Genomic DNA, 55174 nt, shown 5'->3' on the forward strand with positions numbered 1-55174 from the left:
GAATGGCCACCTCCGTCGTCCACTTGCTCTGGTCCGGCTCCACCGCGGGGTCGGTGAAGTACGTCTCGAGGCGCGCACCCCACCTGTCACCGTTGCGGTCGAACTGGACGGTGTGGGCGAGGAGCTGATCGGTGACGGCGGCCAGCCCGTCCGGACTGCCCTCGTGGAGCGCGACCACGTACTGACCGGCGGGCAGCGTGGCCGTGAACACCTCACCGTCGCCGGGCACCTCGGCAACGGTCGGGATGCCGGCCTCGACCTCGAACTCCTCGCCGGTGACGCGTAAGTACCGCAGGAACGGCGCTCCTGTGACCGGTAACTCGCGATCGGCCAGCCACTGCATGACCTCGGGAAAACGGTCGGCGATCTTGGCGAAGGTCTCCAGCGTCACCGTGGCCCTGACGGCGGCGTAGGGCTGTTCTCCACGTGTCTCGATGTCCATGCCTCCACGCTAGCCACGACCACTGACAGAAAATCGAGCTTCGGTGGGAGAGGGGTCCGATTAACGTGAAGTTCATGCACCGCACCCTCTCCGTGGCCAGTTCCCCGGTGCGCGACCTGCTCGCGCTGACCTCCCGTCCCGAGGTCATCTCCTTCGCGGGAGGCCTCCCCGCCCCCGAACTGTTCGACCTGGACGGTGTGCGCGCCGCCTACGACCTCGCCCTGCGAGACCGCTCCGTGCTGCAATACGCCCCCACAGAAGGAAATCCCGACCTGCGCGCCCTGGTCTCCGCGCGCCTGACCGGCTCAGGACTGCCCACTTCGGACGTCCTGATCACCACCGGCTCCCAGCAGGCGCTCACCCTCGTGGCCACCGCGCTGCTGGGGTCGGGCGCTGTCGTGGCGGTCGAGGAACCGACGTATTTGGCCGCGTTGCAGTGCTTCCAGATGACCGGCGCCCGAATCGTGCCCGTCGAGAGCGACTCCGACGGCCTGGTTCCTTCGTCCCTGAGGTCCGTGGTGGCAGCGGAAAAGCCCGATTTGCTCTACCTCGTCCCCACTTTCGCAAATCCGACAGGCCGCACCCTCTCCGCCCCGCGCCGCGCGGAGATCGCGGAGATCGCTGCGGCGAACTCGCTGTGGATCGTGGAGGACGACCCCTACGGCGAACTCCGCTACCGCGGCTCGGCGGTGCCGTCACTCGCATCGATCAGCGACAGAACCATCTACCTGGGCAGTTTCTCGAAGGTCGGCGCCCCCGGCATGCGCCTGGGCTGGCTACGAGCCCCGGCCGACCTGCTGCGCACCCTGGTGATCGTGAAGCAGGCGGCCGACCTCCACACGTCCACAGTGGACCAAGCGGCCGCCGCGGCCTACCTGACGCACAACGACCTCGACGCCCACATCGCCCGCCTGCGCACGGAGTACGGCGCCCGCCGCGACGCGATGATCGCCGCGCTGCCCGCAGTCATGCCGCCCGGCACGACGTGGAGCGACCCGGACGGCGGCATGTTCGTGTGGCTGCGGCTGCCCGGCGACGCGGACAGCGCCGTGCTGCTGAAGGAGGCTTTGCTGCACGACGTCGCTTTCGTGCCCGGTGCGCCTTTCTTCGCGACCACGCCGGACCACGCGACGTTCCGGATGTCGTTCACCGCCAACACGGTGGAGGAGATCGGGGAAGGCATGGCGCGTCTGGCGAAGGTGCTGCGGTGAGCCTGCTGGACGACGAGGCGCTGTGGAGTTCGTCGGTCGTCGCGAACTGCGAGATGAACCGGGAACGAGGCCTGGCGAGCTATCGCCGCGAGTTGAGGACCGACCTGCTGCTGAGATCCGGTGCCCTGTGGGTGGATCTGTGCTGTGGCTCGGGAAAAGCACTCGCCGAGGCCGCGCGGGACGACGTGACGATCGTCGGTGTGGACCTGGTCGACCACCACGTGCCGGCCCGTCCAGGGCTTAGCTTCGTCGTCGCGCCGGTCGACCAGTGGGAGCCCGCGCAATCCGTCGACCTCGTGACCTGCGTGCACGGCTTGCACTACGTGGGCGACAACTCGGTCTGCTGACCCGCGCCGCGTCCTGGCTCACGCCCGGCGGCCGGTTCGTGGCGAGTTTCGACGTCGCTGGTGTGCGTCGTGCTGACGGCACCCTGTTCGGTCGCGCGCTGACCAAAGCGTTGCGTGAGGCCGGGTTCAGCTACGACAGCCGCAGGCGTCTGGTCGGCTACGAGGGGCCGGGCCGACCGCGGTTGCCGTTCGTCTACCTGGGCGCGGACGACAAGGCCGGCCCGAACTACACGGGCCAGCCCGCGGTCCACTCCCGCTACGAGCCGCTATGAGGCCCAGGGACCCACACCCGCGACGCGGTCGACCTTGATGCGCGTGACGAACCCGGCCGGCGGGTTGTCCATCGGCGGGAACTTCACCTCCGGCCCGAGGTAGACGTGTGCGAGGCGCTGCAGCAGTTCCGGCGCCCCGCCCTCGGTGATGCGTGCGGTGCCGTAGACGACGAGGTACTCCTGCATGCCGTGGTCGTTGATGTTGGGCGTCTCGATGGACAGCACCACACGGCCGTCGTTGCGGATGTTGCGGACCTTCTGGTGTGCGGCCAGGTGGCCGGAGACGATCTCGTCGCCGTCCAGCCCCACCCAGACGATGGTGACCTGCGGGAAGCCGTCCGGTCCGAGTGTCACGAGGTGGCCGAGCGCGTTGGACTCCAGCACTGATCTGGCGGATTCGGGGAGCATGACGGCGACGCTACGCCGGTTGCTAGGTGAACAGCTCCAACGAATCCTGGTGGTATTCGCAATGGCCGCCGCCGGTCGCGATGGTGCAGGGCACGCGCTTCTTCGTGAGAGCGCCACATTGCAACGCCGGGTCGTGCACGTGGCACAGGCCGTTCGCGCCTGCCGTGATCGGGCAGGGCGTGCCCTTCTTCGTGGGCGCGCCACACGGCTCGCCGCTCAGTTCGCGCGGCTGCTTGGGCTTGGCCGCCTTCTTCGGCTTTGCCTGGGGCTGCTTGACTTCCCGGCCCGTCACCTCCTCGACCCCGCGCACGGCGAGGCGGTCGGCGCGCTCGTTCTCCGGGTGGCCCGCGTGGCCCTTGACCCAGTGCCACTCCACCTCGTGCCGGTTGGCGGCCTCTTCCAGGCGGCGCCACAGGTCCGAGTTCTTCACCGGCTCACGGGCCTTCGTGAGCCAGCCGTTCGCCTTCCAGCCGTGCACCCACGAGGTGATGCCGTTGCGGACGTAAGTGCTGTCCGTGTACAGGTCCACGGTCGACGGACGGGTGAGGCTCTCCAACGCCATGATGGGCGCCATCAGTTCCATGCGGTTGTTCGTCGTCGGGCCGATGTCACCGCCGTACATGTCCTTCTCGTGCTCGCCGTAGCGCAGCACGGCGCCCCAGCCGCCCGGTCCGGGATTGGGGCTGCACGCACCGTCGGTGTAGATCTCGACCGCCATGCGTCATGAGGCTACCGACGAGGTCCGACACCCTTGCGACGGCGGTTGGCGGCGATGATGTGGCGGAACATCTCGACGAGCGCCGGTGCGTTGATGGGCTGGTCGCGGTACACGGAGATCATGCGCGCGGTCTTGTTGCCGTGGCCGCTCGTGATGATGTTGTGCGGGTCCGGCACGCTCGCCTTGTCGTAGAGCATCACGTTCACGTGGTCCTTGGTGCCGAGCAACGCGCAGACGTTGCCGTCCAGCACGAAGTACGGCCGGTTCGTGAACTTGATCGTCTCCTCGACGTCCGGGTCGGCCTCGTGGACGAGCCTGCGCACCTCGCGGCAGACGTCCTGCTGCCACTCCGGCAGCCCGGCGATGTAGTCGTCGATACGTGTGTCCATGCCCCTATGTCGCTGCCGTTCGCTGTTTCTCGACATCGTGCCCGTGCAGGAAGACCCTGACGCCGGCCGCGATGTCGTCGTCATCCGGACGCGTCCCCCTGATGGAGGGCTCGCCCGTCATCGTGAGCAGCATCAGGTGCACGGCCGCGCGCCGCGGATCGGTGAACCCGAGTCCGTCGAGCCGGGCCGCGAGCTCCCGCCGCACCCTGCGCGGTCCCGTCTCCTGCCACGCCTCGATCGCCTCGGCCGGGATGTGGGTGAGCTCGGCGTTGATCTGCCGCACCAGTGCGAAGTGCGTGGCGTTGCCGTGCTCGGCGCACATGGCCTTCCCGAACGCCGTGAGGTCCTTCTCCAGGTCTGTGACCTTGTGGAAGTGCCGTTCGATGATCGCGATCTGGTCCTGCGCGGCCTCGCTCGCACTCGCCTGGATGACGTTGCGGAAGAGGTCGGCCTTGTCCGCGAAGTGGTTGTAGAGCGTTCGCGTCGACACCTCCGACTCCTTCGCGATGGCGTCGATGCTCGCCCGCGAGTAGCCGTCGCGCGAGAACACGCTCAACGCTCCGCGCAGGATCGCCTGCCGCTTGTCCGGTCGCATGCCCCGGAGCTTAGTACAACGCTCGTTGCACTAAGTACTACGAGCGTTGTACTTTGGTCGCCATGCGAATCGCAGTGATCTTGGGGAGCACGCGCCCCGGCCGTCGTTCCGAGGGCGTGGCGCAGTGGGTCGTGAACGTCGCCAACGCCCGTGACGACGCCTCGTTCGAGCTCATCGACCTGAAGGAGGTGAACCTGCCGTTGCTGGACGAGCCCGTGCCCGCGATCTTCGGCGAGTACGCGCACGCCCACACGCGAGAGTGGGCGTCGCTCATCGCGCCGTACGACGGCTTCGTGTTCGTCACGCCCGAGTACAACCACTCGTTCCCGGCCGTGCTGAAGAACGCGCTCGACTACCTGTACGCGGAGTGGAACGACAAGGCGGCCGGGTTCGTGTCGCTGGGAGGCAACGGCGGCCTGCGTGCCGTCGAACAGTTGCGGCTGGTGCTGGCGGAACTGAAGGTGGCGACCGTGCGCACTCAGGTCGCGTTCGGCCGTGGCGAACTGCAGGGGGAGCCGCAGCAGCACGAGGAGCTCAACGCCATGCTCGACGAACTGGTGGCGTGGGCGTCCGCGTTGAGGTCGGTGCGAGCGGTCGCCGCCTAACGGGGCAGCCAGCTCGCGATGTCCGCCATGGCGTCCAGCGTCTCACCGCTCACCTGGCCGGACACTGATTCCGTCTCGGCGATCACGACCGTGCCGCCGTCCGATCGCGACTGGTAGTGCAGTCCGGTGAAGCGGACGTCCGCCAGGTCGAGCAGCGGCGTCGCGAGCGGGGTGACGTCGCCGGTGCCGTGCACGTCGATCAGCTTCTTGAACTCACCGGCGTCACGCCGGTTCCGGAAGCCGACCCACGCCACGGACACGACCGCGACGTTGCCTCGACCGTCGCCGACGGCGAAGAGCGTCCGGTCGAGCGACTTGCACGGGTTGCGCACGAAGTGGTCCCGCACCTGGCCGAAGGAGTGCGACACGCACTCCAACGCCGGTTTGGCCGTGCGCTTGAGGGTGCGCATGTTCATCTGACGCCACGCACCGTCCGCGTCACCGTTGCGGGCGGACTTCTTGCCCTCGGACCTCGCCCTGGTGAGGTTCACCCCGGCCGAGTCGACGGCGACCGTCGAGGCCCCGCCACCGACCGACAGCCCGCCGGTGCCGGCGGCGACCGACATCGCCAGCACACCCGCGACCACCACGGCTCCGGCTTTGCCCGCGCCGGGATCCGACCCGCCTCCGGCACCACCGATGCGTCTCGCCATTCGTGGCCTCCTCGAGCGACGAGGACACAGCACGTGAGGGGGTCGGTGAGGTGGATTGAAGTCAAACCACCCGCTCGGGTCAGTTCAGGCGGTCTGGCTCCGTGCGGATCGGCGGGACGATGTCCATGACGAGCTTGAGCGCGTCGAGCGGCAGGTGGGTGGGAAAGGCTGGCATGTACTCGCTGTAGATCTCCAACGCGGTCCCGTTCTCCTCGTAGAGGTCGGGGTGCGGTCCCACGTTGAAGAAGGTCATGCCGTCGTGGTGGTGCACGACCTCCACGGCGGCGGCCTCGTCCGGGAACCGGACCACGACCGACGTGCCGGGTAGCAGCGTGTGCTGGTTGGCCCACGGCTCGAAGCACAGCCACAGGGATTGGTGTTCGGCGCGTACGACGAGGTTCATGGTGGCCAGGGTGCAACCTCCACCGCACTGGAGATCAAGCGTGCGGCGGCGATCAGATCCACTTCCCTGCCGTGTCGGGCCACGGCCTGGAGCCCGACCGGGAGGCCGCACGAGTCGAATCCGGCCGGGATGCTGATCGCCGGGTGGCCGCTGAGGTTGAACGCCCAGGTCAGTGACGTGTTGATGCGCGTGCCCGGGCCGTCGTGGCCGTGCGGCGGGCCGGGTGTGACCGGAGTGAGCAGCAGGTCCGCGGTCTCGAACAACGCGTCCACCTCGGCGTTCGGGCCGCAGCGGCCGGCGAACCAGTCGTCGGCGGGGTCCTCGAGCGACAACGAGACCGGGCGTGGGCGCAAGGGAGAAGCCGCGTTCCAGGCGATCGACGCCTGCTCGTCGTCCACCGAGGCGAAGCCCAGGTCCTTCGACCAGACGGCAGTGGGTGTGCTGTCCGCCGTGATGCCCAGATAGGTCGCTAGCAGGTCGGGGTCGCGGGTGAAGACGCCGACCGCGGTCCGTTCTGAGGAGGTCGTCTTCAGGCCGAACACCCCGCACCACGCGGCCGGGATGCGGATCGACCCCGCGCCGTCGACGCCCGTGGCCAGCGGCACGACGCCGGACGCCACCGCGACGGCCGAACCGGCGGACGAACCGCCCGGCGTGCGGTCCAGGTTCCACGGGTTGCGTGTGAGGCCGCGAGAGTTGCGGCCCCACGTCTGCCACGGGGTGCTGCCATCGGGCGTGGCGGTCAGGCCGATCGGCACGCACCCCATGGCCATCAACGCCTCCCGGTGGCTCCGCCGCTCGCCGCGCTTCACCGCGATGGGCATGCCCGCGAACGGCAGCGAGGGGTCGACCTCGAGAGAGGGCGTGCGGAAGACCTCGTGGAACGCACACAGCGTGGGCTCGACGAGATCCAGCCGCGCCAAAGCCTCCGCCACCCGGTCAGGCATGATCCACCTCGTGAAATGGACTCGCGCCGCGCACCACCTGGCCGAACTCGCCCAGAAGTGCGGCGAGCTGCCGGCCTCGTTCTTCCGCTTCCAGGTGGTGGAGCTGTGGGTCTTCGGCGATCTGCTCGACGTGCCGCGCGACCTCGACGTCATCGAGGTCGCCCTGGTCACCGACCTGCCGGTGGACGAGGTGCCGTGGATGACCGAGCCGGTCGGCGCAGAGCACTGGGCGAACTCGACGAAGCTGTCGCGCAATCCGTTCGAGGCCCGCTGGCGGTCGAAGGACGCGCCGGTGTGGAACCACCGCATCGAACGCCCCGCGCTGATCTGGAGCGCGGCGGACGGCGTCAGCGAGGAAGCGCTCGTGGCGGTCAGCGACGGCACGGGTGAGCTGGTGCGCACGGCCGCGCCGTCGGAGGAGGAACTGCGCAAGCGCGTCGAGGACGAGTTCGAGGTGAGCCTGAGGGCACTGCGGCAGGTGAACCAGGACTACACCGACCGCCGCTGGAGCCCCGGCAAGCTCACCCCGTACTCGGACGCCCTGTGGCGGACGACGACCGGTTATCTGGATCTGCTCGACGTCCGCGGCTGACGCGTCACCAGCCTCGGGCGCGCCACTCCGCGAGGGACGGGCGTTCCTTGCCGAGCGTCGAGTCGTCGCCGTGACCGGGGTAGAACCACGTGTCGTCGGGCAGCACGGCGAACAGCCTGTCCTCCACGTCGTTGATCAGCGACGCGAAGTTGTCGGCGGACGTGGTCTTTCCCACACCCCCCGGAAAGAGTGAATCTCCGGTGAAGAGGTGCGGGTGGCCGGTCGGGTCGTCGTAGACGACGGCGATCGAGCCTGGCGTGTGGCCGCGCAGGTGGATGATCGAGAGCGGGACTTCTCCCACGTTGATGGTGTCGCCGTGGTCCACGAGGACGTCCGGCGGGACCGGGAGGACGGGGGCGTCCAGTTCGTGCGCCACGGTGTTCGCGCCGTGGGCTCCGGCGAGGGCGCCGAGTGCCTGCCAGTGATCGGCGTGCTGGTGCGTGGTCACGATCGTGCGCAGTCTCGGGCGGTTCGGGATGTGGCCGAACAGGTCGGACAGGCGCTCGTAGTCGTTGGCCGCGTCGATGAGCAGCGCCTCGTTCGTGGACCGGCAAACCAGCAGGTAGGCGTTGTTGTCCATCGGTCCGACGGAGATCTTCGTGATGGTCAGCGCGTCCAGGGTGCGGCGGGCTGCGGGGCCCTCTGGATCGACGTGACCGGTGTAGTTCTCGAGTACGTCCACGGTGGCAGACGGTAGTCGCTCGATGCGGCGAGACGCACACCTTCAGGTTGCATACAGGTCTCACTCATAGGGTAAGTAAGGATCAAGCTTCGACGTCCGAGTACTCCGAAAGCACCAAACGAACAGGTCCCCGCCTCTCGTGATTCCAGCGCAACGACAGAAGCCCCGGACGGCCCGCAGGGTCAGCTGGGACGTCCTTCGCGTCGTCGCCATCGGGTGCGTGTTGCTCCACCACGCCACGCTCACGAGCGTCAGCAGTCACCCCGATCTCGGGCCGCTGCCGTTCACGTTCCCGATGTCGATGGGCGCCAGCACGCTGATGGTCGTCTCGGCTTTCTTCGCCTGTGCCTCGCTGAACAGCGGTGAACCCGGCCGGTTCCTGTGGAGAAGACTCGCCAGACTGCTGCCCGCGTACATGGCGGCGGTGCTGCTCACCTACGCGGTGCAGAGATGGATCGCGCCGGAGGGGTGGAGTCAGCTCGACGGCAGAGACGTCGTCTACAACCTGCTGCTCATCAACCAGTGGATGCCGGACGTCAACATCGTCGACTTCGCCTACTGGACCGTGCCCGTGCAGATCGCCGCGTTCATCGCCGGTGCTCTGCTCGTGAAGCGACTGAGAGGCACGAAGCTCCGCGTCTTCCTGTGGGCGCTCATCGTCACGCCGTTGTTGCTACGGCCGTTGCTGGACCACTCGCACGCGCTGTTCACCGTCTACAACGGGTTCGCGCTGCACAGGGCGCAGTTGTTCGCCGCCGGCATCGCGATCTGGCTGTGGCACAAGGACAGGCTGAAGACCCCGCACCTGGCCGCGCTCCTCGTCGCCACCCTGATCGCGCAGGCGATTCACACGACCGAGTACGGATCGACGCTCGGCTTCGCCGTACTGCTGCTCATGGTGTGCGCGGCGGCCGCCGGCCCCGACTGGGTGTTCTTCAGCCCGATCGCCAAGCCGATCACGTGGCTCGCGGGCATCTCGTACGGCGTCTACCTCGTGCACCAGCAGATCGGCACCGTGGTGATGGACCGCATGCACGCCGTTGGGCTGCGGTCCTGGTGGATCCTCGCCGGCTTCGTCACCTCGGCGCTGGTGCTCGGCTGGGCGCTGACGAAGTTCGTCGAACGCCCCGCCTACAAGCTGCTCACTCAGATCCAGTCGGGCAGTTCCGGCAGCTCACCGCGCAGGTCGGCGCCGTCGGTCCTGCCGGTCAGCCACCCCAGGACGGCGCTCGCCGACCCGCTCACCGAGTTGCGGCTCGCCGGGCCGTTGACCGCCCAGCTGCGCTGACTCCCGTCCGGCAGGGTCACCTCGACGGCGAACGAGTCGACCCTGCCCTCGAACTGCCGCACGGCGTCGTCGAGGAACTCCTCGACGAAGTCGGCGGGCAGGTCGTCGAACCCGACGCCCGCGTCGAGGTCGATGAGGTGGATCCAGATCTCCCGCAGCCGGAACAACGGCACCGCGGACGCCGGGATCGCCTGCCCCTTGGGCGCGGTGACCTCCGAACGCCACGCGTGGGCCGGGAACTCGCGGCACGCCGTCTCGAACCGCTGGCACGCGGAGTCGAGATCGGCCTTGATCACCTGGAGGATGCGGCGCGCACCCTCTTCGATGTCCGCGTCGCGGTCCGCGCGCGACGCGTAAGCTTGGTGCTCGACCCCGGTCTTGGCCCAGGTGAGCAGGTTCACCAGCGCGTCGGCGTTGCGCGCGAGGTGGGTGATGACGTGTCCGCGGGTCCATCCGGGGAGCAGGCTCGGACCGCGCACCGCGGTCTCGTCCAGCTCCTCGACGACCTCGTAGAGCACGTCCGTAGCCTGGCGCACGGCGTTGATGTGCCTGTCCGGCACACCTCGCGGCGCAGGTACGGACGTCTGCTCAGTGGACGGCGTGTAGGTCATGTGCTGCCTCTCCCCGACGTTGAGGCTCTGATCGAAGTGACCAGACTATGAGTAAAGCCTGTTCAGGGGAATGCGACAGGCGACGGAACCGTTTTTGTCAGGGGTCAGCCCTAGCATGGTCGGCGGGTCGGTCGCAGCCTCCGAAACGATGCTAGTACTCTTCGAACGCTTGTTCGGGAGAGTGTGGCGTGAGTGACCCGCCAATCGCAGCCGAAGGGACCCCAGTGGCAGACCGTCTTGTTGTTCGCGGCGCCCGCGAGCACAACCTGCGCGGCGTGGATATCGACCTGCCGCGGGACAGCCTGATCGTCTTCACGGGGCTGTCCGGCTCCGGCAAGTCGAGCCTGGCTTTCGACACGATCTTCGCCGAGGGCCAGCGCCGCTACGTCGAGTCGCTCTCGGCCTACGCGCGCCAGTTCCTCGGTCAGATGGACAAACCCGACGTCGACTTCATCGAGGGCCTCTCGCCCGCGGTCTCGATCGACCAGAAGTCCACGAGCCGCAACCCGCGGTCGACCGTCGGCACGATCACCGAGGTCTACGACTACCTGCGCCTGCTCTACGCCCGCGCCGGCAAGCCGCACTGCCCTCAGTGCGGCGAGGCGATCGGCAAGCAGACGCCGCAGGAGATCGTCGACCAGGTGCTCGCGATGGAGCAGGGCACCAAGTTCCAGGTGCTCGCGCCGGTCATCCGCGGCCGCAAGGGCGAGTACGTCGACCTGTTCCAGAACCTGCAGACGCAGGGCTACTCGCGCGCGAAGGTCGACGGGGTCGTCTACGCGCTCGCCGAGGTGCCCAAGCTCAAGAAGCAGGAGAAGCACCACATCGGGGTCGTGATCGACCGCCTGAGCGTCAAGGCCTCGTCCAAGCAGCGCCTCACCGACTCGGTCGAGACGGCGCTGCGGCTCGCGGACGGCCTGGTCGAGCTCGAGTTCGTCGACCTCCCGGAGACCGATCCGAAGCGGATCAGGGGCTTCTCCGAGAACCTGGCGTGCCCCAACGGCCACCCGCTCGCGATCGAGGACCTGGAGCCGCGGTCGTTCTCCTTCAACTCGCCGTACGGCGCGTGCACCGTCTGCACGGGCATCGGCGTGCGCAAGGAGGTCGACCCGGAGCTCGTGGTCCCGGACGACGAGCTGAGCCTCGAGGACGGTGCCATCGCGCCGTGGGCCGGCGGGCAGACCGCGGAGTACTTCATCCGGCTGCTGCAGTCGCTCGGCGAGACCATCGGCTTCCGGATGGACCAGCAGTGGCGTCTCCTGCCCGCCAAGGCGCAGAAGGCGATCCTGCACGGCATCGACGAGCAGGTGCACGTCCGCTACAAGAACCGCTACGGCCGTGAGCGCTCCTACTACGCCAACTACGAGGGCGTCATCCCGTTCCTCGAACGGCGCCAGGAGCAGACCGAGTCCGACTACATGCGGGAGAAGTACGAGGGCTACATGCGCGAGGTCCCGTGCCCCGCGTGTGCCGGTACGCGACTGAAGCCCGAGATCCTCGCCGTCACGCTGCACCACGGCAAGAAGGGCGACAGGTCCATCGCCGAGGTCTGCGCGATGAGCGTCTCGGAGTGCTCGGACTTCCTCGACGGCCTCAAGCTCGGCAAGCGCGAGTCGATGATCGCGGGCGCGGTGCTCAAGGAGATCCAGGCCCGCCTGCACTTCCTGCTCGACGTCGGCCTCGACTACCTCTCGCTCGACCGCGCGTCCGGCACGCTGTCCGGCGGCGAGGCGCAGCGCATCCGCCTCGCCACGCAGATCGGGTCCGGCCTGGTCGGCGTGCTGTACGTGCTGGACGAGCCGTCGATCGGCCTGCATCAGCGCGACAACCACCGGCTGATCGAGACGCTGACGAGGTTGCGCAACCTCGGCAACACGCTGATCGTCGTCGAGCACGACGAGGACACGATCCGCGCGTCGGACTGGGTGGTCGACATCGGCCCCGGCGCCGGCGAGCACGGCGGCAAGGTCGTGCACAGCGGCCCGTACAAGAAGCTGCTCACGAACAAGGAGTCGATCACCGGCGCCTACCTGTCGGGCCGCAAGTCGATCCCGATGCCCGCCAAGCGCCGCAAGATCGACAAGAAGCGCCAGCTCACGGTCGTCGGCGCCCGCGAGCACAACCTGCGCGGCATCGACGTGTCGTTCCCGCTCGGCACGCTGACCTCGGTCACGGGCGTGTCCGGTTCCGGCAAGTCGACGCTGGTCAACGACATCCTGGCCACGGTGCTCGCGAACAAGCTCAACGGCGCGCGCCAGGTGCCCGGCCGCCACACCCGCATCAACGGCCTCAACGAGGTCGACAAGCTGGTGCGGGTCGACCAGTCGCCGATCGGCCGCACCCCGCGGTCGAACCCGGCCACCTACACCGGCGTGTTCGACCACGTCCGCAAGCTGTTCGCGGCGACCACGGAGGCGAAGGTCCGCGGCTACCAGCCGGGCCGCTTCTCGTTCAACGTCAAGGGCGGTCGCTGCGAGGCGTGCGCGGGCGACGGCACCATCAAGATCGAGATGAACTTCCTCCCGGACGTTTATGTCCCCTGCGAGGTCTGCAAGGGCGCGCGGTACAACCGCGAGACGCTGGAAGTGCACTACAAGGGCAAGACGATCTCCGAAGTCCTCGACATGCCGATCGAGGAGGCCGCGACCTTCTTCGAGCCGATCAACGCCATCTACCGACACCTGAAGACGCTGGTCGAGGTGGGTCTGGGCTACGTGCGGCTCGGCCAGCCGGCGCCGACGCTGTCCGGTGGTGAGGCGCAGCGCGTGAAGCTCGCGTCCGAGCTGCAGAAGCGCTCGACGGGCAAGACGGTCTACATCCTCGACGAGCCGACGACGGGCCTGCACTTCGAGGACATCCGCAAGCTGCTGGGCGTGATCAACGGCCTGGTGGACAAGGGGAACAGCGTCATCGTCATCGAGCACAACCTCGACGTCATCAAGACGTCCGACTGGATCGTCGACATGGGTCCCGAAGGGGGCTCCGGCGGCGGTATGGTCGTAGCAGAGGGCACACCCGAGCAGGTCTCGCAGGTCGAGAAGAGCTACACGGGGCAGTTCTTGCTGCAGGTGCTCGAGAACGAGGAGGTGTCAGCAGCAGGGTGATGATTCCACTCGATGCGCTGGCCTACCGCGAGCGCGCTCTTCAGGCGTCGCGCGGGGAGCCCGTGGCGTACCCCTTCAGCCTCGTCGAGGCGCTCGACTCGTCGGAGCAGGCACTCCGGCGCGTCGCGGCTGTCAGCTGGTTGCGGACCCTGGAACGGCTTCCTCATCTAGTCGACAAGTGAACTAGGCCGGCCTAGTGAGGCGCTCAAGTCTCACTAGAGCCGTATGCTCCGCCGCGAGGAATTCGCGGTCTGGTGTGAGTTTCGTCGAGGATCTGTCACTCGGACGTGGTATCCGGGATGATGGCGGCCGTGTCACTCAACCGCTATCGCTTCCGCAGCGTGTGGCACGTCGACGCGCCCCCGGACGTCGTGTACGAGGTGCTGTCCGACATCGCGAACTACCCGCTGTGGTGGACCGAGATCCGGAAAGCCACGAAGATCGACGACGAGACCGGCGAGCTCAGGTGCCGTTCGTTCCTGCCGTTCGACCTCGTCGTGCAGGTCAGGCACAGCATCCGGAACCAGCAGGCCGGACTTCTCCGTGCGACGTTGTCCGGTGATCTCGAAGGCTATGCGAGCTGGGAGATCACCGGTCGTGACGGCGGCACCGACCTCATGTTCGACCAGGAAGTAGTGGTCAACAAGGCGCTGTTGCGGCGGTTGGTGCTCATCGCGAAGCCGTTCTTCCGCGGCAACCACGACATGATGATGCGCGGCGGCTTCAAGGGCCTGAAGCAGGTCCTCGAGGCCAAGGCCGCCAGCCGCGACTCCTAGCCGGCACCGATCTCGATGTTCGCGCCGTCGGTGATGCGGGTGCAACGCAGCGGAGGCCCGAGAGCCTGCCGGGCGCAGGCCCACTCGCCGGAGGTCCAGCTCAGGTTCTCCCCGTCCGTCTGACCTGCGTTGATCGCGGCCTGGTAGCGGTCGGCCACCTCGATCGCGGCCGGGCAGCCCAGCGACCCGGACTCGTCGGCCACCCTCGCTTCGCCCTCGCGGCAGACGACCGGATCGGGCACGCAGCCCGCGCCCCACTGCTTCCACACCTCCAGAGGCACGTCGCCGCAGGACATCTCGTTGTGGGCGTCCACGAAGTGCCACGCCTGGTCCCGGAACTCGAACACGACAGGCAGCCAGATGCCGGGGATGTCCGGGGCGATGTTCGCCCGAGCCAGGACGTAGCGGTCCTGCCGGCAGTCGAACTCGGTCAGGAGCGCGGGACGTTGCTGATCGTCCTTCACCGGGTGCAGCGGCTGGAGCACCTCCAGGGTCACCGTCTCGCACGCCTTGAGCGTCTTCACCTCCTGCGCCACCAGGTCCGCGGGGATCGAGATCTCCTTCATCGTGGTGACGAGTTCGCCGGAGGTCTTGGTGAGGCGCGGTTCCAGGGCGTTGGTGGCGGCGGCGATCTCGGTGAGGACCTTGACCTGTTCGGAGGTGAGCCGGTGGCCGACGAACCGGAAGTCGATCTTCACGCCGGCCTTGTCCGTGTGCTGCTTGATGATCGTGCGGACCTCGTCGGCGCTCTTGCCGCAGGCGTCGGCGCCCCCACGGGCGATGACCACGACGTGGTTGGTCGCGGAGCCGCGGAACGGGTACGTGCGCGCGAAGTCGTCGATCGCGGCGAGGATGCCGCTCAGCAGAGTCGCCTTGCCGCTGGGAGTGATGGCGCGGGCCGCGTCCCCGATCCTGGCGGCCTGCCCGGTGGCCGGCGTGACCAGTTCGGCGGTGTCGGGGGAGTCGCAGGTGCCGCCGAAGCGGCGCAGTGCCAACGAGTCGTCGGCGGACATGTTGGACGCTGCCGCTCCGACGGCGTCCGCCACCTCGCCGAAGTCCGAAGACTCGGACGCGTCGACGAGGAACGTCGTGCGGTGGTCCGGAGTCAGCAGCACGACGACGCCGCCGAAGGTCAGTCCCAGCACCGCCACGACGGCGATCCCCACCAGCAGCCAGCGTTTCACGTCGTCACCTCACTTGTAGTCGCCGAGCCGCACGACCTTGTTGTCCGTTGTCCGCTCGCACTTCAGCGGTGTCACGGCGTGCGCGTAGCCGTCCTCGTACGGCCAGACGCACGACCATTCGCCCGAGTTCCAGAACAGGCCCTGACCCTGCGCCTGCTGCGCCGTGATCGCCGCCCGGTAGCGGTCCGCGATGTCGATGGCCGTGGGACACCCGACCCCGTCGAGGTCCGTCACCTTGCTCTCGCCGTCACGGCAGACGACGGGATCGAACTCGCACAGCATCCCCCACTGCTGCCAGACCTCCTGCGGAATCGAGCCGCACGGCAGCGAAGTGCCTGAGCTCTGGTACTTCCACGTGTCGCCCTGGAGTTCGAAGGTCAGCAGGAGGTTGTCGTACTGGGCGGCGGCGGTGTTCGCCTTCGCGAGAACGAACTTGTCCTGCCGGCACTGGATGTCGAAGTAGCGCACGTCGGCTCCCAGCGGGTGCGCCGCCGCGAGCGTTTCCGGGGTCACGCCGTCGCACGGAGCCGTCTTCACTTCTTTGGCGACGAGGTCCGCGGGGACCGAGACCTCCTTCATGGTGGTGACGAGCTCGTCGGAAGTCTTGGTGAGAACGGGTTTCCGCGCGTCGGTGGCGGCCGCGATCTCGGTGAGGACCTTGACCTGCTCGGCGGTGAGCCGGTGGCCGACGAACCGGAAGTCGATCTTCACGCCCGCCCGCGCCGTGTGCTCGTTGATGATCGAACGGACCTCGTCCGCGCTCTTGCCGCAGGCGTCGGCACCACCACGTGCGATCACGACGACCCGGTTGGTGACAGAGCCGCGGAACGGGTACGTGCGCGCGAAGTCGTCGATCGCCGCAACCACACCGCTCAGCAGAGTCGCCTTGCCGCTGGGCGTGATCGACCGCGCCGCGCCGGCGATCTCGGCGGCCTGCCCGGTGCCGGGCGTGACCAGTTCCGAGGTGTCCGGAGAGTCGCAGGTGCCGCCGAAACGGCGCAGTGCCAACGAGTCGTCGGCGGACATGTTCGAGGCGGCGGCGCCGACGGCGTCCGCCACCTCGCCGAAGTCCGCCGACTCGGAGGCGTCGACGAGGAACGTCGTGCGGTGGTCGGGAGTCAGGGACATCCACGCCCCGCCGGTCGCCAGCCCCAGCACCAGAACCACGGCACCTGCCGCCAGCGGCCAGCGTTTCATCGTGTTCCCCCTGGACCTTTCGCGCGCAACGCCGTGAGCTCGTCCGTCATGTGCCCCGCCTCGGCGTTGTACGCGTCGGCGGCCTCGGAGTAGACGGCGAGCGGTTCCGCCAGGTTCCGTCCCGAACGAGCCGAGCCGAGCAACTCCTCCGCCGCCTCGATCACCGCGGCCTGCAACGTGCGCAACCGCACCGCCATGTCCCGCAACCGCACCGCTTCCGCCGAGCTGGTGCGGCCGTCGAGGTCCTTGATCTCGAAGTCGACGACGGCGTCCCTGGCCTCGGCCATCGCGGCGTCGGCGAGGTCGAACCGGCCGCTCTTGATCGCCTCGGTCGTCGAGTTGAGCTTGTCCACGGTCGGGTTCAGCACGTTGACGACCGACTGCGACGACCGCAGCACCGGCTCGATGGTGGTGAACCACTCGAGCGCGCGCTTCAGCGCCTCCGGCGAGTCCGTGAACGTCGGCTCCTGCTGCTTGAGCTGCTTGGCCAACTCCGTCAGCTCGTCGCCGCCGTCGTCGACCTGGTAGCCGATGAACCGGAACTCGATCGACAGCCCGGCCGCCGCGACCCGGTCCCGGATCTGGGACTGGACGAACTCGTCGTCGGGGTCGCACGCGTCCTTGCCGTGCCTGGTCACGACGATGATCCGGTTGACCTGCCTGGCGTTCAGCGAGAACGGTGTGGTGAAGTCGCTGACCGCCTCTACGATTCCGCGCTGCAGCGTGGCTTTCGTGCCCTGCCGCACCGACTGCGCGGCCTGGGCGATCTCCTGGCGGTTGCCGGTGCCGAACCCGACGAGCTGTGTGGTGTTCGCGTCCGAACCGCACTCGCCGCCGAAACTGCGCAACGACTGGGAATCGCGCTCACCCGAGTTGCCGACCACGGTCGTCAGGGCACCGGTGACACTCGCCAGGTCACCCTCGGCGGCGTCGATCAGGAACGTCGTCTTGTAGACGGGGGCGAACATCGGCACGACCCACCGCACCACCGCGAACGAGCTTCCGGCGATCAGCAGACCGGCGAGCAGGACGATCAGCAGCCGCCGCACGGACTTCGGCAGTTCCCAGAACGTGTTCCACTGCCGCGCGTTGTCCCCGACGATGACGCCCTTGGCCTTGCCCAGGTGCACCGTGTACTTGTGGGCGTCCGCGGCAGGCTCTTCGAGTTCCTCGTGGGCCTTCTGGATCGCCTCGGAGGCCGTCTTCGACAACTCGTTCGCCGCGTCGACGGACAGCCGGATCTCGTCCATGCGAAAACGGTAGCGAGTTTGGGCGCGAAAGAAGTCAGGTTCGGCGGGACAGGTGCCGCACCAGCGACGCGAGCTGCTCCGCGTACTTCGTGGCGAACTCCGGCGTCGCCGGGTCCTCGCCGGTGATCTGGCGCGCGGTGTGCCGCAGGGTCAGCGGCGCGGAGGCCGCCGCCATCAGTGCCAGCAGCAGAAGTCCCGGGTCGAGGTCGGCGGGCAGTTCGCCGGCCTCCTGGCGTTCGCGCATCTGCTCGACCTGGGCGCGCAGGAACGCCTCGTCGGTGGGCGGGCTGTCCTCCGCGAGGTTCGACCAGGCCCACAGGCGTCCGTGGTCGGTGAGGGTCGTGTGCACGAACCCCGCCAGCACGGTGCCCAGCGGCTGTTCCGCACTGGCCATCTCGGCGGCGGTGCCGTGCCAGCTCGTGGCGAGTTCCTTGTACAGACCCTCTTTGCCACCGAAGTAGTACGAGATCAGCTGCTTGTTCACGCCCGCCCGCGCCGCGATGTCCGTGGTGCGCGTGGCCGCGTAGCCCTTCGCGCCGAACTCCGCCGCGGCCGCTTCCAGGAGCAGGGCCCGCGTGCGTTCCGGGTCGCGTTTGCGTTCGGAGGCGCTGGGAGAGCGGCGTTGATCCACGGCGACACGGTAGCCGACGGGTGCTTTGTCAACCAATGGGTTGACTTAATCAACCAGGCGGTTGAAACTCGGTGGCATGAGGATCGCAGTGATCGGTGGGGGAATCGGCGGGCTGTGCCTGGCGCACGGGTTGCGCAAGGCCGGCGTGGACGTGGCGGTGTACGAGCGGGACCTCTCGCGCACGGACCGCCTGCAGGGGTACCGGGTGCACATCAATCCGGATGGTGCCGCTGCGCTGCGGGAGTGCTTGCCCGCGGCGAACTGGGAGCGGTTCGAACGGAGTGCGGGCACCAGCGAGAACGGCTTCGGCTTCCTGACCGAGCAGCTCAAACCGCTGCTCGTGCTCGACCAGGACGAGGAGAAGCACTACTCGGCCAGCCGGATCACGCTCCGGCAGGTGCTGCTCGACGGGCTGGACGTGCGGTTCGGCAAGCGGTTCGAGCGCTACGAGCAGGGCGACGACATCAGGCTGCACTTCGAGGACGGCACGGTCGAGAGCTGCGACGTGCTGGTCGGCGCGGACGGGATCCGGTCACGGGTGCGCGAGCAGTACCTGCCGCACGCGGGCACGGAGAAGATCGGGGTCACGGCGATCGCCGGGAAGCTGTACCTCGACGACAACGACTGGGTGCCGCGGAGCCTGGTCGTCAGGGCCAACTCGATCATCCCGACGAGCAGGGCCGGCATGTTCCTGGTCGTGCACGACGGGCTGGGCGTGACCGACAACGAGGACGATCCGTTGTTCGACAACGTGCGTCCCTACCTGATGTGGGCCTACGCGGCCGCCGATCTGACCGTCCACGATGGACAGGACCTGCGAAACGAGGTGCTCGGCCGGATCTCGCGGTGGAGCCCCGAGCTGAACCGGATCGTCGCTGCCTCGCCCGCGGAGACGATCAGCGAGTGGCGCATCCGGTCGTCCAGGCCGATCGAACGCTGGCAGCCGACGAACGTCACGTTGCTCGGCGACGCCATCCACGCGATGACGCCGATGAGGGGCGTCGGCGCGAACATCGCGCTCAAGGACGCACAACTGCTCGCGCGGTGCATCGCTGAAGGTGGCGACGCGATCGCCCGGTACGAGAAGGAGATGTACGACTACGGCTTCGCGGCCGTGCGTGACTCGCTCAAGGCCGCCCGCCAGTTCGCCGACGGTGGCCCGGTCGCGCGGACCATCTTCAAGACCGTGCTCAGGACCGCGAGCGCCGTGCCCGCGCTGAAGCGCGCGATGTTCTGAAAAACAGTTTGAACCGTTCTGGCTCGCTCTGCGTGTGAGTGGCGTTGGGTGGCACTAGCCAGGAGGTTCATGATGATCCGCAAGAGCGTTGCGGTCGTCGCGTTGGGGTTGATCTCGCTGACCGCCTGCGCGGGGACGCCGGAGAGCAAGCCGGTGGCGCAGCAGCAGCAAGAAGCCGTGGTGGCGTTGAACGTCGCCGAGAACGCGGACCTCGGCCCGGTGGTCACGGACGTCGAGGGGTTCACCCTCTACCGGTTCGACGGCGACAAGCCGGGGGAGTCCACTTGCGACGGTGAGTGCGCCGCGGCGTGGCCGCCGGCGACCGTCCAGGACGAGAACTTCGGTGTGACCGGCGTCGAGCGGAACCTGGTCAGCAGCATCGTCCGCAAGGACGGCAGCCGTCAGATCACCGTCGACGGCATGCCGCAGTACCGGTTCGCCAAGGACACCAGGCCCGGCGAGACCAAGGGCCAGGGCCTGCAGGGCAAGTGGTTCGCCACCGGCAAGGACGGCGCTCGCACCCAGCTCGCCGCGCGGACGGGCGTCATCGCCGGGCTGGGAGCGGTGCTGACCAACAACGCCGGCCTCACGCTCTACCGGTTCGACGGCGACACGGCCCAGCCTTCGAAGTCCACTTGCGACGGTGGCTGCGCCGAGAGCTGGCCGCCGGTGCTGGTGGAGGGCGACACGCCGCGGGTCAAGGGCGTCGACCCGAAGCTGCTCGGCACGGTCACCCGCGCGGACGGCAAGAAGCAGCTCACCGTCGCGAACTGGCCGCAGTACACGTTCAAGAACGACAGCAAGCCCGGTGAGGCCAAGGGCGTCACGGTGCCGAAGTGGTTCGCCACGGCCACCGACGGCAAGAAGGCCCAGCAGAACAAGGCGATCGCGTTGACCAGCGCGACCGTCGGGGACCTCGGCGTCGTCGCCACCGACAAGGACGGCATGACGCTCTACCGGTTCGACAACGACTCCGCGGAACCGCCGACGAGCACCTGCTCCGGCGACTGCGCGGGGCAATGGCCGCCCGCCTTCGTCAGCGAGGGCTTCCAGGTGCAGGGCGTGGACGCCGCACTCGTGGGGACGATCGAGCGGGACGGGAAGAAACAGCTCACCATCGCGGGGTGGCCGCAGTACCTGTTCGCAGGGGACAAGGTCTGCGGTGATGCCAACGGGCAGGGCGTTGGCGGAAAGTGGTGGGCGACCAAGGCCGACGGAAGTCGCGCCGGCCAGTAACAGGGGAGAGGAAGGCCCCGGCGGGAAGCATCCCGCCGGGGCCTTTTCCTACTTGAGACGCAACAGAAGTGCCTGCTCCGGTTCGAGCACCGGCAGCTGGATCCCGACCTCCGACAGCACGGAACCGGGCAGCTCCACGGACTTCCAGTCGGCGGGCAGCCGCTGGATCAGCCTGGGCCGTCCCGCCGGGGCGTCGAACGAGACCCGGTACGTCCGCGCCGGGTCGAGGCCGGGCAACCGTACCCGGCGCGGCTTGTTCTGCACCGACGTCGCGAGCTGCACGTACCCGAACAGAGCCTCGGACTGGTCGGCCGCAACGATTCCGTGCACCCAGGCAGAGGGGTCCGGGTGGTCGGAGTGCACGGTGACACCGGTGTGCACCAACGCCCGCACGTCCTTGTAGTACTCGATCGCGGCCTGCAGCCCGGCCCGTTCCTCGTCGGTGGCCGAGTTGATGTCCCACTCGATGCCGAAGTGCCCGAACAGCGCCGTGGCCACGCGGAACGACAGGTCGTGCACGCGTCCGGTGGTGTGCGACTTCGTGGGACCGACGTGCGCGCCCATCAGCTCCGGCGGCAGGAACACACCGGTCCACCGCTGGATCAGCTGGCGTTCCAGGGCGTCGTTGCAGTCCGACGTCCACACGCGGTCCGTGTGCGCGAGCACGCCGAGGTCGATCCGCCCGCCGCCCGACGAGCAGCTCTCGATCTCCACGTGCGGGTGCCGCAGCCGCAGTTCTTCGAGGAGCCGGTAGTACGCGGCGGTCTGCTCGTGCACGCGCGAGCCGATCAGGTCGCGGTTGTGGTCCCACTTCACGAACGCGATGTCGTTGTCCGACAACACGGACGAGATGCGGTCGAGGATGTACGCGTACGCCTCGGGGTGCGCGATGTTCAGCACCTGCTGGTTGCGCGACGGCGGAGGCAGCACGCCGGGACGCGGTCCGAGCACCCAGTCCGGGTGGGCGCGGTAGAGGTCCGAGTCGGTGTTGACCATCTCCGGCTCGAACCAGAGGCCGAACTCCATGCCGAGCGCGCGGACGTGCTTGATCAACGGGGTCAGCCCGTCCGGCCACACGGTCTCGTCGACGTACCAGTCGCCCAGGCCGGCGGTGTCGTCGCGACGGTGCCGGAACCAGCCGTCGTCCAGCACGAACCGCTCGACCCCGATGGCGGCGGCGGTGTCGGCCAGCGACGTCAGCCGCGCGAGGTCGTGGTCGAAGTAGACGGCCTCCCACGTGTTGAGCACGACCGGGCGCGGACGCAGCGAACGCTCCCGCAGCTGCCGGTGGAACGCGGCACTGATGCCGTCGATGCCCGCACTCGAATACGCCGCGTAGAGCCACGGCGAGGTGTACTCCTCGCCCGGCGCCAGCGTGATCTCACCCGGCAGCAGCAGTTCGCCGCCACCCAGGACGGGCAGGCCGTCGACGAGGTTCTCCGCGTACGTCACGTGGTTGCCGCTCCACGCCACGTGCAGCGCCCACACCTCGCCGTCGCGGAACGAGAATCCCGGCGTACCGGCCAGCAACCCGATGGTCGCGTCATGTCCGGTGCGGCCGCGACGGTTCTCCCGCACCCACGAGCCGTAGTGGAACGCCTGCCGCTGCGGCGCGCGCTCGCGAGCCCAGCGGCCGGTGAAGTCGAGCAGTTCGGCGGCGTGCGAGGGGACGGGGAGCGCGGTTTCCAGGCCCTCCAACGAGTACGGCGTCGTGCCGTCGTTGCGGACGACGTGCCGGAGCCGGAGCATCCCGGACGGCAGCAGCTCGACGGTGCCGCTCACGGTCAGTTCCGCGGCCTCGTCCGACGCGACGTAGCGGAAGATCGAGCCGTCCTCGCCGGAGAACGACGTGACGGCCAGTGCCGGGGCGAAGTGCTCGCCGCCGCGGTGGCCGCGCAGACCCGGCCGGCCGACGTAGCCGGCGCCCGCGTCGGGCAGCAGCGCGAGCGGCACCGGGTCGTCCGGCGCGTTGTTCGGGTTGGTCCACGACACGGCGTCCACGAGGCCACTCAGCGCGGCCTGGTCGACGTCTCCGAGCGTTCGCCCCCAGTGCGCCACGACAGGCAGGCTCGCGCCCGCGATGGTGATGACGACGCTGGAGGTGTCGTCGTGCAGGTGCACGACCTCCGTGTTGCTCATGCGGGCCCCGTCCACATCAAACACAAATGAACAATGTGCCGATCCTCAGATGTGGGCGGGAGGTTGTCAAGCGGTCGAAAATGTTGATTTCTGTCTTAGCTCGTGCACTTTGGAGCCTTCGCGAACGCGGCGGTGGCGAGGAGCACCTCGCCACCGCCGCGATCACGAACAGGCGGATCAGGTTCCGGAGCACCCGATCAGACAACCAGACTGAGCAACCCCGCGACGACGAAACCGACCACCGAGAGGATGGTCTCGAGGACCGTCCACGACTGCAGCGTCTCCTTGACCGACAGGCCGAAGTACCGCGACACGATCCAGAACCCGCCGTCGTTGACGTGCGAGGCGATGATCGAACCGGACGCGATGGCCATGACGACCAGGGCGAGCTGCGGCTGCGAGTAGCCCAGGTCCGCCACCACCGGCGCGACGATGCCCGCGGTCGTCACGATCGCGACCGTCGCCGAACCCTGCGCGATGCGGATGACGCAGCTGATCACGTACGCCAGCGCGATCACCGGCAGGCCGATGCCCGACAGCTCGTTCGCCAGCGTCTTGCCGATGCCCGTCGCGGCCAGCACGGCGCCGAAGAAGCCACCGGCACCGACCACGAGCAGGATCATCGCCACCGGCTTCAGGGACGCGGCGGACAGCTCCGCGACCTTCTCCCGCGTCATGCCGCGCCGGAAACCCAGCAGCCAGAACGCGAGCAGCACCGAGATCGTCAACGCCACCGCGGGCGTGCCGAAGAACGTCGCCACCGAGTACAGGCGCGATCCCTTGGTCAGCAGGATCGAGCCGAACGTGCCGGCGAGGATCAGCACCAGTGGCAGGCCGATGATCGAGAGCACCAGCCCGAGCGACGGCGGGTCGCGATCGTCCTCACCGTTCTCCGCCCGCGCCAGCTCGGCCGCGGCCAGCATCTCCTCCGGCACCGGCACGTTGAGGCGCTTGCCGATCCAGTACGAGTACAGGACACCGCCGACGAACCAGGACGGGATCGCCACCGCGAGACCCATGATGATGATCCAGCCGAGCGACACCTTCAGCAGACCGGCCGCCGCCACCGGTCCGGGGTGCGGCGGCATGAACGCGTGCATGACCGAAAGGCCTGCCAGCAACGGCATGGCGAACAGCACGATCGACTTGCCGCTGCGCTTGGCCGCCACGTAGACCAGCGGTGCGAGCACGAAGATGCCGATGTCGAAGAAGACCGGCACGCCGAAGATCAGGCCCGCGAGACCGATGGCGACGGGCGCCTTCTTCTCGCCGAACGCGTTCATCAGCTTGTCCATCAGCACCTGCGCGCCGCCGGACGCCTCGAGGATCGCGCCGAGCAGCGTGCCGAGACCGATGATCGCGGCGATGTGCCCGAGGATGGAGCCGAAGCCCTTCTCCAGCAACGAGTCGGAGGCCTTCTGCGCCGACCCGACCAGCGCCTCGACCGGCACGCCTGCCAGCAGGGCGACCAGCAGCGCCACGACGATCAGCGCGATGAACGGCTCGACCTTGAACTTGATGATGAGCAGCAGCAACACCGCGATGCTGACCACCGCGAGGGTGAGCAGACCGGGTGTCGAATGTTGCAGCCAGTTGATCACGGGCGGCTCCTGAGTGAATGGCCTGGCAATGAGCCGGTGGCGGTTCCTTCGTCGATCACCGTCACCCCGTTGCAGAACACGTACGGGATGCCGGCGGCCTGCTGCCGAGGCTGGTCGAACGTCGCCGTGTCGGCGATCCTCGAGGCGTCGAACAGCACGAGGTCGGCCGCGTAGCCCTCGCGGACCAGACCCCGGTCGGTGAGCCGCAAACGCTTGGCCGCGCGGCCGGTGAGGTGCTCGACGCACTCCTCCAGGCTCAGCACGCCCAGTTCGCGGACATAGCGCGCGAAATAACGGGGGAACGTGCCCCACGCGCGCGGGTGCGGCCGGTCACCTACGAGCAGCCCGTCGCTGCCGCCGGTGTGCGCCGGATGCTTCATGATCGCCTGCACGTTCTCCTCGTGGCCCACGTGCATGAGGCACGAGGTACCCATGCGTTCGTCGACCAACACGTCGAAGTACAGCTCGGAAGGCGAACGGCCGAGCCGCAGCGCCGAGCTGTGCACGCTCGCGCCGACCAGGTGCGCGTTGCGGTCGTTGCGGACGCCGTTGATCTCGATGGAGTCCCAGTCGACCGGCACGCCGTGGCAGCCGTCCGAGCCGGTCTCCTCGATCTCGGCGCGGATCTTCTCGCGGGTGTCCACATCGGACAACCTTGCCAGCGCCTTCTCCGGTCCGCCCTCCGTCGCCCACGACGGCAGCAACGCGGACAGGTACGTCGCGCCCGGCAGGTACGGGTAGGTGTCCAGCGAGATGTCGGCGCCACCAGCGATCGCGTCGTCCAGCAGTGCCAGCAGTTCGGGCGCTTTGCCCTTGTTCACCGGGAAGTTCATCGTGGCGTGCGCGAGGTGCAACGGGCAGCCGGAGCGCTTCGAGACGTCCACCATCTCGGCGTACGCCTCCAACGCGCCGGCGCCGTAGCTGCGGTGGTGTGGGCTGTAGAACCCGTTGTGCCGCCCGACCACCTCGCAGAGCTGCACCAGTTCGGACGTGTCCGCGTACATGCCGGGCGTGTAGGTGAGCCCGGACGACATGCCGAAAGCGCCCTCGGCCAGTGACTGCGCGAGAACGGCCTTCATGGTGTCCATTTCGGACTCGGTCGGCGGCCGGTCGTCCCAGCCCACGGCCAGCATCCGCACCGTTCCCTGCGGCACCAGGTAGGCGGCGTTCACCGCGATGCCCTGGTCGAGCCGGTCGAGGTACTCCCCGACCGAGCGCCAGTTCCAGTCGAAGCCCGGCGGGTCGTCGTTCCACCCGGCGAGCTGGCCCCGCAGCGTCGCCAGCACCTCGTCGTTCACCGGCGCGTACGACAGCCCGTCCTGACCGAGCACCTCGGTCGTGACGCCCTGCGAGACCTTCGCCAGGTGGTCGGGTTCGGCGAGGATCCGCAGGTCCGAGTGCGAGTGCATGTCGATGAACCCCGGCGCGAGCACCAGCCCGTCCGCGTCGATCGACCTGGTGGCCGAGATCCCGGTGCCGATGGACGAGATGACGCCGTCCTTGATCCCCACATCCGCCCGGTGAGCGGGTGCGCCTGTGCCGTCGGCGATCAGTGGTCCGCGCAGGACGACGTCGTCCATCGGTGCACTCCTTCTAGAAGTAGGTGCGGATCAGGTCGACCACGGTCGTGCCCTGCACGACCGGGATGAGCTGCCACTTGTCGAACACCGTGCAGGGGTGTGAGAGACCGAGCCCGATCCAGTCGCCGACGCGGACCGTGGACTCCGGCCCCAGCGACAGGAACGCGTGCTGGTCGTTCAGCGCGGTGACGCGGGCCTGGGTAAGCGGAGCGATCGCGCCGTCGACGCGGCGCACGAGCTGGGGCTCCGGCAGACCCTCGTCGAACGACGCGTCGCGCTTGCCGATCGTCAGCAACGCCAGGTCGCGCTGCGGCCGTGACGTCACCTGGGCCCACGCGCGCAGAGCGCTCTTGAACGGCTCAACGCCGTCGATGCGCGAGAACGGCGAGATCCCGCGGTAGAAACCGTCGTCGTGCGTGATGTACGCGCCGCTGCGCAGCACCGGGGTCACCGGCACCGGCCACGGCTTGGCCAGCGTCGCCGCCACCTGGTCGAAGTAGGCGCTGCCGCCGGCGGTGACGATGACCGAGTCCAGTTCGTCGAACAGCCCGGCGTCGGCCAGCCGCAGCACGAGCGTGCGCAGGTCGTCGAGGTAGCCGTCCACAACGGACTGGGACGACTCGGAGGCGTCGTGCGCCAGCGCGCCCTCGTAGCCACCCGCGCCGACCAGCCGCAGCACCGGGCTCTGGGCCACGGCCCGCGCGACGGCCAGTGCCGTCTCCAGGTCCCGCGCGCCCGTTCGTCCTCCGGGAGCGCCGAGCTCGACGATCACGTCGACCGGTCGTGACGGCTGGAGCTCCTGCAGCGTCTCGCTCATCAGCGCGACGCCGGCCTCGGAGTCGGCCCAGCAGCTGAACTCGAAGCCGGGGTCGCTGTCGAGCTCGCCGACCAGCCACTTCAGCGCGGCGGGGTCGAGCAGCTGGTTCGCCAGCAGGATCCGGCTCACCCCGAACGCCCGGTAGACCCGCAGCTGCGACGCGTTGGCCGCGGTCAGGGCCCAGACGCCGTGCTCGATCTGCCGCTGGAACAGCTGCGGCGCCATCGTCGTCTTGCCGTGTGGAGCCAGCTTCACGCCGTGGTTGTCACACCACTTGGACATCGTCGTCAGGTTGTGCGTCAACGCGTCCGCGTCCAGCACGACGAGCGGGCCGACGAACTCGTCGGCGAACAGGTCGAGGCGCCGCTCGGCGACCTCGCCGATGGTCGCACCGAACGTGCTCGACGGCAGGCCCTTGAAGCGCCAGCTGACGTGTTCCGACCTGATGTCCGCGACGGCCGAAAGGTCCATCTCCATCAGATGTTGCATATTTTGCAACTCCCATTGCGCGATGTGATGCCGTGTTGTGTAGCATTCGTACTCGCCGCCGTCAACGAACACCTCTGGAGCACGCATGCGGTTCGAACACGTCGGCGGTGTCGTGTGTCTCGGCGAGACCATGGTGATGATGGTTCCGGCTGAACCCGGTCCTGTGCATCTGGTGCGCACCTGGCACCGGGCCGTCGGTGGTGCCGAGTCCAACGTCGCCATGCACCTGACCCGCCTCGGCGTGCGGTCCTCGTGGGTCAGCGCGGTCGGCGACGACTCGTTCGGGCTCGCGGTGCTCGACACGGTGAAGGGCTTCGGCGTCGACGTGTCCGGCGTGCGGATCGACCCGTCCCGCCCGACCGGCCTCTACGTCAAGGAGGCCTCGCCGCACGGCAGCCCGGTGCGCTACTACCGGCGCGGTTCGGCGGCGTCGGGCATGGGGCTCGAGATGATCGACCGGCTCGGCCTCGGCGAGGTGAAGCTGGTGCACCTCAGCGGGATCACGCCCGCCCTGTCCGACTCGTGCCTCGCGATGATGCGCGAGTTGCTGCGACGGCCGCGGCACGGGTTCCGCATCTCGTTCGACCTGAACTGGCGTCCGGCGCTGTGGACCGACCGCGACCCGCGCGTGCTGCGCGAGCTCGCGGACATGGCGGACGTCGTACTGGCCGGCTCCGACGAGGCCGAACTGGTGTGGGGCACGGGCGATCCCGCGCGGTTGCGGCAGCTGCTGCCCGGCCCGCGGTCGCTGGTGGTCAAGCAGGGTGCCGACGGCGCGACGCTGCTGGAAGGCGGGTCGTCGCACTTCGAACCGGCGCTGAAGGTCGAGGTCGTGGAACCGGTCGGCGCCGGCGACGCGTTCGCTGCGGGCTTCCTCGCGGCCACTCTGGCGGGGGAGAGTCCGTCGGTGCGGCTGCGCGCCGGGCACCTGCAGGCGGCGTCCGCTTTGCTCACCGCGGAGGACGTCGGAGATCCTTTGCCGGACGACGTGACAGATCCGCTGCTGCACGCCGATCCGCAGACGTGGGCGTCCGCCCGCCTGGAGGTGTAGATGAGCCAGAGCCTCGACCGCGCGCTCACGCTGGTGAACCAGCTCGCGTCGGGTCCGAAGACGCTGGACGAGCTGTCCGGCGTGATCGGCGTGCACAAGTCGACGACGCTGCGGTTGCTGCGCACGCTGGAGTCGCACCGGTTCGTGCAGCGCGACGGCGTGCACCACTACCGCCTCGGCACGGCGCTGTTCGACCTCGCGAACCTGGCTCTGGAGGAACGCGACGTCCGCCGCGCCTCCGAGTCCGCGTTGCGCGACCTGAACTCCCGGCTCGGCCACACCGTCCACCTCGCGTCCTACGAGGACGGTGAGGTGATCTACATCGACAAGTACGAGTCCAGGCACCAGATGCGGATGTACTCGCGCATCGGCCGCCGGGCGCCGTTGCACTGCACGGCCGTGGCGAAGATCCTGCTGGCCGACCTGCCCGCTCCGGCGTTGCAGAAGGTGCTGGCCGGCATGGAGTTCCCGCGCCTGACGGCGAACACCATCATCGGCCCGACCGCGTACCTGGCCGAGCTGGAACGCGTGCGCGCCAACGGGTACGCCGTCGACAACTCCGAGCACGAGGACTTCATCCACTGCATCGCCGCCCCGATCAAGGGTGCTCGCGGTGAGGTGCTCGCGGCCGTGTCGATGTCCGTGCCGAAGGTGCTGCTGGACTTCGACGGCCTGCTGTCGCACCTGCCAGACCTGCTCGCCACCGCCGAAGCTGCATCAGTCGAATGCGGTTATGTTCCAAGATAAGGGGAATTACGTTGTCCAAGGTTGAGATCAAGACCGCTGACGCTCCGCAGCCGGTGGCCCGTTTCTCGCAGGGTGTGCGCAAGGGCAACATCCTGCAGGTGGCAGGCCAGGTCGCGTTCGACCCGAAGTCGGGCGAGATCGTCGGCACCACGGTCGCCGAGCAGACGCGCCAGACGTTCGCGAACCTGCACGCCGTGCTCGCCGCCGGTGGCGCGTCCATCGACGACGTGGTGATGATCCGCGTCTACCTGACCGACACCGCGCACTTCGCGGAGCTGAACGAGGTCTACGGCGAGTTCGTGACGGACCCGGCGCCCGCCCGCACCACCGTCTACGTCGGTCTGCCCGCCGGCCTGCTGGTGGAGATCGACGCGCTGGCCGTCGTCGACTGATCCACTGCTCGACCAGACTGGCACCCTCCGGCAAGGGAGGGTGCCAGTCTCGTTTCCGAGGCCGAGAGAGGAAGCCGGCGCGAAGATGACCTACTACCCGGATCTGTCGCCGTACGAGTACTTCGAGTCCGACGAGAAGATGCTCAACGTCGGCTGGCTCGACGCCGATCACGACTTCCCGCGTGGTCCGGTGCCGCGTGAGTTCGTCGACGCGCTGCTCAGGCTCAGCAAGAAGTCCCGCAACCAGACGCGCGGATTCCATTGGTGCGTCTTCTGCAAGGGGGCGTTCGAGGACGTGCCGAACCCGTACCGGCCGCCGGGTGTCGCCTCGAAGGGCTCGGCCGAGATCCACGCTGTGGGCGCTGATGGTGTGCGGTACTCCGCACCCACGCTGGTGATCCACTACGTGATCGAGCACGGGTACCGGCCGCCCGAGGTGTTCGTGGCGGCCGTCCTTCACGCCGCAGGCCCGGAGGTGTAGTCCGGCCGCGGGGTCTTACCCCTCACAGGCGGTAAGACCCCGTCCGCCGTTGTGGCAGCATCCGCTTATGAAGTGGTACGCGGACAGACCGGTCAGGTTCACGCGTCAACTGATCGCCGACCTCCTCGCCGTCGGCTGGGTCGCGCTCTGGATCTGGGTGGCGACCACCGTTCACGACTGGGTGCTCGAACTGCGGGCGCCGGGAGATGGACTGGTCAGCGCGGGCGGCAGCATCAGGGACGCCTTCACCAACGCCGCCGGCAAGGCCAGGGGTGTGCCGTTCGTCGGCGAGGACCTGGCGGGGGCGCTCGGCAACGGCAGCAAGGCCGGCGAGACGCTCACCAACGCCGGCAACGCGCAGATCGGCGTGGTGCAGGACTCCGCGTTCTGGCTCGCCACCGCGCTCGTGGTCGTCCCGGTGCTGTTCCTGCTCATCACGTGGCTGCCGATCAGGCTTCGGTACGCGCGCAAGGCCGCCAACACCGCGCGGTTGCGGGACAAGCCCGACCTGCTGGCCCTGAGAGCGCTCACATCGTTGTCGCCGCGGGAGCTCGGCAAGTTCGACGGGGATCCCGCGGTGGCCTGGCGGACCGGGGACACGGACGTCATCGACGAGTTGGCGCGACGTCAGCTCGCGTCGGTGGGGGTGCGGGCATGATCACGCTGTCGGTGATCGCCGCCGTCGTGGCGATGTGCGCGGTGGCCGTGTCGTTGTGGCAGGCCCGCGAGGCGAAACGCGCCCAGGACGCCGCGAAGGCGGCCCAGGAGGCCGCCGCCAAGGCTCAGGAGGAGGCGCAGGCTGCGCGCAAGGCCGTCGAGCAGGCCACGGCGAGCGCTTTCCAGGCCAAGAACGTGGCGGAGGAGGCGAAGAAGGCCGCCGCGAAGGCCGAGGAGGCCGTCGGGAAGGCGGCGGAGGCGGCTGCGGCGTCACGCGTGCTGGCCGACGAGGCGCAGCTCACCGCCCAGCAGATGACGGCACAGGTCAACGGGCTCGTCGAGGTCATCGCCTCGCGCGGCAGCCGCAGCGGCATGCCGACGTTCGCCATCACGCCCGGCGCGCCCGACGAGTTCCGGCTCAGCTACTTCGGCGGGCCTGCGGTCATCGAGCAGCTCACGGTGTCCGTGGTGCCGGGCAGCCGGGTGCTCGGGCTCTCCCAGTACGACGACGAGCCGCCGGTCGAGCATCTGGAGGTGGGACCGCTCCACAACGGCTCCGCCATCACCTTCCGTGCCGCCACCGGGCAACGGGCCAGCGCGGTGTTCCAGGTCAGGGCGGAGCCGTGGGAGCCGGTCGTGGTCAGGGCGGATCAGTAGACGGGACCGGTGAACTTCTCGCCGGGACCCTGGCCTGGCTCGTCCGGCACGGCGGAGGCCTCGCGGAACGCGCGCTGCACCGACTGCAGGCCGTCCTTCAACGGGGCCGCGTGCGGGCCGAGGTACTCCGAGGTGGCCGTGATCAGGCCGGCGAGGCCGGTGATCAGGCGGCGGGCCTCGTCGAGGTCGCGGCGCGGGGAGTTGTCGGGGTCCGGGTCGGCGAGGCCCAGGCGCTCCGCGGAGGCGGACAGCAGCATCACCGCGGCCCGGCTGATCACCTCGATGCTGGGAACATCGCCCAGGTCGCGGATGCTGTCTTCAAGCGGATCGGTCACGCCCTACATTCAAGCAAGCGGACGTCACAGGGCCGCGATTCGGGGGTTGACAAGAGCGTCTGCTAGTATTTCGGACGCGACCAGCTCTCGTTAGTGCGAGAGCGGCAAGTGGAGCCCCGCTCCCACCCGCGTTCACCGCTTCTTGAGGTGGCCGGGTCCGGTCCACCAGGCTACCGGCACACGGGTGTCAGCGGTTCTGGTGTGAGATCGGTCGGAAGCGGGCCCCTTCACCGGGAGACGGTGACGGGGCTCTTGTTTTTGGCGCAACCGAGTCTCAAAGGACGTGAATGACAAGTCCCTCGAACCGCGGTGCACCCGTCAGCACCGAGCCGCGCATCAACGACCGCATTCGGGTGCCGGAAGTTCGTCTGGTCGGGCCGAATGGTGAGCAGGTCGGGATCGTTCGCATCGAGGACGCGCTCCGACTCGCGCAGGAAGCGGATCTCGACCTCGTCGAGGTCGCCGCTCAGGCTCGCCCGCCGGTCTGCAAGCTCATGGACTACGGCAAGTTCAAGTACGAGACGGCGCAGAAGGCTCGCGAGTCTCGTCGGAACCAGCAGCTGACGGTCATCAAGGAGCAGAAGCTCCGCCCGAAGATCGACCCGCACGACTACCAGACGAAGAAGGGCCACGTGGCCCGCTTCCTCTCGCACGGGAACAAGGTCAAGGTGACCATCATGTTCCGCGGTCGCGAGCAGTCGCGCCCCGAGCTCGGCTACAGGCTTTTGCAGAAGCTGGCGGAGGACGTCGCGGAGCTGGGCTTCGTCGAGTCGAACCCGAAGCAGGACGGCCGCAACATGATCATGGTGTTGGCGCCGCACAAGAACATCAAGCCGCGCGTGGTCAAGCAGGACGACGACGCGACCGAGGCGGACGACACCGCTTCGGAAGAGGCGTAGGACGCACGCCCGCCCCCGACCCGGTGGGTAGCACGAGACGAGGACGGAAATGCCGAAGAACAAGACGCACAGCGGGACCTCGAAGCGCTTCAAGGTCACTGGCAGCGGCAAGATCCTTCGGGAGAAGGCCGGCAAGCGCCACATCCTGGAGAAGAAGTCCAGCAAGGTGACGCGTCGCATGAGCGGCACCGCGGTCGTGTCCGAGCACGACGCTCCGCGCATCAAGAAGCTGCTGGGTCTCTGACCCGCTTCGACACCCCCTAGCTAATTCGGGAAACCGGCCCCCGACGCCGGTTTCCCCATGAGTATCGACAGGATGTACCCGTGGCACGCGTCAAGCGGGCTGTAAACGCCCAGAAGAAGCGTCGTACCGTTCTTGAGCTGGCGAGCGGTTACCGCGGCCAGCGCTCGAGGCTGTACCGCAAGGCCAAGGAGCAGGTGCTCCACTCGCTCAACTACGCGTACCGCGACCGCCGTGCGCGCAAGGGCGACTTCCGCAAGCTGTGGATCCAGCGCATCAACGCTGCCTCCCGTGCGAACGGCATGACCTACAACCGCCTCATCCAGGGCCTGCGCCTGGGCGGTGTCGAGGTCGACCGCAAGATCCTTGCGGACCTCGCCGTCCACGACGCCACCGCCTTCACGGCGCTCGTCGAGATCGCCCGCAAGGCGCTCCCGGCCGACGTGAACGCTCCGGCCGGGAGCCAGGCCTGAGCGACAACGCTCGCGCGCACCACCGACCCGAGGCAGATCCGTTCACCGAACGGACGCCTCGGGTCGTTGCTGCTCGCCACCTGACCCGCCGCCAGGGCCGCGACAAGGCGGGCCGTTTCCTCGTCGAGGGCGCCCAGGCCGTGCGTGAGGCACTCGCCTGGCGGGGCGGCGAGGTGCACGAACTCTTCGTCACGGCGACGGCCGCGCAGCGCAACGCCGAACTGCTCCAGACCGCCTCGGAGCAGGGCGTCCGGATCAGCGAGGTCACCGACAAGGCGGCCGACTCGCTGTCGGAAACCGTGACGCCCCAGGGCATCGTCGCGGTCTGCGACGCCGTCCCGCAGCCTCTCGACCAGGCGCTGCAAGGCACCCCGCGTCTCGTCGCCGTGCTCTACGGCGTCTCCGATCCCGGCAACGCGGGCACGGTCACGCGCGTGGCGGACGCGGCAGGCGCGGACGCGGTGATCTTCGCGGGCGACACGGTCGACCCGCACAACGGCAAGTGCGTGCGCGCCTCCACCGGCTCGCTCTTCCACCTGCCGATCGCCCGGTCCCGCGACGCCGACGAGGTCTTCGCCGCGTGCCGCCAGGCCGGCCTGAGGCTCGTGGCCGCCGACGGCTACGCGAAACAGGACCTGGTCGAGGCCTCTGCGAACGGCGACCTCGCGCAGCCCACCGCGTGGGTGTTCGGCAGCGAGGCGCACGGCCTGCCCGACGACGTGGTGGCGAAGCTGGACACGTCGCTGAAGGTGCCGCTGTACGGCGCCGCCGAGAGCCTGAACCTCGCGACGGCGGCCGCTGTCTGCCTCTACGCCTCCGCCAGGGACCAGCGGAATTGAGCTGACGGGTGCCGGGCGCGCGATTACTGTGCGCCCCGTGCGCGAATCAGAGATCGAACTTCTGTGCTCCCAGCTCGCTTCCTACTACGTCTTTCCGGACACTGCCAACGAGATAGCGAAAGTCCTGCGCGCTCGCCTCGACGACGGCGCCTACTCCGATGTGGACGATGACGAGGAGTTCGCGGCCAAGGTGACCGCGGACCTGCAGAGCGTCAACGGCGACAAGCATCTCCGCCTGCTCCACAGCGTCGAGGAGGTCCCCGAGACCGGCCAGGAGTCGGCCTGGGACCCGGTGGCCTACAAGTTGGAAGCCGAGCAAGACGCGTTCGGCATCCACAAGGTCGAACGGCTCGAAGGCAACGTCGGCCTGCTCGAGATCCGCCTGCTGCACGACGCCGAGATCGCCACCCCGGCCTACGTCGCGGCGATGAACCTCATCGCGCACACCGACGCGTTGATCATCGACCTGCGCGAGAACCGCGGCGGCGACCCGCACACGGTCGCGTTGATCTGCAGCTACCTCTTCGACGAACCCGTGCACCTCAACGACATCTACAACCGCCCGGAAGACGCGACCTACCAGTTCCGGACGCTCCCGCACGTGCCCGGCCCGAAGTTCGGCGGCACGAAGCCGGTCTACGTCCTCACCAGCGCCCGCACGTTCTCCGGCGGCGAGGAACTGAGCTACGACCTCCAGCAGACCGAGCGCGCGACCCTCATCGGCGAGACCACCAAGGGCGGCGCCCACCCCGGCGACCGCTACCGGGTCGGTCCGCACCTCAAGTCGTCCATCCCCAACGGCCGCGCCATCAACCCGGTCTCCGGCACCAACTGGGAAGGCGTCGGCGTCGTCCCGCACATCAGCGTGCCCGCAGATGAGGCTTTCCAGGTCGCCTACGAGAAGGCGCTGTCTCGCTGATCTGCCGGCGTCCGGTCACGGGCGCTGCTTCTTGGCGCGTCGGCCAGAGCCGAAGAACGGGAATCGTGACCGGGCCGAGCTCGGGCGATCGGAGAGGCTGATCGAGCCGACAACACCCAGCTGGACCAGGTTGCCGTGGACGGCGCCGGTGTTGACGTTGTGCGCTTTCTTCGCCGTGGGACCGAACAGCACCTCGGGCCAGACGGTGTCGAGCAGGACGGAGAAAGCGCCACCACCGTCATAGGCGGCCTTGAGGCCGTTCGCCAGTTCCGCCGCGAGGTGGATCCTGTCGGACTCGTCTCCCGCGCGAGCCGCATCCAGCGCATCGCTCAGACCGGGCACCGCGCGGACCGCTTCCTCCAGCCGCGTCAGAGCCGCGGAGTCCCACTCCTCCAGGGAATCGACGAGTGCCGCGGCGACGGACAACATCCACATGTCCACCATGGTCAACCCCCAACGAATACGCGCCGAAACCGCGCGGCGGCTCGAGACCAGCCCCCGTCACGTCGGAAGCTGATTCTGAAGGAGAACTCCGCCCGGCGACTAGTCCAGCCGGGCGGTCAACTCGCGCACGAGCGGATCGGTGCCGGACGGCTTGTTCTGGCGCCGCAACGCCTCCGACAACATCGAGAGCACGTTGGAGACCTGGTTGTCGTCGGGCAGCAGCGATGCCGCCCTACGCGCCTCGGTCTCCGCACCCTCGGCGTCGTCGGCGTTGAGGAGCACGTGCGCCGCCTTCAGCACGACGAACACCCGCCAGCCCTCGTCGCCCAGCGACACCACCAGCGCCTCGGCGTCGCGGTACTGCTTCATCGCCAGCGCGAACTCACCGGTCTGGCCGTGCACCCACGCGCGGATCGCGGCGATCTCCGCCTGCCTGCGGGTGACCTCGGTCGGGTCGTCCAGCGACGGCAGCAGCGCCTCGGCCTCGTCCACGGCCGCGCGCGTCTCGGTGATCTCGTCGTCGGGCAGGCTCGACGCCAGCTCGACCAGCGAGCCGATCGCCTCCGAGAGGTTGCCCTCCTGCTGCCACAACGCGGCACCGGCACGCCAGGACGCGATCGCCTCGTCGTGCTTGTCCAGCCGCCCCTGCACCGAGGCGAGCGCGTCGAGCAGGAACGCCCGCCGCCCCGTCTCCTCCGGCGGCAGCAGCTCGGACGCCTCGCGCAGGTACCGCTCGGCCGCGGGGAGTTCGCCCAGCTTGCGGCACACCTGCCCGAGCCGGAACACCACCTGCAACCGCAGGTCCTCCTGGCCGTCCTGCAGGAGCCGCAACGACTCCTCGAGCACCTCGGCGGCCTCGACGAACCGGTCCGTCTGCACGTATCCGCCGCTCAGCGCGAAGCAGAAGTGCGCGGTGTGGCCGGGGGACAGGTGCACGCGCGAGATCGCCACGGCCTCCCGGAGATCGCCCAGGCAGGCGCCCTCCTGGTCCAGCTCCTGGATCGCCGCGACCTGGTACCAGCGCGCCTCCGCCGACTCCGGCAGCGGGAACGCCGACACGAACGCGCGCGCCGTCGCCACCGCCTCCGTGACCTTGCGCAGCACGGTCTCCAGCCGCAGCTGCAACCGATAGCCCTCGAACCGCGCGTTCAGCGGCAGCTCGCCCGCCATGGCCGCGAGAACGTCCGCGTACGCGCCTTCGACGTCCTGCTGCCGTGCCTTGTGCTCCGCGGACTCGATCACGACCCGGCCGCGCAGCTCCGGAACGTCCAAAGAGGACGCCAGCGCGATCATCTCGTCGGCCCGCTCGTGTGCGTGCGCGTCGTCGTGCAGCTCGGCCAGCGTCAGCGCCGCGACCGTCCGCGTGTAGTCCGTCGTCGCCTCGGCCAGGCACCGTTCGGCGAGTTCCAGGCCGCCTGCGAGACCCATCGCGAGCCGCGCCTGGTAGCGCAGCGCGAGGTCCGCGGGCAGCGCCGTCAGCATCTCGTCGAACGCCGCCGGGTCGAACGGCACCAGCCCGGTCGTCATCCGCCGGATGCCCGCGTGCGCCGCGAGATCGGGTGGCAGCAACGAGTCCATGTCCGCGGGCAGCGAGTCGAGCATCCGCCGCGCCTTCACGAAGTCGCCCTGCTCGTACAGCAGCACCATCGACTCGGCGATCTCCACCGGGTCGCCGAACACGACGGACTCCTCGACCGCAGCGGCCACCGGTGCGGCCGGCACCGCGAGCTCGACCGCCGGGTAGTCCTTCTGCTCCAACGCTTCGCTGAGCCGGTCGAGCCACGTCGAGTTGCCGTTGCGCTCGTCGAACTGCTTCGCCAGCTGGATCGCGCGCTTCGACAGCCGCTCGAGCAACTCGGCGGCCGTCCGCGTGCCGACCGCGGGGACCTCGAACACCGTGTCGGCCGGAAGGCGCCGCAACAGAACGGAAGCGCACTCCGCGAACGACATCTCGTCCGCCGGCAGCTGCACGCCCGTCACCTTGTGCAGCGACCGCCGCAGCATCTCCTCGCCGCGCGACAGGTTGCCCGTCAAAGCGCAGAACCGGATGTGTTCGTGCACGTACGAGGTGATCTCGTCGTCCTTGATCAACCGGTACGCCGTGGTGTGCGCGTGCGCGGCCTTCTCGACCTCGCCGGTCTCCAGCAAGGGCCACAGCAGCGCGGACAGGATGCCCTGTGGCTGCGTGGCGCAGCCGGTGTTGCCCGACAGGCCCTCCCAGCCGTGCGCGGCGGCCTCCTGATGACGGCCCAGCCGCGCCAGCATCCAGACCTGCTCCTCGATCACGCAGGCCTCGCAGTCCGCCATCGGCCCGCGTTCCGTGGCGAGGTAACGCCCGAGCTGTTCGGCGAGGCCGACCATGTCACCGATGTGGTACGCGTACTCGGCACGGGCGCCGTGCACCGGCTGCACCGAGAAACCGAGCTTGCCGTAGCGGTCGGCGAGCTGCCCGATCACGGCCTGCAGCTGCTCCAGCGAGAACTTCGGGTCCCGGCGCAGGCCCGTCGCGATCCACTTGTGCGCCCAGTTCAGCGAGTGGACCTCGTACTCGTTGAAGGCCTCGGGATCCTTCTCCTCCGCGGCCCGCACCCACGCGAACGGCGCGAGCATCAGGTCGTAGCGCGACAGGTAGTAGGCCGAGTCGATCAACGCGGTCCGGCACGACACCCCGAGCGGCAGGTGCCCGACCGCGTCGGACATGCGCGCGGCCCGTTCCAGCGCCTCGTGCTTCGGCATGCCCGTGGGCATGTTGTAGGCCTCCAGGAACGCCCTCTCCGCGTCTTCAGCGGTGAAGTCGGCCATGTTCACTTACCCCCAACGGCGCGGTCCAGCAGTTCCAGGAACGAGCGGTTCAGCGCCGCCGTGTCCTTCGGTCGCATCGCTCGCCGAGCCTGCAGAACGGCGTGCACGTACAGAGATTCGAGCGTCAGCTCCACCAGCGACGGGTCGTTCAACCGCGCCAGCCGCTGCACCAACGGGTTGCGGCAGTTGAGCACCAGCTGCTCCGGCCGTGAGGAGTCGGAGCCCGCGGTCAGCTGCCCGAGCAGCTCCGCCCACAACGGGTCCGTCACCTCCTCGGCGGTCTGCTCGGTGTCGAGCTTGCGCTGCTGCTCCGCGTTGCTGATCAGCAACGCGGGCAACGAGACCGGGTCGAAGTCGCGGATCACCGCGTCGCAGTCGTGCCGGTCCAGTGCCGCCGCGCCCTCCGCCAGCCGCAACCGCAGCGCCGTCTCGATCTCCGGTTCCGGATCGGCCAGCGCCGCCAGCAGTTCGGACGGCGCGACCCGGCGCGCGACGGCAGGACCGTCCAGCGCGCTGAGCCGGTTCAGCAGCTCCATGTCGTAGGCGTAGCCGGCGTTCACGAGCCCCAGGCCCTGCGCGGCCGCGACCGGTGCCAGCTGGTGGAACTCGTCGACGTCCGGGATGTAGAGGATCGCGCCGTGCTTGCGCTTGAACTGCCGCAACGGGATCGCGCCCTCGGTGGTCTCGAACGGCAGCCAGCGCTCGACCAGCCGCAGCATCTCGTCGTCCGAGCGCGCCAGCGACTTGATGCCCAGGTGGTGCGCGGCCAGCAGCTCACCGGCCCGGCGCGGCTCGATCGCGTCCAGCCTGATCAGCCAGTCGCGGATCTGCTCGCCCAGCTCCTCGCGCACCGCCAGCAGCATCTCGTCCTGGTAGAGCGACTCGCGCGACGCCGTCGGCCGGATCGCGGACGCGTCGACCACGCACCGCACGAAGTACGCCCAGTCCGGCAGCAGGCCCTCGACGTTGTCGCCGACCAGCATCCGCTTCAGGTACACCCGGTGCGTCTGGCGCGTCCCGGGATGGACCCCGGACGGCAGCACGAACGCCACCCCGGTCAGCCCCGCCGCCTCGACCTCGATCGGGATCGCCTCGAACGGCGTGAACCCCAGTACCTGCTCGCAGTACTCGGAGAGATCGGCGTCCTCGTCGTCCCACGGCCGTTCGCCGCGGGTCAGGACGGCCCCGTCCAGCGTCACCGCGGCCGGCAGCAGATCGCCGTAGTCGCTCACCAACGGCCGCACGACGTCGGCTTCGAGCCAGTGCTCGTTGCCGCGCGAGGCACTCAGCTCCACCGTCGTACCGACCGGTACGTCACCATCCACAACGGACACGGTGTAGTTGCCGGACGAGTCCGCCTCCCACCGCACGGCCGGACCACCGCGTGAGGACCGCGTGACGACCCTCACGGACGAGGCGACCAGGAAGCACGACAGCATGCCGACGCCGAACTGGCCGAGGAACCCCTCGCGGGCGAACCCCAGGTCGTCCCGCTTCGACGTGCGGCCGAGCGTGGACAGCAGCTCGTGGACCTCGGTCTCGGTGAGCCCCACGCCGGTGTCGGTGATCGTCAGCGTGGAACCGCAGGTGATCGTGACGTCGGCGGGGCAGGACGGGTCGAGCTCGCGCCGTGCCGTGATCGCGTCGACGGCGTTCTGCAGCAGTTCCCGCACGTAGACGCGCGGGCTGCTGTACAGGTGGTGGCTGAGCAGGTCGATGATGCCGCGCAGGTCGACGCGGAAGGTGTGCGACATGATGCCGCCCATCCTAGGGACGACATGAGGGCGATGCCGCTCTTTAACGGAAGCTCCCGGAGCGGTCAACAGCGCACCCACTAGGATCGGCCTGTTGATTACCGAGTGTCCCGCGTGTGGATCAAAAACCTGGGAGCTGTCCACCAACCATGTCCGGAGCCAACGACCCGTACGACCCGAAGCAGGTCGCGGCGCTGTCGGCCGAGAACCTCGACGCGGCCGTGCAGAAGGCGCGCGAGGCGTTCGCCGGAGCTGCCGACCTCGAGGCACTGGCCGCGGTCAAGCCCGGCCACCTCGGTGACCGGTCGCCCGTGCTGCTGGCCCGCCGCGAGATCGGTGCCCTGCCCCCCAAGGCCAAGGCCGAGGCGGGCAAGAGGGTGAACGAGGCGCAGTCCGCGATCAAGACGGCGTTCGACGAGCGCCACGCCGTGCTCCAGGTCGAGCGCGACGAGCGGGTGCTGCGCGAGGAGTCCGTCGACGTCACGCTGCCCTGGGACCGCTTCCCGCGCGGCGCGCGCCACCCGATCACCACGCTCGCCGAGCGCATCGGTGACGTCTTCGTGGCCATGGGCTACGAGATCGCCGAGGGCCCCGAACTCGAGACCGAGTGGTTCAACTTCGACGCGCTGAACTTCGGCAAGGACCACCCGGCCCGCTCGATGCAGGACACGTTCTACATCGCGCCGGGTGACTCGCAGCTGGTCCTGCGCACGCACACCTCGCCGGTGCAGGCCCGCACGCTGCTCGACCGCGAGCTCCCGGTGTACGTGGTGTGCCCCGGCCGCACGTTCCGCACCGACGAGCTCGACGCGACGCACACCCCGGTGTTCCACCAGGTCGAGGGCCTCGCGGTCGACAAGGGCCTGACGATGGGCCACCTCAAGGGCACGCTCGACGCGTTCGCGCGCTCGATGTTCGGCGAGGACTCGAAGACCCGTCTGCGTCCCAGCTTCTTCCCCTTCACCGAGCCGTCGGCCGAGGTCGACGTGTGGTTCCCGGAGAAGAAGGGCGGCGCGGGCTGGGTCGAGTGGGGCGGCTGCGGCATGGTCAACCCCAACGTCCTGCGCGCCACCGGCGTCGACCCGGACGTCTACTCGGGCTTCGCGTTCGGCATGGGCCTGGAGCGCACGCTGCAGTTCCGCAACGGCCTGCCGGACATGCGCGACATGGTCGAAGGCGATGTCCGCTTCACCCAGCCATTCGGAACGGAGGCCTGATCCGGATGCGCATCCCGGTCAGCTGGCTGGTCGAACACCTCGGTTTCGACGAAGTCCCCACGCCCGACGAGCTCGCCGAGGCGTTCACCCGCATCGGCATCGAGGTCGAGGAGGTGAGCCCGCTCGGTCCCGTGACCGGCCCGATCGTCGCCGGTCGCGTCGTCGCCATCGAGGAGCTCACCGAGTTCAAGAAGCCGATCCGCTACTGCCAGGTCGAGGTCGGCCCCGAGCAGGTCAACAACATCATCTGCGGCGCCACGAACTTCGTCGAGGGCGACTCGGTCGTCGTCGCGCTGCCCGGCGCCGTGCTGCCCGGCGGGTTCTCGATCGCCGAGCGCAAGACGTACGGCCGCGTGTCCCAGGGCATGATCTGCGCCTCCGACGAGCTCGGCATCGGCGACGACCACTCCGGCATCCTCGTGCTGCCCACCGGCACCGCGCAGCCCGGCGACGACGCGCTGGAGCTGCTCGGCCTGAACGACACGGTCATCGAGCTCGCGCCGACCCCGGACCGCGGCTACGCGTTCTCGGTCCGCGGCCTCGCCCGTGAGATCGCCTGCGCGCTGGACGTGCCGTTCGGCGACCCCGGCCTGATCGAGGTCCCCGAGCCCGAGGGCGAGGCGTGGCCGGTCCACATCGAGGACCGTCCCGGCTGCTCGCGGTTCGTGGCGCGCCGGGTCACCGGTGTCGACCCGACCGCGCCCACGCCGTGGTGGATGCGCCGCCGCCTGATGCTCGCGGGCATGCGGTCGATCTCGCTGCCGGTCGACGTCACGAACTACGTGATGCTCGAACTGGGCCAGCCGCTGCACGCGTTCGACGCCGCTTCCCTGTCCGGTGCGCTGACGGTTCGCCGCGCGCACGCGGGGGAGAAGCTGACGACGCTGGACGACTCGGTCCGCGCTCTCGACGTCGACGACATCGTGATCGCCGACGACTCCGGCGTGATCTCGCTCGCCGGTGTCATGGGCGGCGCCTCGACGGAGGTCGGCGACAAGTCGTCGGACATCCTGCTCGAGGCCGCGAACTGGGACCCGGCGTCCATCGCGCGCACGGTCCGCCGGCACAAGCTGCCGTCCGAGGCCGCGAAGCGCTTCGAGCGCACCGTCGACCCCGCGCTGGCACCGGTGGCGCTGGAGCGGGCCGCGAAGCTGCTCAACCACTACGCCGAGGGCCAGATCAAGCCCGGCCGCACCGACGTGGGCGCGCCCGCGCTGCCCGAGGCCGTGTCGATGCCGATCGACCTGCCGGACCGCATCGCGGGCGTCCGCTACGCCCGTGGCGTCACGGCCCGCCGGCTCGGCCAGATCGGCTGCCAGGTCTCCGTGACCACCTCGGACGACGGCCAGACGATCGTCACGGCCGTGCCGCCGACGTGGCGCTCCGACCTCGTGCAGCCCGCCGACCTGGTGGAGGAGGTGCTGCGGCTGGAGGGCTACGACACGATTCCCTCCGTGCTGCCGCCCGCTCCCGCCGGCCGCGGCCTGACCGAGCAGCAGCGTCGCCGCCGCACGGTGTGGCGCACGCTGGCCGAGGACGGTTTCGTCGAGGTCAAGCCGTTCCCGTTCATCGACCCGTCGGTGTTCGACGCGTTCGGTCTGGCCGCCGACGACATCCGGCGCAACGCGGTCGGTGTGCTGAACCCGTTGGAGGCGGACAAGAACGTCCTCGCGACGACACTGCTGCCGGGCCTGTTGGAGACCCTCCAACGGAACCTGGCCCGTGGTGCGAAGGACGTCTCGCTCTACAACATCGCCCAGGTGACGCTGCCGCGCGCGCAGCAGGTGCCCGTGCCCGCGCTTGGCGTGGACCGCAGGCCGACCGAGGCCGAGGTGGCCTCGCTGCTGGCCGCGCTGCCGAACCAGCCGCTGCACGTCGCCGGTGTCCTCACGGGCCACCGCGAACTGGCCGGCTGGTGGGGCAAGGGCCGCATCGCCGACTGGTCGGACGCCGTCGAGGCCGCTCGTCGCGCCGCCCAGGCGTACGGGGTCACCCTGCGCGTCGTGGCGTCGGACCTGCTGCCGTGGCACCCCGGCCGCTGTGCCGAGCTGCGCGTCGGTGACTGGCCCGTCGGGCACGCCGGTGAGCTGCACCCGAAGGTGATCGAGGCGCTCGGCCTGCCCAAGCGGACCGTGGCGTTCGAGCTCGACCTGGACGCGCTGCCGCTGGAGGACCACCGCCCGGCCCCGGTGGTCTCGGCCTACCCGCCGGTGCTGCTGGACGTCGCGCTGGTCGTGGACGCCTCCGTCCCGGTGCAGTCGGTGTCCGAGGTGCTCGGCGCGTCCGCGGGCGACCTGCTCGAGGACATCCGCCTGTTCGACGTGTACACGGGTGAGCAACTGGGCGAGGGCAAGAAGTCGCTCGCGTACTCGCTGCGCTTCCGGGCGCCGGACCGCACGCTGACCGTCGAGGAGGCGACCGCGGCCCGCGATGCCGCCGTCACCGCCGCCGGTGAACGACTGGGCGCGGCTCTGCGCGCCTGATCGGCCACGACGGACGAGGGCCCGGGGTTCGCCAACGAACCCCGGGCCTTTCCACGTCACCAGGACACACTGATGAATTGCCCATGAAAGTTCGCTCGTTCGGCTGAATGCCGAATTGCGGGATTTGGGATCAAACCAGCAGGTGGTAGCCCTGCGTAGCTGTCAAGGTGCCAAAGGTCCTTCATTACAAGGGGAAATCGGCAACCGTCGGACGCTTGCGCAGTACGTGAAGGTTCTCCAAGATTGGCCACGCGGCCCGCCAGGGCCGAGGGGCGAAGCGATGAACCACCGGGCGAGTCTGGTCGCCGGTCCGGTGGGGAGCTATTGGCGAACCCACCGCCTGGGAGCAACAACTCTGGAGAGTTGCGCCATGCGTAGTCTGGGTCCGCGCCTTGAGATCGCCGTGTCCTTGACGATCCTGATGCTCGGCGCGGCGGTCGTGGCGGCCATGCACCTCACCTGGCCAGACCCCGTGCAGCCCGCGATGGCGTACTCCGTGAGCAGCGGCGAGTCCGGCATGCAGCAGCTCAAGCCGTTCGAGATCAACGACATCTCCGGCGCGGCCGTGGAGCTCAAGCCGGGTGCCGTGGGCGAGCGCAAGGTGCGGCTGTCCAACCCGAACCCCGTCGGCATCATCGTCGAGAGCCTGTCCGCGGTGCCCGGTCAGCCGCTCGACGCCACCCAGCAGCGCGTCGAAGGCTGCCCGGCCGGTGTGCTGACCGTCGTCCCGCTCACCGACATCGTGGACATCCCCGCCGGAGGCGCGGTCGAGGTCACGATGAAGGTCGAGGTCGCCCAGGACGTGCCGGCGGCGTGCGCCGAGCTCGTCTTCCCGCTCACCTACTCAGGTCGCGCGAAACACGGCTAGCCAGCCGTTCGCGCGCCGCCGGCCATTCCGCCGGCACCATCGAGTAGACGACCGTGTCCCGCTGCGTTCCGTCCGGCCTCGTGATGTTCGCCCGCAGCACCCCGTCCTTCGACGCGCCGAGCTTCTCGATCGCCCGCTGCGAGCGCACGTTCGCGGCGTCGGTGTACCAGCCGACCCGCAGCGCGCCGCGCACGTCGAAGGCCTCGGACAGCAACAGCAGTTTCGCCTCGGGGTTGATCGCCGTGCCGTGCCACTCGCTGCCGACGATCGTGTAGCCGATCACCAGCCTGCGGTGCTCCGGCACGACCTCGTAGAACGACGTCGTGCCCACCACGCGTCCGGTGGCCACCTCGATCTGCGCGAACGCCTCCCGTGACGCGATCGCCTCGGAGACCCACGCGCGCATCTCGTCGACGTGGGACGGCTGACTGCTCAGCAGCCACGTCCAGATGTCCGGGTCACGGGTGACCTCGAACAGCCCCTCGGCGTGGTCGAGCGACAGCGGTTCCAGCCTGACGTGCTTGCCCTCCATCTGATCGACACTAGAGGTGTTTGAGGGCCTCGCGCCGTGACAACGGCGACAGCCCAGGCCGTGCCTCGACGAACGCGCGCACCCAGCCCGGTTCGGTCTTCGCGAACTCCCGCAGCGCCCAGCCGATCCCCTTGCGCAGGAAGAAGTCGGGATCGTCCGCGTTCGCGTCGACGCACGCCGTCAGCAGTTCCACGTCGGTCGCGCCCTTGAACCCGAGCTGGCAGATCACCGACGTCCGCCGCCGCCACCTGTCCGCGTCGACGGACCACTTCAGCATCAACGGCCGCACGACGTCCGGCGTCGAGCGCAGCAGCGGACCGACGCGCTTCGACGCGATCTCGTCCACGTAGTCCCACCACGCGCCGGTCACGATCATCTCGTCGAACCACGGCATCAGGTCGACGGACTGGAATCGGCGATCCCCGCTCAGCGAGAGCGCGACGTAGCGTTCCTCGCGATAGGTGGCCTCGCGCCACAACGTCTGGATCGCGTCGAGCCACTCGTCCCGGTCGTGCAACTGCGGCAGTGACTTCAGCAGTGCCACTCGTCCGGGTTTCTGCACTCCCAGGAACGGCATGTCGGACTTCATGTACGCCTGCATCTCCGGCGCCTTCACCGGATCCGCGAGCTCCTCGAGTCCCGCTCGAACCGCGTCGATCAAGGAAACCTTAAGTGTCACGCCCAAACGGTATAGGCATTAGGAGTAGCCCTGTTGAGATTTATGGCCCCATCGGTACCGAAAGTGCTAACGAACTCGCAAAACATCACTTGACCGGGGGCTTCTGTGAACAGAATGGGTGCTTGGCCCCTATACAGTTCGCGTTCATGCGCGTGCTCATGGTTGTGGCGGCGCTCGTGCTCGGCAGCATGGGTGCTACCAAAGCGGACACGGTGGATTACCTGGATCTGCCGCTGGTGAACGGAAACGGCGAACAGCGGGGTGGAGTGCACCCCGATCTGCCGTCCGACCGTGCCGCGCTGGAGCAGGCGCTGACCGGATACCGGGCCAAGGGCATCTCGCCCACGCGCTTCAAGGCGTTGCTGTGGCACTACTGGATCGTCCGCGCCGCCGAGGACGCGGGCGTCAACCTGTCCGAGTGGGACCCGCAACGCTCCGCCGCCTCCAACCGCGCGGTGATCTTCGCCGTCTACGACTTCTACGCGAAGCTCTACCTGACGTACCCGGACACGTTGCGGTGGATGGGTTTCGCGAACATCGGCGCGCCCGCGTTCGCCGCAGGCATGCTCGATCTCGGCACGGTCCCGGAGCTGCGCTGGTTCTCGTCGATGCTGATGTCGATGCAGAAGCACATCTTCATGGACCTCGGCGCGATGCACGCCGCCTACCTGCACGGCGGGATCCAGGCCGTGCAGGAGTTGCGCGACGCGGGCGTCATCGACCCGGACACCACCGCGGCGTGGGCGGATCCGGCGCAGGCGGTCCTCGAGTTCTCGTCCCGCGAGCAGAACCTGGTGATCGCCGACCAGTTCGACCGCATGCGGTCGCGGCTGTTACCGCCCGGCGAGATGGTCACGTACGCGATCACGGTCGCCGGCCCGATGCCGGTGCCGGGCGGGAAGACACCGGCGCAGTACCGGTCGTTGTTCGGCGGTCCGCTGCCCGCGTTCAACTACGCGGACCGGGTGTCGCGCTGGGACTTCCTGAGCAACGACACGGTTCCGGCCTACGAGCGGCTGAGCGCGGACGCCGTGCACAGGATCGTGCAGCGGCCGTTCGCGGACCGCGTCGCCGACTACCGCGCCAGGGTCCGGTTGCTCGACCTGGTGCTGCCGTTCAGGAGTGGCGAGTCCCGGACCGGAGTTCGCTGAGCACCTTCAGCCGGTCCTCCTCGATGATCCGGCGCGTGGTGACGCGGTCCGGGTAGCAGCGCATGAACATCGCGGTGAAGTGCGTGCCGTAGTGGATGGTGTCGCCGTCCGGGTCGTCCAGCGGACGCACGACGGCCTCGAAGTTCGGTTCGTGGAAGTAGGCCATCGTGAACCGCTCGCGGGTGTTGAGCAGCACCTTGTGCGGCGTGGACAGCAGCTTGCCGCCGGTGAGGAACTGCAGGACGTCGCCGGGGAACACGGTGACGACGCGTTCGATCGGTGCGACGAAGTTCCAGCCGTGGGCGTCCTGGAAGCAGCCCGCCGCCGACTCGTCCGCGAGCCAGTTGCGCGGCCGGTCCTCGCCGTCGATCGGCGGGCGCACGAAGAGGCCGCCGACGTCGTCCTGCGCGGCCAGCACGAGCATCCCGTAGTCGGTGTGCGCGCCGATGCCGCGGTCGGTCTCGGACCTGGTGGGGAAGCGCAGCACGCGCATGTGGTGCCAGCCGTCCGCGGTGAGCCTGGTGAACGTGTCGACGTCGAGCCCGAATCCCAGAGCTGTCAGCTGAAGGACACGTTCTCCGGTGCCGCCCAGCATCGTCATGAACGCCCGCATGGCGTCGCGGTAGCTGTCGTCCGGCCAGGGAACCGGTCCGTGGCACGGCCATTTGCCCGTGACGCGGTGGTCGTCGAGCGGAACGTCCTTGCAGATCGTGAAGATCTCCGAATAGTCCGCGATGCCGTCGGTGACCTCTTCTCCGGACGCGATGTAACCGGAATAGGTCAGGTCGCTCACAAACCGTGACTTTTCTTCGAGCGTCAATCCGTGGAAGAACCTTCTGCTGGCGGCCATTGCCTCCGCTGTGGTCCGGTCCTGAGTCGCGTCGGTCGCGATCTGCAGGATCCCGTCGGCTTGCCAGGCCTCGATGAGCCGGCGGCCGAGCGCGGCGTCGTCGTCCGAACCGGTGACGGTCGTGGGAAGACGGAAGGTGCGAAGTCCTGTCATGGACTCACGCACGACACAATTCATCGCAAGGTTCATATTTCGTTCGGGGGTGGAATCGAATCCGTCTTAGTAGGCTGACGACCATGACGCCGTACGACTACGACCTGATCGTCATCGGCTCTGGCCCTGGTGGCCAGAAGGCGGCGATCGCGGGTGCGAAACTGGGCAAGCGGGTAGCGGTCATCGACAAGCAGGAGATGGTCGGCGGTGTCTGCGCGAACACGGGAACCATCCCGTCGAAGACGCTGCGCGAAGCCGTCATGTTCCTGACGGGCATGAGCCAGCGCGAGTTGTACGGCGCGAGCTACCGCGTCAAACAGGACATCACCATCAACGACCTGATGGCTCGCACGCAGCACGTGATCGGCCGTGAGGTCCAGGTCGTGCGCGCGCAGCTGCACCGCAACGGCATCGATCTGCTGAACGGCTTCGGCCGGTTCGTGGACGAGCACACCGTGACGGTGGACGGGGCCCACCGCGGCGACCACACCACGATCACCGGCGAGTTCATCGTCATCGCGACCGGCACGACGCCGGCCCGCCCCTCGGTGGTGGACTTCGACGAGGAGCGGATCCTCGACTCCGACGAGGTCTTCGCGTTGCAGGAGATCCCGTCGTCGCTGGTCGTGGTCGGTGCGGGCGTGATCGGCATCGAGTACGCGTCGATGTTCGCGGCCCTCGGCACCCGCGTGACGGTCGTGGAGCAGCGCGAGAAGATGCTCGACTTCTGCGACCCGGAGATCGTCGAGTCGCTGAAGTTCCACCTGCGCGACCAGGCCGTGACGTTCCGCTTCGGCGAGAAGGTCGTGAACGTCGAAGTGTCGCAGGGCGGCACCATCACGACGCTGGCGTCCGGCAAGCGCATCCCGGCCTCCGCCGTCATGTACTCCGCCGGCCGGCAGGGCACCACCGAGAAGCTGGACCTCGCCGCCGCCGGGCTGGAAGCGGACAACCGCGGCCGGCTGAGCGTCGACGAGCACTACCGCACGCCCGTCGAGCACATCTACGCCGTCGGTGACGTGATCGGCTTCCCGGCGCTGGCCGCGACGTCGATGGACCAGGGCCGCCTGGCCGCGTACCACGCGTTCGGCGAGCCGGTGCACGACCTGACGGCGTTGCAGCCCATCGGCATCTACACGATCCCGGAGATCTCGTACTGCGGCGCGACGGAGACCGAGCTCACCTCGTCCGCGGTGCCGTACGAGGTGGGCATCTCCCGCTACCGCGAGCTCGCGCGCGGCCAGATCATCGGCGACGCGTACGGCATGCTGAAGCTGCTGGTGTCCACTGTGGACCGCAAGATCCTCGGCGTGCACGTGTTCGGCACCGGCGCCACGGACCTGGTGCACATCGGCCAGGCCGTGATGGGCTGCGGCGGCACGGTCGACTACCTGGTCGACACGGTCTTCAACTACCCGACGCTGTCCGAGGCCTACAAGATCGCGGCCCTGGACGCCACGAACAAGATCCGCGCGCTGGACCGCTTCTCGACCCGGTGATCACGACCGGGTGAGGCCGGCGTCGTGGGCCACGATGGCGGCCTGCACGCGGTTGGCGCACTCCAGCTTGGGCAGGATCCGGCTGATGTGCGCCTTCACCGTGCCGGTCGCCATGAACAGCTGCTCGCCGATCTCGGTGTTGGACAGCCCTTCGCCCACGAGCCGGAGCACGCCCCGTTCGGTGTCGGTGAGCGCGTCGATCTTGCGGCGCGCGTCCGGCCCGTCGTTCGGCGCGAGCAGGTGCTTCTCGATCAGGCGCTTGGTGATCTGCGGGGCGAGGATCGGTTCGCCCTGCGCGGCCTTGCGGACCGCGGTGATCAGCTCCTGCGGCGGGGTGTCCTTGAGCAGGAACCCGGTCGCGCCGACCTTCAACGCCTGCGCCACGTAGGAGTCCTCGCCGAACGTCGTGAGCATGACGACGTTGACCCTCGACGCGATCTGCTCGGCGGCCTTCAGGCCATCGCCGCCGGGCATGCGGATGTCGAGCAACGCTACGTCGATCGTGTGCTTGAGGGTCAGCTCGACGGCCTGCCTGCCGTCGCTCGCCTCGGCCACCACGGTGATCTCGGGGTCGTTCTCCAGGATCAACCGGATGCCCGCACGCATCAACGTCTCGTCATCGGCGATGAGAACTCGGATCACGCGAGCCACCCTACGGGCGCTCCTGCTCCTTCGAAGCCAACTTGCCGTCGCGGAAGCACAGCTTGTAGGCCAGGTCCGGGTTGTGCGAGGTCCGGAACCGCGAGCACCCGTCGACGCCCAGCACGCCGATGCCGAACTCCTCGTACACGTCGCCCTCCGGCGTGACGCCGACCTGCAACGAGTCGAAGTACGGCGCGTTCATCTGCGTCGGGTTGAGCAACGCGAACACCAGCAGCACGACCAGCGCACCGGCGATCGGCACCAGCGCGAGTAGCCCGAGGCAGCCGCCGCCCAGTACCCGCGGCACGGTCAGCACCTCGGCGGCGAGCGGTGGCGGCACCTCGGCGACCTCGGCGGTGGCCTGGTCCGCCTGGGCGGGCGGGTTCAGCGGCACGTCCGCCGCCACCCGGAACCCGCCCTCGACCGGCGGGCCCGCGCTGAACGAGCCGCCGAGCAACCCGACGCGTTCCTCCAGGCCGATCAGGCCGCGCCGGGTGCCCCTGCCCGGGACCGCCGACGACGGCCCGTTCAGCACCTGGATGCGTGCCCGGCCGGCCTGAACCGCGATCTGCACTCGGGTGCGGGCCTCCGGGGCGTGCTTGCGGACGTTGGTCAGGGCCTCGCGGACCACCCGCTGCACCGCGCGGCGGGTCCTGGGGTCCGCGCCGTGCAGGTCGTCGCCGGACCAGTCCAGGGACGCGGCGAGCCCGGAGGCCTCGACCAGCGCGGCGATGTCGGAGCGGGTGCCGGTGTCCTCGTCGAGCGACTCGGGCTCGGGGTTCGTCCGCAGCACGCCGAGGATCTCGCGCAGTTCGGCCATCGCGAGCGACGACGTCGTGCGGATCAGCTCGGCCTGTTCGTGCAGCTGAGGGGCTTTTCGTGCGGTCGTCAGCTCCAGGGCCCCCGCGTGGATGGAGATCAGGCTGAGCCGGTGCCCGAGCATGTCGTGCATCTCGCCGGCGATGTGCGCCCGTTCCTCGGACCGGGCCGACGCGGCGGTCAGGGCACGGGCGCGCTCCAGGTACTCGTTGCGTTCCTGCAGCAGGCGGACCATCGGCCGGCGGCGGCCGAGCAGCATGCCGGAGACGGCGGGGAAGGCCACGAAGAAGACCGAGCCGAGGAGCCCGCCGAGCAGGCTCTCCCACAGCGGCATCAGGTCGTGGACCTGCATGAGGCCGAAGGCGGTCTGCAGGACCGTGGTGATGCCCAGCAACGCCCACAGGCGGCCGATCCGGGGGATGCGGCGGGACGCGGCGAACACCACGAACGTCGTCAGGGACATCGCCCAGAGGTTGTTGACCGCGAACAGCGGGGCCGTCAGCAGCAGCGCCCACTCCGGCCGGCGCGGGGCGAACCACACGAGAGCGGCGATCCACAGCGCGCTGCCGATGGTCAGCAACGGGTGCGGGGTCGGCGCCAGCGGGGCGATCAGCGGCACCAGGCCCACCAGGAACGCGAGCGCCGGCCAGACGAGCCTCATCGCGCGAGCTCCCTCTTCGTGGTCAGCAGGCCCGAGTTCCGGTCGAAGCAGAGTTCGACGTCGCGGTCGGCGGAGTCGCGCACGTGGTAGCGCAGGCACCCGGTGTGGTCCGACGGCACGCCGAAGCCGAAGGTCTCGTTGACCTCCTGCTCGTGCGTGACCGACACCTGGAACGCCTCGAACTCCTCCGGGGTGATGTCCTTGCGGCCGAAGACCGCGACGAGGAGCAGGACGAACACCGTGCCGAGCGCGGGAACGAGCGAGAGCGTGGCCAGACAGCCGCTGCCGACCACCCGCGGCACCGTCAGGACCTCGGCGGTGATCGGTGGCGGCGCCTCGGCCACGGTCCCCGCCGCCCCGGTCTCCTCCGGCACGACCGGGTGCAACGGCAGGGTGGCCGTCACCCGGAACCCCTCCCCGGTGGGGACCTCGGCGAGGAACGACCCGCCGATCAGCTCGACGCGTTCCTCCAGGCCGATCAGCCCGCGCCGGGTACCGGCACCCCTGGGCGCCGCACTGGGACCGTTGACGACCTCTACCCGCACCCGGTCGGCGACGGCCACCGACACGCGCGTTCGGGCTGACGGCGCGTGCTTGTGCACGTTCGTGAGTGCTTCGCGCACGACTCGATGCACGGCCCTGCGCAGGCGTGCGTCGGCATCGGCCAGATCGTCGCCCGACCAGTCGAAGTAAATGGAGAGGCCTGCTGCGGAAGACGCAGCCACGAGCCGTTCGACGTCCGCGCGCGTACCGGCGTCCTCGTCGTGTTCGGAGGAGGTACCGAGCACGCCGAGGATCTCGCGCAGTTCCTCCATCGCGACCGCGGACGTCCTGCGGATCAGCTCGACCTGTTCGCGCAGCTCAGGTGCCTGTTCGGCGGCGGACTGCTCCAGGGCGCCCGCATGGGCGGTCAGCTGCCGGAGCCGGTGGCTGAGCATGTCGTGCATCTCGCTCGCGATGTGTGCGCGCGTAGCCGAACGCGCGGTGCTCGCGGTCAACGCGCGCGTGTGTTCCAGGTAGTCGTTGCGCTCCATCAGCACCTGCGTCAACGGCTTGCGCCGCCCGATGAGCGCCCCGGACACCGCGGGGAAGATCAGCAGGAACACCACCGAGAACAGCGTGCCGAGCAGGTACTCCGTCAGGCTGTCCCCGGACCGCCACGAGTACAGGCCGCCGAACGCCGCCTGCAGCGCCGTCGTGACGCCGACCAGCGCCCACAGCTGACCCTGCGACCGGATCGACCGGGCCGCGCGGAAGATCACGAGCGACGTGGGGGCGAGCGCGAGCAGGTTGCTGACCCCGTTGAGGGGAGCGGTGAGCACGATCGCCCACCTCGGCCGGCGCGCGCTGAGCGGCACCAGTGCCGCCGCCCACACCGCGGACGCCACGACCAGCCACCAGTGGGCGGGCCTGCCCAGCGGCGCGACCAGGCTCAACAGCGCGATCAGGAAGGCGGCTGCCGCCCACAACCCGTCGCGCACCTTCACGTTCACGCGGATCATCATCGTCGACCGCTGTCAGCGCCCCACAGCGCCAGGTGGCCCCGATCGGGTGGCCAGGTGGCCACGCTCCTGTTGAGTGAGTTTGCATGACCGTGCATAATCATGCGCATGACAGTGAGGATCGCGGTCGCGGGCGCCAGCGGGTACGCGGGTGGCGAGCTGCTCCGCCTGCTACTGGGCCATCCGGACATCGAGATCGGCGCGCTGACGGCCAACAGCAGTGCCGGCGACAGGCTGCTCAAGCACCAGCCGCACCTCCTGCCGCTCGCGGACCGACAGCTACAAGACACCACAGTCGAGAACCTCCAGGGCCACGACGTGGTGTTCCTCGCACTTCCCCACGGTCACTCAGCCGCGCTGGCCGAGCAACTCGGCGACGACACGGTCGTGATCGACTGCGGTGCCGACCACCGGCTGACCAGCGCTGACGACTGGAAGCGGTGGTACGGCGGCGAGCACGCGGGCACCTGGCCGTACGGACTTCCCGAGCTTCCCAACGGGCGGGACGCGCTCGTCGGCGCACGCCGCGTGGCCGTTCCGGGCTGCTACCCGACGGTCTCTTCTTTGGCGCTCGCACCGGCCGTGGACCTCATCGAGGACGAGGTCGTCATCGTCGCCGTGTCCGGCACGTCCGGCGCGGGCAAGTCGTTGAAGACGAACCTGCTCGGTTCCGAGGTCATGGGCTCCGCGAGCGCGTACGGCGTCGGTGGCGCGCACCGGCACACGCCCGAGATCACGCAGAACCTCTCAGCGGCGGCAGGCCGTCCGATCAAGGTCAGCTTCACGCCGGTGCTCGCGCCGATGTCGCGGGGCATCCTCGCCACCTGCACGGCGACGTTGAAGGACGGCGCAAACGTTCGCGAGGTCTACGAGAAGGCGTACGCGGACGAGCCGTTCGTGCACCTCCTGCCCGAAGGTCTCTGGCCGACGACGAACGCCGTTCTCGGTTCGAACGCCGTCCAGTTGCAAGTCACCGTCGACGAGGACCTTGGCCGGCTCGTGGTCGTGGCCGCCGTCGACAACCTGGCCAAGGGCACCGCCGGTGCCGCTGTCCAGTGCATGAACCTCGCTCTCGGACTGCCGGAAACGACCGGCCTCTCGACCGTTGGAGTCGCTCCGTGAACCGCAACAAGGGCGTCACCGGACCCCAGGGCTTCCGGGCCGCCGGGATCGCCGCCGGAATCAAGGAATCCGGCGCTCTCGACCTCACGCTCGTCGTCAACGACGGGCCTTCCGACGCCGCCGCGGGTGTCTTCACCACGAACAAGGTGAAGGCCGCGCCGGTGTTGTGGTCGCAGCAGGTGATCGGGTCCCGGCGACTGACCGCGGTCGTGCTCAACTCCGGCGGCGCCAACGCGTGCACCGGCCCCGAGGGCTTCCAGGACACCCACGCCACCGCGGAGAAGGTCGCCGAGGTGCTCGGCACCGGCGCCGTCGACGTCGCGGTCTGCTCGACCGGCCTGATCGGCGAGCGCCTGCCGATGGACAAGATCCTCACCGGTGTCGAGAACGTCGCGAAGGAGCTGGACTCCTCGGTGGAGGCCGGGCTCAACGCCGCCACCGGCGTCATGACCACGGACAGCCGCCCGAAGCAGTCGTGGAAGGCATCGGACGCCGGGTGGTCCGTCGGCGGGTTCGTGAAGGGCGCGGGCATGCTCGCGCCGAACATGGCCACGATGCTGTCGGTCATCACCACCGACGCCAAGATCTCCGGCGACTCGCTGGACAAGGCGTTGCGCCTGGCCACCTCCAGGACGTTCGACCGGCTCGACGTCGACGGCGGCACGTCCACCAACGACACCGTGCTGGTGCTGGCCTCCGGCGCTTCGGGCGTCGAGCCCACGTTCGAGGACTTCACCGCGTTGCTGACCGAGGTCGCGGGCGACCTGGTCAAGCAGCTGCAGGGCGACGCCGAGGGCGTGACGAAGGAAATCAGCATCACCGTCAGGCAGGCCGCCACCGAGGCCGAGGCCGTCCACATCGGACGGACGGTCGCCGAGGACAACCTGGTGAAGACCGCGCT

Annotated in this window: 55 protein-coding genes and 2 pseudogenes (2 of these 57 running past the window's edge); 29 read left to right on the forward strand and 28 right to left on the reverse strand. The window is 68.9% G+C overall.

Annotation, left to right across the window (positions count from 1 at the left end):
* On the reverse strand, positions 1-442 hold the 5' portion of the coding sequence (locus ACH413_RS41885) for a GyrI-like domain-containing protein (protein ID WP_360046819.1). 14 nt of this gene lie to the left of the window's left edge; the window shows 442 of its 456 coding nt (coding positions 1-442); it begins with the start codon at positions 440-442; the stop codon falls past the left edge of the window.
* A gap of 74 nt (positions 443-516) precedes the next feature.
* Between ACH413_RS41885 and ACH413_RS41890 the strand changes: the two genes are divergently transcribed.
* The 3 genes from ACH413_RS41890 (at position 517) to ACH413_RS41900 (ending at position 2272) form a co-directional block, all read left to right on the forward strand.
* Positions 517-1653 carry a PLP-dependent aminotransferase family protein gene (locus ACH413_RS41890; RefSeq protein ID WP_360046820.1) on the forward strand — a complete coding sequence of 379 codons (1137 nt, stop codon included), beginning with the start codon at positions 517-519 and terminating at the stop codon, positions 1651-1653.
* Complete coding sequence (locus ACH413_RS41895) at positions 1650-2000, forward strand: class I SAM-dependent methyltransferase (protein ID WP_360046821.1); 351 nt, start codon at positions 1650-1652, stop codon at positions 1998-2000. Before ACH413_RS41890 ends, ACH413_RS41895 begins: the two co-directional genes overlap by 4 nt.
* A 62-nt stretch (positions 2001-2062) precedes the next feature.
* Positions 2063-2272 carry a hypothetical protein gene (locus tag ACH413_RS41900; protein WP_360046822.1) on the forward strand — a complete coding sequence of 70 codons (210 nt, stop codon included), beginning with the start codon at positions 2063-2065 and terminating at the stop codon, positions 2270-2272.
* On the opposite strand, the gene ACH413_RS41905 is transcribed toward ACH413_RS41900, so the two are convergent.
* The 4 genes and pseudogenes from ACH413_RS41905 to ACH413_RS41920 all read right to left on the reverse strand — a co-directional run bounded on the left by ACH413_RS41905 (position 2267) and on the right by ACH413_RS41920 (position 4382).
* Complete coding sequence (locus tag ACH413_RS41905; RefSeq protein ID WP_360046823.1) at positions 2267-2680, reverse strand: PPOX class F420-dependent oxidoreductase; 414 nt, start codon at positions 2678-2680, stop codon at positions 2267-2269. The genes ACH413_RS41900 and ACH413_RS41905 overlap by 6 nt on opposite strands.
* Before the next feature lie 274 nt (positions 2681-2954).
* Positions 2955-3398: pseudogene (gene rnhA / locus ACH413_RS41910) on the reverse strand (ribonuclease HI); the annotation flags it as partial.
* An 11-nt stretch (positions 3399-3409) separates the two neighbouring features.
* On the reverse strand, positions 3410-3787 hold the full coding sequence (locus ACH413_RS41915; RefSeq protein ID WP_360046824.1) for a DUF1801 domain-containing protein: 378 nt from the start codon (positions 3785-3787) through the stop codon (positions 3410-3412).
* A 4-nt stretch (positions 3788-3791) separates the two neighbouring features.
* Positions 3792-4382, reverse strand: coding sequence for a helix-turn-helix domain-containing protein (locus tag ACH413_RS41920; protein ID WP_360046825.1), 591 nt, complete (start codon positions 4380-4382; stop codon positions 3792-3794).
* Between the two features lie 62 nt (positions 4383-4444).
* On the opposite strand from ACH413_RS41920, the gene ACH413_RS41925 reads away from it, so the two are divergent.
* Complete coding sequence (locus ACH413_RS41925; RefSeq protein WP_360046826.1) at positions 4445-4987, forward strand: NAD(P)H-dependent oxidoreductase; 543 nt, start codon at positions 4445-4447, stop codon at positions 4985-4987.
* On the opposite strand, the gene ACH413_RS41930 is transcribed toward ACH413_RS41925, so the two are convergent.
* From ACH413_RS41930 to ACH413_RS41940, 3 genes are all read right to left on the reverse strand, one after another.
* Positions 4984-5640 carry a hypothetical protein gene (locus ACH413_RS41930; RefSeq protein ID WP_360046827.1) on the reverse strand — a complete coding sequence of 219 codons (657 nt, stop codon included), beginning with the start codon at positions 5638-5640 and terminating at the stop codon, positions 4984-4986. The genes ACH413_RS41925 and ACH413_RS41930 overlap by 4 nt on opposite strands.
* Before the next feature lie 79 nt (positions 5641-5719).
* On the reverse strand, positions 5720-6043 hold the full coding sequence (locus tag ACH413_RS41935; RefSeq protein ID WP_360046828.1) for a hypothetical protein: 324 nt from the start codon (positions 6041-6043) through the stop codon (positions 5720-5722).
* Positions 6040-6990, reverse strand: a complete 951-nt coding sequence (locus ACH413_RS41940; RefSeq protein ID WP_396425819.1) for an amidase family protein — start codon at positions 6988-6990, stop codon at positions 6040-6042. The genes ACH413_RS41935 and ACH413_RS41940 overlap by 4 nt, the downstream gene beginning before the upstream one ends.
* A 10-nt stretch (positions 6991-7000) precedes the next feature.
* Here ACH413_RS41940 and ACH413_RS41945 point away from each other — a divergent pair, with 10 nt between their 5' ends.
* Complete coding sequence (locus tag ACH413_RS41945) at positions 7001-7582, forward strand: hypothetical protein (protein ID WP_360046829.1); 582 nt, start codon at positions 7001-7003, stop codon at positions 7580-7582.
* A 4-nt stretch (positions 7583-7586) separates the two neighbouring features.
* Here the strand turns inward: ACH413_RS41945 and ACH413_RS41950 are convergent, their stop codons facing one another.
* Positions 7587-8264 (reverse strand): MBL fold metallo-hydrolase, encoded by a 678-nt coding sequence (locus tag ACH413_RS41950; protein WP_360046830.1) that lies wholly within the window; start codon positions 8262-8264, stop codon positions 7587-7589.
* 139 nt (positions 8265-8403) lie between these two features.
* Between ACH413_RS41950 and ACH413_RS41955 the strand changes: the two are divergent.
* A pseudogene (locus tag ACH413_RS41955) lies at positions 8404-9363 on the forward strand (acyltransferase family protein); the annotation flags it as partial.
* A 47-nt stretch (positions 9364-9410) separates the two neighbouring features.
* Here the strand turns inward: ACH413_RS41955 and ACH413_RS41960 are convergent.
* A complete protein-coding gene (locus ACH413_RS41960) occupies positions 9411-10163 on the reverse strand; it encodes a maleylpyruvate isomerase family mycothiol-dependent enzyme (protein WP_360046831.1) in 753 nt (250 codons plus the stop codon).
* Between the two features lie 224 nt (positions 10164-10387).
* Between ACH413_RS41960 and uvrA the strand changes: the two genes are divergently transcribed.
* The 3 genes from uvrA (at position 10388) to ACH413_RS41975 (ending at position 14043) form a co-directional block, all read left to right on the forward strand.
* Positions 10388-13267, forward strand: coding sequence for an excinuclease ABC subunit UvrA (gene uvrA / locus ACH413_RS41965; protein WP_360046832.1), 2880 nt, complete (start codon positions 10388-10390; stop codon positions 13265-13267).
* Positions 13267-13449, forward strand: a complete 183-nt coding sequence (locus tag ACH413_RS41970; protein WP_360046833.1) for a hypothetical protein — start codon at positions 13267-13269, stop codon at positions 13447-13449. The genes uvrA and ACH413_RS41970 overlap by 1 nt, the downstream gene beginning before the upstream one ends.
* Positions 13450-13578: 129 nt before the next feature.
* Complete coding sequence (locus tag ACH413_RS41975; protein ID WP_360046834.1) at positions 13579-14043, forward strand: SRPBCC family protein; 465 nt, start codon at positions 13579-13581, stop codon at positions 14041-14043.
* Here ACH413_RS41975 and ACH413_RS41980 read toward each other — a convergent pair.
* Genes ACH413_RS41980 through ACH413_RS41995 form a run of 4 tightly spaced genes read right to left on the reverse strand, consistent with a single transcriptional unit; the run spans position 14040 to position 18305 of the window.
* Positions 14040-15227, reverse strand: a complete 1188-nt coding sequence (locus ACH413_RS41980; protein ID WP_360046835.1) for a hypothetical protein — start codon at positions 15225-15227, stop codon at positions 14040-14042. The genes ACH413_RS41975 and ACH413_RS41980 overlap by 4 nt on opposite strands.
* A gap of 9 nt (positions 15228-15236) precedes the next feature.
* Positions 15237-16424: a vWA domain-containing protein gene (locus tag ACH413_RS41985; RefSeq protein WP_360046836.1), complete on the reverse strand. Its 1188-nt coding sequence runs from the start codon at positions 16422-16424 to the stop codon at positions 15237-15239.
* A complete protein-coding gene (locus tag ACH413_RS41990) occupies positions 16421-17674 on the reverse strand; it encodes a VWA domain-containing protein (protein WP_360046837.1) in 1254 nt (417 codons plus the stop codon). Before ACH413_RS41990 ends, ACH413_RS41985 begins: the two co-directional genes overlap by 4 nt.
* A 34-nt stretch (positions 17675-17708) precedes the next feature.
* Positions 17709-18305 carry a TetR family transcriptional regulator gene (locus ACH413_RS41995; protein WP_360046838.1) on the reverse strand — a complete coding sequence of 199 codons (597 nt, stop codon included), beginning with the start codon at positions 18303-18305 and terminating at the stop codon, positions 17709-17711.
* Between the two features lie 76 nt (positions 18306-18381).
* Here ACH413_RS41995 and ACH413_RS42000 point away from each other — a divergent pair, with 76 nt between their 5' ends.
* Positions 18382-19542: an NAD(P)/FAD-dependent oxidoreductase gene (locus tag ACH413_RS42000; RefSeq protein WP_360046839.1), complete on the forward strand. Its 1161-nt coding sequence runs from the start codon at positions 18382-18384 to the stop codon at positions 19540-19542.
* 72 nt (positions 19543-19614) lie between these two features.
* The gene (locus ACH413_RS42005; RefSeq protein ID WP_360046840.1) at positions 19615-20778 is read left to right on the forward strand and encodes a hypothetical protein; all 1164 of its coding nucleotides are present in this window, start codon (positions 19615-19617) and stop codon (positions 20776-20778) included.
* A gap of 48 nt (positions 20779-20826) precedes the next feature.
* Here the strand turns inward: ACH413_RS42005 and ACH413_RS42010 are convergent, their stop codons facing one another.
* The 4 genes from ACH413_RS42010 to ACH413_RS42025 all read right to left on the reverse strand — a co-directional run bounded on the left by ACH413_RS42010 (position 20827) and on the right by ACH413_RS42025 (position 27392).
* Positions 20827-22917 carry an alpha-galactosidase gene (locus tag ACH413_RS42010; RefSeq protein ID WP_360046841.1) on the reverse strand — a complete coding sequence of 697 codons (2091 nt, stop codon included), beginning with the start codon at positions 22915-22917 and terminating at the stop codon, positions 20827-20829.
* Positions 22918-23114: 197 nt separating this feature from the next.
* Positions 23115-24518, reverse strand: coding sequence for a gluconate:H+ symporter (locus ACH413_RS42015; RefSeq protein ID WP_360046842.1), 1404 nt, complete (start codon positions 24516-24518; stop codon positions 23115-23117).
* Positions 24515-26098, reverse strand: a complete 1584-nt coding sequence (locus tag ACH413_RS42020; protein WP_360046843.1) for a D-aminoacylase — start codon at positions 26096-26098, stop codon at positions 24515-24517. The genes ACH413_RS42015 and ACH413_RS42020 overlap by 4 nt, the downstream gene beginning before the upstream one ends.
* A gap of 13 nt (positions 26099-26111) precedes the next feature.
* On the reverse strand, positions 26112-27392 hold the full coding sequence (locus ACH413_RS42025; RefSeq protein ID WP_360046844.1) for an amino acid deaminase: 1281 nt from the start codon (positions 27390-27392) through the stop codon (positions 26112-26114).
* Positions 27393-27489: 97 nt separating this feature from the next.
* Here ACH413_RS42025 and ACH413_RS42030 point away from each other — a divergent pair, with 97 nt between their 5' ends.
* The 6 genes from ACH413_RS42030 to ACH413_RS42055 all read left to right on the forward strand — a co-directional run bounded on the left by ACH413_RS42030 (position 27490) and on the right by ACH413_RS42055 (position 31389).
* A complete protein-coding gene (locus ACH413_RS42030) occupies positions 27490-28455 on the forward strand; it encodes a sugar kinase (protein WP_360046845.1) in 966 nt (321 codons plus the stop codon).
* Positions 28456-29202: an IclR family transcriptional regulator gene (locus tag ACH413_RS42035; protein WP_360046846.1), complete on the forward strand. Its 747-nt coding sequence runs from the start codon at positions 28456-28458 to the stop codon at positions 29200-29202.
* 11 nt (positions 29203-29213) lie between these two features.
* Entirely contained in the window at positions 29214-29594 is a 381-nt protein-coding gene (locus ACH413_RS42040) for a RidA family protein (protein ID WP_030481733.1), read from the forward strand.
* Between the two features lie 85 nt (positions 29595-29679).
* On the forward strand, positions 29680-30075 hold the full coding sequence (locus tag ACH413_RS42045) for a hypothetical protein (RefSeq protein WP_360046847.1): 396 nt from the start codon (positions 29680-29682) through the stop codon (positions 30073-30075).
* A 67-nt stretch (positions 30076-30142) separates the two neighbouring features.
* Positions 30143-30733: a hypothetical protein gene (locus ACH413_RS42050; protein WP_360046848.1), complete on the forward strand. Its 591-nt coding sequence runs from the start codon at positions 30143-30145 to the stop codon at positions 30731-30733.
* On the forward strand, positions 30730-31389 hold the full coding sequence (locus tag ACH413_RS42055; protein ID WP_360046849.1) for a hypothetical protein: 660 nt from the start codon (positions 30730-30732) through the stop codon (positions 31387-31389). The genes ACH413_RS42050 and ACH413_RS42055 overlap by 4 nt, the downstream gene beginning before the upstream one ends.
* On the opposite strand, the gene ACH413_RS42060 is transcribed toward ACH413_RS42055, so the two are convergent.
* Positions 31383-31724 (reverse strand): DUF1844 domain-containing protein, encoded by a 342-nt coding sequence (locus ACH413_RS42060; protein ID WP_093596535.1) that lies wholly within the window; start codon positions 31722-31724, stop codon positions 31383-31385. The two genes, ACH413_RS42055 and ACH413_RS42060, sit on opposite strands and share 7 nt — an antisense overlap.
* 287 nt (positions 31725-32011) lie before the next feature.
* On the opposite strand from ACH413_RS42060, the gene infC reads away from it, so the two are divergent.
* The 5 genes from infC (at position 32012) to ACH413_RS42085 (ending at position 35095) form a co-directional block, all read left to right on the forward strand.
* Positions 32012-32623, forward strand: a complete 612-nt coding sequence (gene infC / locus ACH413_RS42065) for a translation initiation factor IF-3 (protein WP_360046850.1) — start codon at positions 32012-32014, stop codon at positions 32621-32623.
* Between the two features lie 49 nt (positions 32624-32672).
* On the forward strand, positions 32673-32867 hold the full coding sequence (gene rpmI, locus ACH413_RS42070) for a 50S ribosomal protein L35 (RefSeq protein WP_030481724.1): 195 nt from the start codon (positions 32673-32675) through the stop codon (positions 32865-32867).
* 80 nt (positions 32868-32947) lie between these two features.
* Positions 32948-33337: a 50S ribosomal protein L20 gene (gene rplT / locus ACH413_RS42075; protein WP_319976984.1), complete on the forward strand. Its 390-nt coding sequence runs from the start codon at positions 32948-32950 to the stop codon at positions 33335-33337.
* Positions 33334-34176, forward strand: coding sequence for an RNA methyltransferase (locus tag ACH413_RS42080; protein WP_360046879.1), 843 nt, complete (start codon positions 33334-33336; stop codon positions 34174-34176). The genes rplT and ACH413_RS42080 overlap by 4 nt, the downstream gene beginning before the upstream one ends.
* 28 nt (positions 34177-34204) lie before the next feature.
* Positions 34205-35095, forward strand: a complete 891-nt coding sequence (locus ACH413_RS42085) for a S41 family peptidase (protein ID WP_360046851.1) — start codon at positions 34205-34207, stop codon at positions 35093-35095.
* Between the two features lie 15 nt (positions 35096-35110).
* On the opposite strand, the gene ACH413_RS42090 is transcribed toward ACH413_RS42085, so the two are convergent.
* The 3 genes from ACH413_RS42090 to ACH413_RS42100 all read right to left on the reverse strand — a co-directional run bounded on the left by ACH413_RS42090 (position 35111) and on the right by ACH413_RS42100 (position 40107).
* Complete coding sequence (locus tag ACH413_RS42090; RefSeq protein WP_360046852.1) at positions 35111-35530, reverse strand: hypothetical protein; 420 nt, start codon at positions 35528-35530, stop codon at positions 35111-35113.
* A gap of 108 nt (positions 35531-35638) precedes the next feature.
* Positions 35639-38341: a hypothetical protein gene (locus ACH413_RS42095; RefSeq protein WP_360046853.1), complete on the reverse strand. Its 2703-nt coding sequence runs from the start codon at positions 38339-38341 to the stop codon at positions 35639-35641.
* A 2-nt stretch (positions 38342-38343) separates the two neighbouring features.
* On the reverse strand, positions 38344-40107 hold the full coding sequence (locus ACH413_RS42100; protein WP_360046854.1) for an HSP90 family protein: 1764 nt from the start codon (positions 40105-40107) through the stop codon (positions 38344-38346).
* Between the two features lie 137 nt (positions 40108-40244).
* Here ACH413_RS42100 and pheS point away from each other — a divergent pair, with 137 nt between their 5' ends.
* From pheS to ACH413_RS42115, 3 genes are all read left to right on the forward strand, one after another.
* Positions 40245-41312, forward strand: coding sequence for a phenylalanine--tRNA ligase subunit alpha (pheS, locus tag ACH413_RS42105; RefSeq protein ID WP_360046855.1), 1068 nt, complete (start codon positions 40245-40247; stop codon positions 41310-41312).
* 5 nt (positions 41313-41317) lie between these two features.
* On the forward strand, positions 41318-43795 hold the full coding sequence (pheT, locus tag ACH413_RS42110; protein ID WP_360046856.1) for a phenylalanine--tRNA ligase subunit beta: 2478 nt from the start codon (positions 41318-41320) through the stop codon (positions 43793-43795).
* 370 nt (positions 43796-44165) lie between these two features.
* Positions 44166-44663, forward strand: a complete 498-nt coding sequence (locus tag ACH413_RS42115) for a hypothetical protein (RefSeq protein WP_360046857.1) — start codon at positions 44166-44168, stop codon at positions 44661-44663.
* On the opposite strand, the gene ACH413_RS42120 is transcribed toward ACH413_RS42115, so the two are convergent.
* Positions 44632-45195: a GNAT family protein gene (locus tag ACH413_RS42120; RefSeq protein ID WP_360046858.1), complete on the reverse strand. Its 564-nt coding sequence runs from the start codon at positions 45193-45195 to the stop codon at positions 44632-44634. The genes ACH413_RS42115 and ACH413_RS42120 overlap by 32 nt on opposite strands.
* Before the next feature lie 10 nt (positions 45196-45205).
* A complete protein-coding gene (locus ACH413_RS42125) occupies positions 45206-45874 on the reverse strand; it encodes a DNA alkylation repair protein (protein ID WP_360046859.1) in 669 nt (222 codons plus the stop codon).
* 146 nt (positions 45875-46020) lie between these two features.
* Between ACH413_RS42125 and ACH413_RS42130 the strand changes: the two genes are divergently transcribed.
* The gene (locus ACH413_RS42130; RefSeq protein WP_360046860.1) at positions 46021-47025 is read left to right on the forward strand and encodes a hypothetical protein; all 1005 of its coding nucleotides are present in this window, start codon (positions 46021-46023) and stop codon (positions 47023-47025) included.
* Here ACH413_RS42130 and ACH413_RS42135 read toward each other — a convergent pair.
* Positions 46991-48028, reverse strand: coding sequence for a 2-oxoglutarate and iron-dependent oxygenase domain-containing protein (locus ACH413_RS42135; RefSeq protein ID WP_360046861.1), 1038 nt, complete (start codon positions 48026-48028; stop codon positions 46991-46993). The two genes, ACH413_RS42130 and ACH413_RS42135, sit on opposite strands and share 35 nt — an antisense overlap.
* 83 nt (positions 48029-48111) lie before the next feature.
* Between ACH413_RS42135 and sthA the strand changes: the two genes are divergently transcribed.
* Positions 48112-49527, forward strand: a complete 1416-nt coding sequence (gene sthA, locus ACH413_RS42140; RefSeq protein ID WP_360046862.1) for a Si-specific NAD(P)(+) transhydrogenase — start codon at positions 48112-48114, stop codon at positions 49525-49527.
* Here sthA and ACH413_RS42145 read toward each other — a convergent pair whose 3' ends face one another.
* The 3 genes from ACH413_RS42145 to ACH413_RS42155 are packed head-to-tail and all read right to left on the reverse strand — an operon-like array spanning position 49528 to position 53142.
* Positions 49528-50169 (reverse strand): response regulator transcription factor, encoded by a 642-nt coding sequence (locus ACH413_RS42145; protein WP_360046863.1) that lies wholly within the window; start codon positions 50167-50169, stop codon positions 49528-49530.
* 10 nt (positions 50170-50179) lie between these two features.
* Positions 50180-51649, reverse strand: a complete 1470-nt coding sequence (locus tag ACH413_RS42150) for a histidine kinase (RefSeq protein ID WP_360046864.1) — start codon at positions 51647-51649, stop codon at positions 50180-50182.
* Positions 51646-53142: a histidine kinase gene (locus tag ACH413_RS42155; RefSeq protein ID WP_360046865.1), complete on the reverse strand. Its 1497-nt coding sequence runs from the start codon at positions 53140-53142 to the stop codon at positions 51646-51648. The genes ACH413_RS42150 and ACH413_RS42155 overlap by 4 nt, the downstream gene beginning before the upstream one ends.
* Positions 53143-53259: 117 nt before the next feature.
* On the opposite strand from ACH413_RS42155, the gene argC reads away from it, so the two are divergent.
* On the forward strand, positions 53260-54273 hold the full coding sequence (gene argC, locus ACH413_RS42160; protein WP_360046866.1) for an N-acetyl-gamma-glutamyl-phosphate reductase: 1014 nt from the start codon (positions 53260-53262) through the stop codon (positions 54271-54273).
* Positions 54270-55174, forward strand: the 5' portion of a protein-coding gene (gene argJ, locus ACH413_RS42165) for a bifunctional glutamate N-acetyltransferase/amino-acid acetyltransferase ArgJ (protein ID WP_360046867.1). The gene runs 268 nt beyond the window's last position; only the first 905 of its 1173 coding nucleotides appear in the window; the start codon lies at positions 54270-54272; its stop codon lies beyond the right edge, outside the window. The genes argC and argJ overlap by 4 nt, the downstream gene beginning before the upstream one ends.

The organism is Lentzea sp. NPDC020367 (assembly GCF_044387305.1).
Classification (GTDB): domain Bacteria; phylum Actinomycetota; class Actinomycetes; order Mycobacteriales; family Pseudonocardiaceae; genus Lentzea.

What these genes read in the sequence shown, in the direction of transcription:
- ACH413_RS41890 (WP_360046820.1), top strand. Translation starts at nt 517, where the DNA reads ATGCACCGCACCCTCTCCGTGGCCAGTTCCCCGGTGCGCGACCTGCTC.
- ACH413_RS41905 (WP_360046823.1), bottom strand. Translation starts at nt 2,680, where the DNA reads ATGCTCCCCGAATCCGCCAGATCAGTGCTGGAGTCCAACGCGCTCGGC.
- ACH413_RS41915 (WP_360046824.1), bottom strand. Translation starts at nt 3,787, where the DNA reads ATGGACACACGTATCGACGACTACATCGCCGGGCTGCCGGAGTGGCAG.
- ACH413_RS41920 (WP_360046825.1), bottom strand. Translation starts at nt 4,382, where the DNA reads ATGCGACCGGACAAGCGGCAGGCGATCCTGCGCGGAGCGTTGAGCGTG.
- ACH413_RS41925 (WP_360046826.1), top strand. Translation starts at nt 4,445, where the DNA reads ATGCGAATCGCAGTGATCTTGGGGAGCACGCGCCCCGGCCGTCGTTCC.
- ACH413_RS41930 (WP_360046827.1), bottom strand. Translation starts at nt 5,640, where the DNA reads ATGGCGAGACGCATCGGTGGTGCCGGAGGCGGGTCGGATCCCGGCGCG.
- ACH413_RS41935 (WP_360046828.1), bottom strand. Translation starts at nt 6,043, where the DNA reads ATGAACCTCGTCGTACGCGCCGAACACCAATCCCTGTGGCTGTGCTTC.
- ACH413_RS41940 (WP_396425819.1), bottom strand. Translation starts at nt 6,990, where the DNA reads ATGCCTGACCGGGTGGCGGAGGCTTTGGCGCGGCTGGATCTCGTCGAG.
- ACH413_RS41960 (WP_360046831.1), bottom strand. Translation starts at nt 10,163, where the DNA reads ATGACCTACACGCCGTCCACTGAGCAGACGTCCGTACCTGCGCCGCGA.
- ACH413_RS41970 (WP_360046833.1), top strand. Translation starts at nt 13,267, where the DNA reads ATGATTCCACTCGATGCGCTGGCCTACCGCGAGCGCGCTCTTCAGGCG.
- ACH413_RS41985 (WP_360046836.1), bottom strand. Translation starts at nt 16,424, where the DNA reads ATGAAACGCTGGCCGCTGGCGGCAGGTGCCGTGGTTCTGGTGCTGGGG.
- ACH413_RS41990 (WP_360046837.1), bottom strand. Translation starts at nt 17,674, where the DNA reads ATGGACGAGATCCGGCTGTCCGTCGACGCGGCGAACGAGTTGTCGAAG.
- ACH413_RS42000 (WP_360046839.1), top strand. Translation starts at nt 18,382, where the DNA reads ATGAGGATCGCAGTGATCGGTGGGGGAATCGGCGGGCTGTGCCTGGCG.
- ACH413_RS42005 (WP_360046840.1), top strand. Translation starts at nt 19,615, where the DNA reads ATGATCCGCAAGAGCGTTGCGGTCGTCGCGTTGGGGTTGATCTCGCTG.
- ACH413_RS42010 (WP_360046841.1), bottom strand. Translation starts at nt 22,917, where the DNA reads ATGAGCAACACGGAGGTCGTGCACCTGCACGACGACACCTCCAGCGTC.
- ACH413_RS42020 (WP_360046843.1), bottom strand. Translation starts at nt 26,098, where the DNA reads ATGGACGACGTCGTCCTGCGCGGACCACTGATCGCCGACGGCACAGGC.
- ACH413_RS42025 (WP_360046844.1), bottom strand. Translation starts at nt 27,392, where the DNA reads ATGGAGATGGACCTTTCGGCCGTCGCGGACATCAGGTCGGAACACGTC.
- ACH413_RS42030 (WP_360046845.1), top strand. Translation starts at nt 27,490, where the DNA reads ATGCGGTTCGAACACGTCGGCGGTGTCGTGTGTCTCGGCGAGACCATG.
- ACH413_RS42035 (WP_360046846.1), top strand. Translation starts at nt 28,456, where the DNA reads ATGAGCCAGAGCCTCGACCGCGCGCTCACGCTGGTGAACCAGCTCGCG.
- ACH413_RS42045 (WP_360046847.1), top strand. Translation starts at nt 29,680, where the DNA reads ATGACCTACTACCCGGATCTGTCGCCGTACGAGTACTTCGAGTCCGAC.
- ACH413_RS42050 (WP_360046848.1), top strand. Translation starts at nt 30,143, where the DNA reads ATGAAGTGGTACGCGGACAGACCGGTCAGGTTCACGCGTCAACTGATC.
- ACH413_RS42055 (WP_360046849.1), top strand. Translation starts at nt 30,730, where the DNA reads ATGATCACGCTGTCGGTGATCGCCGCCGTCGTGGCGATGTGCGCGGTG.
- infC (WP_360046850.1), top strand. Translation starts at nt 32,012, where the DNA reads ATGACAAGTCCCTCGAACCGCGGTGCACCCGTCAGCACCGAGCCGCGC.
- rpmI (WP_030481724.1), top strand. Translation starts at nt 32,673, where the DNA reads ATGCCGAAGAACAAGACGCACAGCGGGACCTCGAAGCGCTTCAAGGTC.
- ACH413_RS42090 (WP_360046852.1), bottom strand. Translation starts at nt 35,530, where the DNA reads ATGTGGATGTTGTCCGTCGCCGCGGCACTCGTCGATTCCCTGGAGGAG.
- ACH413_RS42095 (WP_360046853.1), bottom strand. Translation starts at nt 38,341, where the DNA reads ATGGCCGACTTCACCGCTGAAGACGCGGAGAGGGCGTTCCTGGAGGCC.
- ACH413_RS42100 (WP_360046854.1), bottom strand. Translation starts at nt 40,107, where the DNA reads ATGGGCGGCATCATGTCGCACACCTTCCGCGTCGACCTGCGCGGCATC.
- pheS (WP_360046855.1), top strand. Translation starts at nt 40,245, where the DNA reads ATGTCCGGAGCCAACGACCCGTACGACCCGAAGCAGGTCGCGGCGCTG.
- pheT (WP_360046856.1), top strand. Translation starts at nt 41,318, where the DNA reads ATGCGCATCCCGGTCAGCTGGCTGGTCGAACACCTCGGTTTCGACGAA.
- ACH413_RS42115 (WP_360046857.1), top strand. Translation starts at nt 44,166, where the DNA reads ATGCGTAGTCTGGGTCCGCGCCTTGAGATCGCCGTGTCCTTGACGATC.
- ACH413_RS42120 (WP_360046858.1), bottom strand. Translation starts at nt 45,195, where the DNA reads ATGGAGGGCAAGCACGTCAGGCTGGAACCGCTGTCGCTCGACCACGCC.
- ACH413_RS42130 (WP_360046860.1), top strand. Translation starts at nt 46,021, where the DNA reads ATGCGCGTGCTCATGGTTGTGGCGGCGCTCGTGCTCGGCAGCATGGGT.
- ACH413_RS42135 (WP_360046861.1), bottom strand. Translation starts at nt 48,028, where the DNA reads ATGACAGGACTTCGCACCTTCCGTCTTCCCACGACCGTCACCGGTTCG.
- sthA (WP_360046862.1), top strand. Translation starts at nt 48,112, where the DNA reads ATGACGCCGTACGACTACGACCTGATCGTCATCGGCTCTGGCCCTGGT.
- ACH413_RS42150 (WP_360046864.1), bottom strand. Translation starts at nt 51,649, where the DNA reads ATGAGGCTCGTCTGGCCGGCGCTCGCGTTCCTGGTGGGCCTGGTGCCG.
- argC (WP_360046866.1), top strand. Translation starts at nt 53,260, where the DNA reads ATGACAGTGAGGATCGCGGTCGCGGGCGCCAGCGGGTACGCGGGTGGC.